Origin of the sequence: Ruminococcus intestinalis (assembly GCF_014288065.1) — a bacterium.
Taxonomy (GTDB): Bacteria; Bacillota; Clostridia; order Oscillospirales; family Acutalibacteraceae; genus Ruminococcoides; species Ruminococcoides intestinale_A.
The window spans coordinates 57,000-114,670 of the sequence record NZ_JACOPS010000006.1 but is presented as its reverse complement, the minus strand read 5'-3'; the positions used below and the strand labels follow the sequence as shown (position 1 = coordinate 114,670).

The following is a 57,671-nucleotide window of genomic DNA, read 5'->3' as shown; positions in this document are numbered from 1 at the left end:
GTGACCTTAAAGAATACGGTTATGTAACAGGTAAGGTTGATCTTGGTATTGACTTTACAGATATTACTTCTGACGAAACAGCTTTCTATTACGGTGTAAATCAGACAGGTTGCTATGTTCTTTCTGTTGATTCCGGTTCAAATGCCGAAAAAGCAGGAGTTACAAGAGGTGACCTTGTAACAAAGGTAAACGATACAGATGTTTCTTCGTCATCGGACATTACTACTGCACTTGAAAAAGCAGAAGTAGGCGACACAGTTACATTTACTGTAAGCCGCAGAGGAACAAGTAAGACAATTTCATTTGTACTTGAAGAATATATACCTGCGGTAAGCAATTCTCAAATCACTAACGGCTCACAAAAGAGCACTACTCCGACATCAGACAGCGAAAATTCAACCGGTGACGACTCTATTTGGTCACAGATGTTTGGATGGTAATGCTGCTGTTTATATATAAATAATTCATTCTAATCTCTCCATACACAACAGCCGATGCGTTTTGCACCGGCTGTTGTGCTGTTTAGCGGTTTTGCAAAAATAATAGGGCAGACAAAGCGTCAGCCCTATTATGGTTTAGTGTATTAAATTGCGGTAGCAAAAAGTATTTGTGGGCTTTGCCCACACTCACAACCTTTGAAAGGTTGATCAAACTTTTATAAATGTTTTTCGAATGGATTATGCTAAATAATAAAATTTACTGTTTCGGAATAGGTTTTGCCAATTTCATAGCATCGTTTGTTCCAAAAGTACGACGAATAACAGTTTCAATGTATTTCTTAATAAGTGTTTCATCATCAACTATTGTAAAGAATCGTAAAACCTGTGTTTGATTAAACCATACTATTTTCATTGGTGCTTTTAAAGTTTTGCTTATTCCAGCAACAGAAAGACTTGCCGCTTCGTTTTTTAATTCTTCTGTTTCACTGCATTTGCAGTTGCTCTTTTTGTATAATTCTGTAATATCGGTATCTTCTGAGTCAATAAAACCGCTCGTTACTTGTGATATATTTTCCAAGTCAGCGGCTGCCATATAATCAGCCGAGCTAATCATATAATCCCATCCATAGCCCTGCGCTGCCAAAAGCACATCATATTGATGCCAAGGCCCTGATTGAATATGCTTTATATCTCTGATATAAGTTACATCATCAATGTATTCTTCGTTATTTTTCTTTTTAAATTTATCAAACAGTCCCATATTATTCTCCTTTATTACAGAAAAGATTTAGTAATAATATATCTAAAAATTACCATACTTGTAAAACAAAAAAACAGACTAATAAGAAAGTTAATCTGTTTTTTATGGTGCGAGTGACTTAGTTAAAAAATAAGTAAACTTTCTGCCTCGTTTGATGCGGCTTGCAAAAATTATAAATATCATCAACGCTCTCCCTAAAAACAGTCCACAGGACTGTTTTCTTAACGGTCGCCTTCAAGTCCCGTTATCAATTTGCTTGTAAAACAAAAAAACAGATTAATAAGAAAGTTAATCTGTTTTTATGGTGCGAGTGACGGGACTTGAACCCGTACGTCGTGAAACACACGCCCCTCAAACGTGCCTGTCTGCCTATTCCAGCACACTCGCTAATATTAAGTTTTTGTATTGAGATTGTTTCCTCTCAATCAACGAGTGTTATTATACCACCGTAATTTACAAATGTCAACACTTTTTTTGAAAAAATACATTTCAGAAGCAATAAATTTGCAATTTGTATTTTTATGTGTTATAATAAAACTGTTGTGATGTTGAAAAACATCAGTAAATAACAGAATAAAAGGTATTGTGAAGGAGAAAATATGAATAAAAAAATAAATAAATTTGTTTCTTGTGTTCTTGCTGTAACTTTGTTTATGAGCCTTCTTACTGTTACCGCTTTTGCGGCAGAAAGTAATTATGATTTGAACGGCGACGGAAAGGTATCAGTATCTGATGTAACCGCTTTGCAGTTAAGAATTTCGGGGAACAGAAGTAATTGGACCGATGCATATGAAAAGCGTGCGGATATTAACGGTGACGGCAAAATTGATATTAATGATGTAACCGCTTTGCAAAATATTCTTATGAATGCGTCAAGCGGAGGTACAAGCAGCGGAGCAAGTGCAGCTAATTCATTTTTAATTAAATTACCGTCAAATAAAATTGACAGCAGTTATAAGGGAAGAACATATAAACTTTCCGATAAAGAAAGGGCTTACATAGAAAAAATTGTAATGGGTGAGTTCGGTACTTCTTATGCAGGTTCTGTATTTATTGCACAGTGTATAAGGGATGCTCTTGTTTACGGATATTGCAAAAATCCTATGGATTTAAGAAAATCATCTGCCAACGGCGGTATGGGGTATGACGGATACAGAGAAAATGTAAACGCAAACGCTAAAAATGCCGTGTCATATGTTTTTGACAATGGCGGTAACGCTGTTCAGCACCGTATACTTGTAATGTGTACAGATGAGTATTATAACGCTTATCCGAACAATTGGCATTCAACTCAAAATTACATAACAAAATACGAAAATGTACTGTTTTTTGACTATTGGAACTGATTTTTACCGCTGACCGAGAGGTTGGCGGTATTTTTTATGCAACTTAACCTTTGTATTCTGCATTTTACCTAAAAATACTTTAAATTGAATACAATTTCTGCTATTCTATAAATGTACTTAATAAATGAATTTAACTTCACAGAGGGAATATATGAAGATAAAGATAATTAAAGACAGCACGGTTACCGAAACCGAGATTACGGTTAAATGTGCGGCTGTTGACGAGAATTTAAAAAGACTGCTTGACGAGCTTGAACATAACAATGCAAAGCTGACAGGCAGAATTGATGATAAAACATTTCTTATATCTGCTGAAATGATTTATTACATAGAAAGCGTTGATGAAAAGACATTTATTTATTCTCAAAATAAGGTGTATGAAACCGATTACAAACTCTATCAGACAGAACAGCTTTTACCGCAATCTGATTTTGTAAGGATAAGTAAAAATTGTATTCTTAATATAAGCAAACTTACGAGTGTAAAGCCATTGCTTAACGGAAAAATGGAAGTACATATGAATAACGGAGAAGTTCAGATTGTAAACAGACATTATTTAAAAGATTTTAAAAGTAAATTTGGACTGTAAAGGGGATAGAACAATGAATAAATTAAGTCAGTTTTTTTCTGTTTTTGTAAATTCATTTGCTTGGCAAACACTTATACTTGCTTTGCTCAATGTATTTTTAGGCAGCGGTTTTGTTTTTAATGCATACAGCGTGATTCAATGCTTTATTGTCGCATTGGTTATTTCTGTATTAATGTTTGTGACCGACATGATATTGTCAAAGGGTTTTAAACTCAAACTTAGTTTGTTGACTGTAAGCATAATAGATATTTTAGAAGTTTTTGCCGTGGTTATGGTAGTAGGCGGAGCAATATTCGGTTGGTTTGATTTTGTAATGTCAGACTTGCTGATTGCGGCAGGTGTAATTATTGCGGTGTTTTTGATAGTGTTTACAATTCATATGTTGAGAATGAAAGCAGATTCAAATACGATTAATAAAATATTAAAGGAGAGAAACAGCAATGAAAAAAGCAATAGTAATTGAAAATTTAACAAAGACTTACGGCGATTTAAAGGCTGTTGACAATATTAGTTTTTATGTTGAAGAAGGCAGTCTGTTTGCATTTTTAGGACCGAACGGAGCGGGAAAGTCAACCACCATAAGTATATTGAATACTTTTTTAAAGCCTGACGGCGGCAGAGTTGAAATCGGCGGAAGAATACTCGGAAAAGAAGATTCAAAAATAAGAGCCGAAATCGGTGCGGTATTTCAGGAAAGTTTGCTTGACCCGCTGCTTACCGTAAAAGAAAACCTCTCAATACGAGGCAGTTTTTACGGTTTAAAAGGTAAAAGTTTGAAAAATGCAGTTGCCGATGCTATCGAAAAATCGGGTGCAACCGATTTTATGAACAGACCGTACGGTAAACTTTCGGGCGGTCAGCGCAGAAGAGCAGATATTGCAAGAGCGTTGATTAATACACCTAAAATATTATTCCTTGACGAACCGACTACAGGACTTGACCCGCAAACAAGACTTTCGGTATGGGAAACCGTAAGTAATTTACGAAAAGAATACGGAATGACGGTTTTTCTTACCACTCATTATCTTGAAGAAGCAGAGAACGCAGGATATGTTGTAATTATGGATTCGGGTAAAATTGCAGCGCAAGGAACTCCCGTTGAACTTAAAAGCAAATATGTTTCGGATATGCTTACAATATACCATAAAGACAGTACAATGGCGGATATTGAAAGGATACTGAAGTCAAAAAATATGAAATACACATTTACGAAAGAAACCGTAAAAATTCCCGTTAAGTCAACTTTTGCAGCTTTGCCGATAGTCAATGAGCTAAAGGATTACATATTTGATTTTGAAGTTCAGAAGGGTAAAATGGATGATTTATTTGTAGCTGTTACAGGAAAGGAGATAAAGTAATGCTTGCTTTGGTAAAAAGAAATATTAAAATATATTTCAGAAACAAGGGCGCTTGGCTTGCGTCTTTGCTTACGGTGTTTATAATCATCGGCTTGTATGCGCTTTTTCTCGGAGATCAACTTTCAAAAGGTTTTGAGGGTATAGGACTTGACAGTCCAAGACTTCTTACAGACGGTTGGATAATGGCAGGTATTATTTCTATTATGCCGCTTTCAATATCTCTCGGTGCGGTATCAATAGTAAGCGACAGGTCAAAAGGACTTTTTAAAGACTTTTACTGTTCGCCTGTAAGCCGCAGCAGAATAACTCTCGGATATATTTTAAGTCTTGCTTTGATTTCGTTTTTTATTACATTGATAGGTTTTATTCTCGGTGAAATATACATAGTTGTAAACGGCGGAGAATTATTAAGCCTTTTGAATATGCTTAAGGTTGTCGGCATAATTGCAATTGACGACCTTGCGACAACTTCTATTGTTATGTTTATTGCAATGTTTATAACAACCGAGGGCGCATATACCGCCGTATGTACAGTTATAGGTACAATTTCCGGATTTATTACAGGTATTTATATTCCTGTAGGTTCGTTGCCCGATTCGGTTGCAACTGCAGTAAAATGTTTTCCGATTTCTCATGCGGGCAGTATGTTAAGACAGATTTTTACAGAGAGTGCAATTACCGAATGTACTAAATCTGTACCTGCCGAATTAAAACCTGATGTAATTGATCAGATTAATTCCGAGATGGGTATAATCTATTCGTTCGGCGACCATACGGTTACTGATTTTGAAAGCATAATTGTTCTTGTTGCAACCGCAGCGGTTTTCTTTGTACTGACAGCTTTTGTGGCAAGAAGAAAAAAGAAGTAATTTATTTTAAATAATATACATAATAGGGGCGTTGTTTACATACAATGCTCTTATTTTTTATATAAATGCTTTTATTTCTTTGAAAATTATGTTATACTAAACAATGTATATTAGATTGGAAAAACCAAATTATAGATTCGGAGATGATATGATGAATTCTATTGAAAGAAAAATTATTGCCGACGGTGTTGCTTTTAACAACATCAAGGTAAATAGATTTAAAACAATCAGAATGAGCATTAATCTGTATGTACCTTTAAATGTTGAGGATGCGGCACACAATGCTCTTTTGCGTGGATTGCTTACACGCTCCTGCAAGGCTTACCCTGATTTTACTCAATTCAGCAAAAAGCTCAGCGCTCTTTACGGAACAGATATTGTATCAAGCGTAAAAAAGACAGGCGCTTATCAGGTGCTGACTTTTACAGCGGTTGGTATTGACGACAGATATGTGTTTACCGACGAAATCATTTCAGCGGAAATTTCAAAGCTTTTGTGTGAGGTTATCTTTAATCCTAACATTACCGACGGTAAATTTAATGATAATGATTTTGAGCAGGAACGCAGACAGTTGCTTGACGCTATTGACGCAGAGTTTAACGATAAGCGTGGCTATGCGATAAGCACAATGCTTTCAAATATGCTTAAAAACGAAACCTGCGGAATCAAGCGTTACGGCAGTGTTGAAGAAATCAAAAAGATTACTCCCGAAAGCCTTGTGGATGCGTGGAAAAAATTATTAAAAGACTCTGTTGTGGAAATTTTCTATATCGGTGACAGCGGTGCCGACAAAGCGGAAAAAGTATTTACAGACGCATACAGCAAGATTGACAGAACACCTTGCAAGGTTGATATGAGTTATGTCAAGAGTGCGGACGAAGTACAGCGTGTTGTTGAAGAAATGGATGTTTCACAGTCAAAACTTGTACTCGGTTTCCGTTCGGGTGTCGGCTGTACAGATACCGAAAAAGAGTGGATTGCAGGCAGACTTATGTGCGCTGTTCTCGGAGGTACCGCCAACTCAAAACTTTTTAACAATGTAAGAGAAAAGCAGAGCCTTTGCTACTACTGTGCGGCAAGCTACAATTTTATTAACGGTCTTATGATTGTTGACAGCGGCGTACTCAATGAAAATATTGAAAAAACCGAGAAAGCAATTCTCAAAGAAGTTGAAGATATGAAAAACGGCAATATCACCGACTTTGAAATTGAGGCTACAAAGCGTGCAATAGTAAACGGATTCCGTACATCCAACGATACCACAGCCGGTATAGACAACTGGTATTCTTCACAGTTTATAAATGACGGTTTTAACAGCATTGAAGAACTTGCGGCAAAATATAATGCAGTTACAAAGGAAGAAATTGTAGAGGCAGCCAAAAAGCTCACACTTGATACTGTATATGTTCTTAAAAATAAATAAACTGCGAAAGGAAGTGTGTTAAATGGATATTAAAGAAATAAAATCTGAAAGAGTTGCAGAAAAATATTATAAAATAAATCATCCGTCGGGACTTACAATTTATGTATATCCAAAAGAGGGATACAATTCGGCTTATGCTATTTTCGGTACACGCTACGGCAGTATTAATACAAAGTTTTCCGTAGATGACGGCGAAACAATTACCGTACCTGACGGTATAGCGCATTATCTTGAGCATAAACTTTTTGAAAGCGAAGACGGCGACGCATTTGTTCGTTATGCACAAACAGGTGCAAATGCCAATGCTTATACAAGTTTTGAAAAGACCTGCTATCTTTTTTCTTGTACAGAAAAATTTGATGAAAGTCTTGAAATTTTACTTGATTTTGTTCAGTCACCGTATTTTACTGCGCAGACCGTAGCTAAGGAACAGGGTATTATCGGTCAGGAAATCAAAATGTATGATGATGCACCTGACTGGCGAGTAATGTTCAATATGCTTGAAAATATGTATCACAATCACCCTGTAAAGATTGATATTGCAGGTACGGTTGAAAGCATTGCTGAAATTACAGCCGAAAAATTATACGAAGTGTATAATGTGTTCTACAACCTTAACAATATGGTGCTTTGCGTTTCGGGCAATGTTACTGTCGACAAGGTTTTAAAAACAGCCGACAGACTTTTGAAACCGAGTGAAAAACATACTATTCACAATGTATTTGAAAACGAGCCTTACGAAATTGTTAAGCCGTATGTAGAACAGGAATTTTCTGTTTCTATGCCTATATTTAATCTCGGATTTAAGGAAAAAGCGGATTGCGTAAAAGGCGACGCACAGGCGGCTCATACAGATATTTTGCTATTCCTTTTAGCATCTGAAACAAGTGAATTGTATCGTAAATTGCTTGATGCAAACCTTATTAACAGCTCGTTCTCTTATGAACTGTTTGACGGCCCCGGTTACTGTTCGGTTATCTTTGGCGGTGAGTCAAGAGAACCGCAGAAAGCAGCGGAAATGATTAAGGATTATATTGTTAAACTTAAAGAAAACGGAATTGATAAGGAAGAGTTTGAAATTGCCAAAAAATCAATTTACGGCGATACAGTTGCATCTCTCAATTCTGTAGATACAATTTCAAATATTCTTGCCGACTACCATTTCAAAGGCAATAATATGTTTGACTATATTGATGAAATCGCAAACGCTACAATAGAAGATGTTACAAAGCGACTTGATTGTATGCTTGATGTAAATAACTGTACTTTGTCGATTGTAAAGCCAATTCAGGACGGTGAAAAGTAATGGACTATAATGTTTCGTTTCCGGGACTTGGTCTTGAATTTACCGTAAATCCTGTTGCTTTTACCATTGGTAATTATCCGGTTTATTGGTACGGTATAATTATTGCGTCGGGACTTCTGCTTGCAGTGCTTTATGCCTATGTCAGTTCCAAACGATACAATGTTGACGGCAATAAGCTGATTAATTGTATTCTTGTGGGAATCATAACGGGTATTATTGGCGCAAGACTTTACTATTGCTTTTTTGAATGGGATTATTACGGCAAAAATCCGATTGAAATTCTCTATATAAACAACGGCGGTCTTGCAATTTACGGCGGCATTATCGGTGCGCTTTTAGGCGGTCTTACGGTTGCAAAAATTCAAAAAATGAAAATTATGCCGATTCTCGATATTGCTATGATGGGCTTTTTGCTCGGACAGGGAATAGGCAGATGGGGCAATTTTATGAATCAGGAGGCATTCGGCGCACCTACCGATTTACCGTGGGGAATGGTAAGTCAGGGTACAGACAATGTTGCGGTTCACCCGTGCTTTTTCTATGAATCGGTATGGTGTCTGCTCGGATTTGTGATTTTACATTTCTATGGTAAATACAGACAAAGATATGCAGGACAGATTTTCTTCAGCTATCTTGTGTGGTACGGCTTTGAAAGAATGATAGTAGAGGGACTCAGAACAGACAGCCTATATATGCACTTCCAAATTTTTGGCAATGCGGTGCGAGTATCTCAGCTTTTGTCGGCAATTATTTTTATTGTAGGTATAGTTATGCTTTTGATAAACATTAAGAGAAAGGACAGTTTTTATGCAGATTATAGACGGAAAAAAGGTATCGGCTCAGGTAAAGCAAGAAGTAAAAAATGAAACCGAGCTTTTAAAGAAAGAATATTCGATTACCCCGGGACTTGCGGTTGTCATTGTAGGTGACGACCCTGCGTCGAGAGTTTATGTAAATAATAAAAAGAAAGCCTGCGAACTTGTAGGATTTCATTCCGAGGAATATGCTTTGCCTGCCGAAACCACACAGGAAGAGCTTTTAGACCTCGTAAAAACACTTAACGAGAAAAAGGACATTAACGGTATCCTCGTTCAGCTCCCATTGCCAAAGCATCTTGATGATAAGGCAGTAATTGAGGCAATAAATCCGCTCAAAGATGTTGATGCGTTCCATGCTGTAAATGTAGGTAAAATTATGCTCGGCGAGTATGATTTTCTCCCTTGCACACCTGCCGGCGTAATGGAAATGCTCCATTATTACAATATTGAAGTCAGCGGCAAAAATTGTGTTGTAATCGGCAGAAGCAATATTGTAGGCAAACCTATGGGAATGCTTTTACTTCACGAAAACGGCACTGTAACAATTTGCCACAGCCGCACAAAGAATCTTGCAGAGGTTTGCAGCGGGGCAGATATTCTTGTTGCAGCGGTAGGCAAACCGAAGTTTGTTACGGCAGATATGGTAAAAGAGGGCGCTGTTGTAATTGATGTAGGTATGGACAGAGATGAAAACGGCAAACTTTGCGGTGATGTTGATTTTGAGAATGTAAAGGACAAATGTTCATACATAACACCTGTTCCGGGCGGTGTTGGTCCTATGACAATTGCAACACTTATGAAAAACACTGTAAAGGCTGCAAAAATTCAGAATAACCTGTAAAAATAAGGTTGACAACAAATTATATTTGTGTTATGCTATATAAGCCGCATATTGTGGGTTGTTAAATGAGTTATTCTCTACCTGCAGATAGCGAGACATATGTAAAGGTGGGTACTAAAATGTACGCAGTTATTCAGACAGGCGGTAAGCAGTACAAGGTAACAAACGATCAGGTTATCTTCGTTGAAAAGCTTAACGCAGAGGCAAACGATACAGTAACATTCGATGTTATTGCTGTTGGCACAGATGACGGCATTAAGGTTGGCACTCCTGTTGTTGAGGGTGCAAAGGTTACTGCAGAGGTATTAAAGAACGGTAAAGGCAAGAAAATCAGAGTTGCTACTTACAAGCCAAAGAAAGGCGAGAAGAGAGCAATGGGTCACAGACAGCCTTACACACAGGTTAAGATTACTTCAATCGAGATCTGAGAATGATTACGGTAACATTTTTTAAATCGGCTGATTATTTTAAAGGCTTTAAAATATCCGGTCATGCTGATTTCAATACCAGCGGTCCTGATATTGTTTGCGCAGGCGTAAGCTCTGCGGCAATTATGACAGCCAATACAATCACCGATGTTCTGCATACGGATGCAGAGGTTACCGACAGCGACGGTTTTATTAATTTAAACCTGAGCAGTAACGAAGCAACAGAGGCATCTCATTTAATTGAGGGCTTATGGCTTCACTTATCTGCTTTACAAAAGCAGTACAAAAAGTATATTAAAGTTATTATTTCGGAGGTGTAAGGTAATGATTAAGGTAAATCTTCAGCTTTTCGCTCATAAAAAAGGTATGGGTTCTACAAAGAACGGCCGTGACAGTGAATCAAAGCGTCTTGGTGTAAAGCGTGCAGACGGACAGAAGGTTCTCGCAGGCAACATCCTTGTTAAGCAGAGAGGTACTCACATTCATCCAGGTAACAACGTAGGTATCGGTTCAGACGACACATTATTCGCAAAGATCGACGGCGTTGTAAAGTTTGAGCGTGTAGGCAAGGACAGAAAGCGTGCAAGCGTTTATCCTGTTGAGCAGTAATTTGCGCATTATCTTAGGGTGGATATTTATTATCCACCCTTTTTTGTTAGGTATTGATTTTTATTGTACTTTGAGGGTATAATAAAAATGGGTTTACAATTCATAATACTTAATTTTAAATCGTGATTTTCGGCAAATTTTGATAATGAATTAATCACGCATTATAAATTATGAATTAGAAATAAATTCGTCATTTGGAGGTTAGCAGAGATGTTTGTAGATACAGCGAAAATATATATAAAAGCCGGTGACGGCGGTGACGGTGCAGTATCGTTTCACCGAGAAAAATATGTTGCGGCAGGCGGCCCCGATGGCGGTGACGGCGGCAGAGGCGGAAATGTAGTGTTTGTTGCAGACACTAATCTTTCAACTCTTGCCGATTTCAGATATAAACGCAAATACCTTGCAAAAAAAGGCGAAAACGGTCGAGGCGGTCGCTGCAGAGGCAAAAATGCAGAGGATTTAATAATTCGTGTTCCTCTCGGTACACTTGTTAAAGAAGAGGAAACAGGCAGAGTTTTAGCCGATGTATCATCTTCAGAGCCGTATATTGTTGCGAGAGGCGGTAAAGGCGGTTGGGGTAATCCGCATTTTGCTACTCCTGTTCGTCAGGTTCCCCGTTTTGCAAAACCCGGTTTACCCGGAGAAGAGTTTAATGTTACTCTTGAACTTAAACTTTTGGCGGATGTCGGACTTGTAGGATTCCCTAATGTAGGTAAAAGTACACTTGTATCCGTAGTTTCACAGGCAAAACCGCTTATTGCAAACTACCATTTCACAACCATTACACCTGTACTTGGTGTTGTATCAATGGGTGAGGGTTCTTCTTTTGTAATGGCTGATATTCCCGGACTTATTGAGGGCGCATGGCAGGGAACAGGTCTTGGACATCAGTTTTTACGCCATATTGAGCGCTGCAGAATGCTCGTTCATATTGTTGATGTTTCAGGTTCGGAGGGAAGAGATCCGAAAGAAGATTTTGAAACCATTAACAATGAGCTTAAAAAGTTTAATCCCGAGCTTGCGGAAAGACCTATGATTGTTGCGGGAAACAAATGCGATATGGCAACTGATGAACAGATAGCGGATTTCAAGGCTTATGTTGAGGCACAAGGTTATGATTTCTTCCCGATTATGGCGGCAATTCGTTATGATGTTGATCCTATGTTAAATAAAATCAGAGAAATGCTCTCAAAACTTCCTCCGATTACTCATTATGAGGCAGAACCTGCTCCGATTGTGACAGCAGAGGATTTTGAAGATCATTCGGTTACCGTAAAGAATGTTAATGGTATCTATACTGTAGAGGCGGACTGGCTGTTACAGGTTATGAAAGGCATTAATTTCGATGATTACGAAAGCCTTAACTATTTCCAAAAAGTTCTTATTGATAACGGTGTAATTGACGCACTTCGAGCAAAAGGCTGTGGCGAGGGCGACACGGTTTCAATATATGAGCTTGAATTTGATTTTGTTGACTAACAGGGTGTTTGTATGGAAAATGAGAATATAATTGAGCATACCTATGCAGACGAGGTTTCTCCGCTTACGCTTGCGTTTGTAGGCGACGGTGTGTACGATTTGCTTGTTCGTGCATATCTTGTACGACAGAGCAACCGCCCTGTAGGTGAGCTTAACAAAATAAAGGTTGGCTTTGTTAATTGCAAAAGTCAGGCAGAGTATGCCAAAGTTTTAATACCGCATCTTTCAGAAAAAGAATTATCGGTATATAAAAGAGGAAGAAATGCCGCCCCTAAATGTACTCCGAAAAACGGCACTGTGGCAGATTACCATAGTGCTACGGGACTTGAGAGCCTTTTCGGATACTTATATTTAAAAAATGAAAAAGAAAGAATTTCTGAGTTGTTTGATATTATTTTACATATTTCGCTAAATGGAAGTGGTAATTGTGAAAAATAAGCTTGATATTAAGACTGCGGTTGCCGACTATGCAATAATGCTTGCAGGAGCAGCTGTTTATGCAACTTCTGTTGTGGTTTTTACGGCTCCTAACGATATTGCACCGGGCGGACTTACAGGTGTGGCTACAATGCTTAATCATATGTTCGGTTTGCCTATAGGTACTATGGTGTTAGTTATGAACATTCCTTTGTTTATATGGGGCGCTGTTGAAAACGGCATTTCATTTCTTACAAAAACAATAGCAGGCACGGTATTCGCTTCAATACTTATAGATGTATTTACACCGATTATGACTGCCTATACGGGCGACAGAATTTTGGTTGCGATATTTGGCGGAATACTTAACGGTGTCGGACTTGAAATGATATTTATGCGTGGCGGTTCGACAGGCGGCACGGATATTGTTGCTCTGAATTTGCACAAACATTTCCCGTATTTTTCAACAGGAAATCTTATTTTTGCAGCAGACGCACTTGTGCTTATAATGGTATTCTTTGTATATAACAGTATTGAAAGTGTTTTGTATGCTGTGGTTACAATATTTTTCAGTATTAAAGTTATTGACACCATTTCATATGGTGTTGCGAGAGATAACGGTAAACTTATGTTTATTATTACAGATAAATACGCAGAAATTTGCAGTATGATTATGACTGAAAATGACAGAGGAATAACTTTGCTTAACGGTGAGGGCGCATACAGCGGCAAGCCGAAAAGAGTTATTATGTGTGCTGTCAGACCGCATCAGGTATATAAAATTACAAACACCGTAAAAAGTGTGGATAAAAGAGCTTTTATTATAGTAACTACAGCCGGCTCTATCAAGGGCAAAGGCTTTATAACAAAAACCGGCATCGGCTCTTAAGCTGATGTCGGTTTTCGACTTTACATAAAGAAAATAATTTTAATTTCCGCCCGGTCCGTCTTGTCTTTCTCGTTTGTCATCAAGCGGCTTGTGCCCTGTAGTTACCCATTGATTATCGGTAGCAGTCTTTTTATTTTCACCGTTTACAGTGGGCAATGAATTTGAATTATTTTTGCCTCCGGTTCTATGACACATAAAATCACCCCTTGACTTATTTTGCGATAAATCAAGGGGTTTATGAATTTGCATTTAAATTTTCCGTTCGTAAGTCAAACATTTTGTTTTGGTATTTTTGCTTTAGTAAAAAGGTCTATCGTCTTACGACAATAGACCTTTTCATGGTGCCGGTGACCGGACTTGAACCGGTACGGTATCGCTACCGGCGGATTTTGAGTCCGCTACGTCTGCCAATTCCATCACACCGGCAAATACAAATTAATTATACAGTATATATTATAAAAAATCAAGTATATATTTTAAATCTTTTTAAAATTTAATAAATATTCTAATATCGAATATAAAATAGCATAAAAACAGGAAATTCTACATTTTTTTAATTTTTAATATCATTTTAGTTGCTTATTTAAAAAAATTATATTATAATATATCTGTATTTTTATTAGCAGTCAAGGCTGCAATTTATGGAGGAATGTCAAAATGGATAAAAAAGAGCTTCTTTATGAAGGTAAAGCAAAAAAAGTATTTTCTACAGAGAATCCTGACTACTGTATAGTTTCTTACAAAGATGACGCTACTGCTTTTAACGGTGAGAAAAAGGGCACAATCATCGGTAAGGGTGTTGTAAACAACCGTATGAGCAACTTTATGTTTAAGCTTCTTGAGGAAAAGGGTATTCCTACTGATTTCGTTGAAGAGCTCAATGACAGAGATACTGTTCTTAAAAAAGTTGAAATTGTACCTCTCGAAGTTATTGTAAGAAATAAGGCAGCAGGCAGCCTTTCAAAAAGACTTGGTCTTCCTGAAGGCACACCTATGAAAACTCCTGTTCTTGAGTTCTGCTATAAGGATGATGCACTCGGCGATCCTATGGTAAATGAATATCATATTCTTGCAGCCGGTTTTGCAACAAAAGAAGAGATTGATATTATTTCAAAGTATGCTCTCAAGATTAACGAGATTATGATTGACTTCTTTAAGGAGTGTAAGGTTGACCTTATCGACTTTAAGATTGAGTTCGGCAGATATAAGGGTCAGATTCTTCTTGCTGATGAGATTTCACCTGATACATGCCGTTTCTGGGATATGGATACTCAGGAAAAACTCGACAAAGACCGTTTCCGTCGTGATTTGGGCGGTGTTGAAGAGGCTTATGCCGAGATGATGAAGCGTATCGGCTTGGCTTAATATTCTGTTTAAATATACATTTACAAATCCCTTTTAGGGCATTAGTTTGATATTTTTACGGATGGTGGCGCTTTTTGAAAAATTCTTTCGATAATTACGCAAAAGAAGGACTGCACGAGGAATGTGGTGTTTTCGGAATATTTGGTGACGGTACAATTAACCCTGCTTATGCTTGTTACAACGGTCTGCTGGCTTTGCAGCACCGTGGACAGGAAAGCTGCGGTATAGCCGTTACCGATGATGGTGTAATAGATTACCATAAGGATATGGGACTTGTTACCGAGGTTTTTAATAACCGTATTCTTGATTCTTTACAAGGTCAGATGGGTATTGCTCATGTCCGTTATTCGACTGCCGGAGGCTCTGTACTTGAAAATTCACAGCCTCTCGTTATGCGTTATGTAAAAGGTACGCTTGCCGTTGCTCACAACGGTAACCTTACCAACGCTCTCGAAATACGCAGTCAGCTTGAACAGACAGGTGCTATTTTTCAGACAACTATCGACTCTGAAGCTATCTGTTATGTTATTGCAAGGGAAAGACTGAAATGTCATTCTGTTGAAGAGGCGGTTGCCCGTACTATGAGGGTTATTAAGGGTGCATATTCTCTGCTTGTTATGAGTCCGAGAAAACTTATTGCCGCCCGTGACCCGCACGGTTTCCGTCCGCTTTGTATGGGTAAGTATAATGATTCCGTGGTATTTGCAAGTGAGAGCGCAGCTCTTGACGCATGCGGAGCAAAATTTATCCGAGATATTGAACCCGGTGAAATTGTGGTTGTTGACAATAAAGAAATCCGCAGTATTAAACCGGATTTCGGAGAAGAAAAGAAGCAGTCACTTTGTGTTTTTGAATATATTTATTTTGCCCGCTCGGACTCCTTTATTGACGGTATCAGCGTCTATGAGGCAAGAAAACAGGCAGGCAGAATTTTGGCAAGGGAGTTTCCGGTAGAGGCAGATATGGTAGTCGGCGTACCTGAATCGGGTATTGACGCCGCCATAGGCTACAGCGAAGAATCCGGAATTCCTTATGAAAAAGCTATTGTAAAAAACAGCTATATAGGCAGAACTTTCATTAAACCCAGTCAGAAAGAGCGTATGAAGAGTGTGCGCATAAAACTTAACCCTATTGCAGATAAAATAAAGGGTAAGCGTGTGGTCATTATTGATGACAGCATCGTGCGTGGTACTACCGTTGACAGAATTGTCACTATGCTCCGTGAAGCAGGTGCCAAAGAAGTTCATATGCGTATAAGTTCACCGCCGTTTATGTGGCCTTGCTACTACGGTACGGATATTCCGTCAAGGGGAGAGCTTATTGCCTGCAACCATACGGTTGAAGAAATCCGTCAGCTAAGCGGTGCGGATTCACTCGGTTATCTTCCCGCAGACAGCCTGCGTGAAATGTTGCACAATGCTCCGATAGGCTTTTGTGATGCTTGTTTCAGCGGTAATTATCCTGCTGAAACCACAAAAAAGACCTTTAAGGGCAAAGAGCGTGGCGGTATGAATTTTGATAAAAAATGCTGATAAACCTACATTCTGAAAGGATTTACTAATATGATTAAGGATACCTATGAGTCACCCTTGTCTGCAAGATATGCAAGCAAGGAAATGAAATATATTTTTTCTCCCGATATGAAATTCCGTACCTGGAGAAAACTTTGGATTGCTCTTGCTGAGGCAGAGATGGAGCTTGGTCTTCCTATCACTCAAGAGCAGATCGACGAACTTAAGGAACACGCTGACGACATCAACTATGAAGTTGCTCAAGAGAGAGAAAAACTTGTTCGTCATGATGTAATGTCACATGTTTATGCTTACGGTGTACAGTGCCCTAATGCAAAAGGCATTATTCACCTTGGAGCAACATCATGTTATGTCGGCGACAATACAGATATTATCATTATGACAGAGGGCTTAAAGCTTATCAGAAATAAGCTTATTACCGTAATCCGCAATCTTTCAAAGTTTGCAGATGAGTACAAGGCTCTTCCTACACTTGCATTCACACATTTTCAGCCTGCACAGCCGACTACAGTCGGTAAGAGAGCTACTCTTTGGCTGCAGGAATTACTTATGGACCTTGAAGATGTTGAGTATCAGCTTTCAAAAGCTAAACTTCTCGGTTCAAAGGGTACAACAGGTACACAGGCAAGCTTTTTAGAACTTTTTGAGGGCGATCACGAAAAATGTAAGGCACTTGACAAGAAAATTGCTCAAAAAATGGGTTATAATTCTTGCTTTGCGGTATCGGGTCAAACTTACTCAAGAAAACTTGATTCGCAGTTTCTCAATGTTCTTGCCGGAATTGCACAGAGTGCGTCTAAGTTCTCAAATGATATTCGCCTTTTACAGCATCTTAAAGAGGTTGAAGAACCGTTTGAAAAGAATCAGATCGGTTCATCTGCAATGGCCTATAAGCGCAACCCAATGCGTTCGGAGCGTATAGGTTCACTTTCCCGTTATGTAATGTGTGATGTATTAAACGGTTATTTCACAACTGCGACACAGTGGTTTGAAAGAACTCTCGATGACTCTGCTAACAAGCGTTTGAGTATTCCGGAGGCATTCCTTGCCGTTGACGGTATTCTTTCACTTTATGCAAATGTTGCAGACGGTCTTGTAGTATATCCAAAGGTTATTGAGCAGCGTTTAAGAAAAGAACTTCCGTTTATGGCTACAGAGAATATTATGATGGACGCAGTTAAGTACAGAGGTGCTGACAGACAGCAGCTCCATGAGAAAATTCGTGTTCATTCAATGGCTGCATCTAAGGTTATCAAAGAAGAGGGCGGCGAAAACGACCTTCTCGAAAGAATTGCTAACGATGAGGCTTTCGGCGTAACTTTAGAGGATCTCGAAAAGATTTTACAGCCGGAGAAATATACAGGCAGAGCAAAAGAGCAGACAGAGGACTTCCTCGCAGAGTTGGTTCAGCCTGTTCTTGACAAGTATGCTGACATTGAATCAGATAAGCCTGAAATCAATGTATAAAATTTATATACACTTGTATTTATATATTTAAGGAGTTTTACAAATTATGGTTAAAGCAATAGTAGGTGCAAACTGGGGAGATGAAGGTAAGGGCAAAATTACCGATGTTCTCGCAAATGACAGTGACATTGTAATTCGCTTTCAGGGCGGTGCAAATGCAGGTCATACTATCGTAAACGAATATGGCAAATTTGCTTTGCATCAGCTTCCATCCGGTGTATTTCATCAGAATATTACTAATATTATTGGTAACGGCGTAGCTTTCAGCGTTGAAAATTTCGTAAAAGAAATCGCAGACCTTGAGAGCAGAGGCGTGCCGAAGCCAAAGATTATTATTTCAGACAGAGCGCAGATAGTTATGCCTTATCATGTTGCTTTTGACTGTTACGAGGAGGAGCGCCTCGGCAAAAATTCCTTTGGCTCAACAAAGAGCGGTATTGCTCCATTCTATTCAGATAAATACTCAAAAATTGGTTTCCAGATTAACGAGCTTTACGATGACCCTGATTCATTAAGAGAAAAAATCAAACACGCACTTGGCATTAAAAATGCTATTCTTAAGAATCTCTACAATAAGCCTGAGATTACAGAGGAAGAAGTATTTGATAAACTTATGGAGTACAAAGAGGCTCTTGCTCCTTATGTAGGAGATACTTTTGAGTTTATTCATAATGCACTTAAAGATGGTAAGAATATTCTTTTAGAGGGTCAGCTTGGCTCACTTAAGGATACCGACTTCGGTATTTATCCTATGGTTACATCTTCAAACACAATTGCAGGTTACGGCGCAGTAGGTGCGGGTATTCCGCCTTATGAAATTAAAGAAGTTATCACTGTTGTTAAGGCTTATTCAAGCGCAGTAGGTGCAGGTGAATTTGTTTCTGAAATCTTTGGTGAAGAGGCAGACGAGCTTAGAAGAAGAGGCGGCGACGGCGGCGAATTCGGTGCTACAACAGGCAGACCTCGCAGAATGGGTTGGCTTGACCTTGTTGCTACCCGTTACGGCTGTAAAGTACAGGGCGCAACACAGGTTGCATTCACCGTTCTCGATGTTCTCGGCTATCTTGACGAGATTCCTGTATGTGTTGGTTATGAGCTTGACGGCGAAGTTATCGATTACTTCCCATCAACAACAAAACTTAAGAGATGTAAGCCTATTCTTAAAAAATTAAAGGGATGGAAATGTTCAATTTCCGGCATTAAAGAGTATGACAAACTTCCTAAGGAATGTCGTGACTACATTGAATTTGCAGAAGAGCAGATTGGTGTGCCGATTAAGATTGTATCTAACGGTCCATCAAGAAATGATATTATTTACAGATAAACAAAGGACGGTAATGTAATGGAAAACAAAGAAAGAGTAATTGTCCTCGACTTTGGCGGACAGTATAATCAGCTTATTGCAAGGCGTGTTCGTGAGTGTAATGTATATTGCGAAATACTGCCGTACACAGTCAGCCTTGATAAAATTAAAGAATTAAATCCCACCGGTATTATTTTTACAGGTGGTCCGAATAGCGTGTACGATGAAAGCTCACCGCATATTTCAAAAGAAATTTTCGAGCTTAATATTCCTATTCTCGGTATTTGCTATGGTTGTCAGCTTATGGCATATACCCTTGGCGGTGTAGTAACTCCTGCTACAGATAATTCATCTTGTGAGTACGGCAAGACGATGACCAACTATAATAAAGACGATGTTATCTTTACAAATGCTTGTGAACACGGCGTTTCTTGGATGAGTCACCGTGACTATATAAGCACAGTACCGGACGGATTTACTGTAACTGCCACGACAGCGGTTTGTCCTGTTGCTGCTATGAGTTGCCCTGAAAGAAAACTTTACGGTGTACAGTTCCATCCGGAAGTTAATCACACAGAAAACGGTAAAGATATGCTCCGTTCATTCCTTTATGATGTTTGCGGTTGTAAAGGTGAATGGCAGATGGATAGTTTTATCGATTCAACAGTTGCAAAACTTAAAGAGCAAATCGGCGACAAGGGAGTAGTCCTCGGACTTTCCGGCGGTGTTGATTCTTCTGTTGCTGCCGCTCTTTTAAGTAAAGCAGTCGGTAAGCAGCTTACCTGTGTTTTCGTTGACCAGGGACTTATGCGTAAAGACGAAGGCGACTTTGTTGAGCAGACATTTACAAAACTTTTTGACATGAATTTTGTTCGTATTAATTGCCAAGAGGAATTTCTCTCAAAACTTAAGGGCGTATCAGATCCGGAAGCAAAGAGAAAGATAATTGGCACAGAGTTTTATAATGTGTTTTGGAATAAAATTCGTGAGAACTACGGCAGTGGTTACTTTGCTCAAGGCACTATTTATCCTGACAGAATTGAAAGCGGTAAAGGTGATGCAGCAAAGATTAAAACTCACCACAATCAGGTAGAAGTACCGCAGGATATTACTTTTGAGGGAATTATTGAACCTTTGCAGGATCTTTTTAAAGATGAAGTAAGAGTAGTTGGCGAAAAGCTCGGACTTCCTCATGAACTTGTATGGCGTCAGCCGTTCCCGGGTCCCGGACTTGGTGTTCGAGTAATCGGCGAAGTTACAGCTGATAAGGTAAAAATTTTGCAGGAGGCAGATGCAATCCTAAGAGAAGAAATGGATAAGTGCGGATATGCCTCACAGATGAGCCAGTTCTTTGCAGTCCTTCCGGGTGTAAAGACAGTAGGTGTAATGGGTGATTCCCGTACCTATGATGAACTTGTGGCAATCAGAGCCGTAACAACAGACGACTTTATGACAGCCGATTGGGCAAAAATCCCATATGATATCCTCGGCAGAGTTTCAAGCCGTATCATAAATGAAGTAGAACATGTAAACAGAGTTGTTTACGATATAACCTCCAAACCCCCCGGAACCGTGGAGTGGGAGTAATTTCGCACCCGTGAAAAAGCCCGTAAATAAAGGCTTTTCGCCGTTTGAAAGCCCTCTGTGGAAACAAAATGGCAACATAATTTGAATTATTGTAAAAGTAAAGAGCTAACTGACTTTTTGAGAAGTCAGTTAGCTCTTTTTGTTTTATCGTGTATTATTGCCGATTACCAATTAATAAAGTCATAAGCTAGATTGCCAAGCTTTGATAACTCTAAATCTAAAGAATTTGCATTTAGTAGTTCTGTTATTTTTGCTTGACATTCCAGATATTGTTGCTCAGTAAGCTTGCTCCAAACGCAATCCTTAATATGCGCTTTTTTAATAATAATACTGTCAAGAGGGCAATCACACGATGAAAAATCAGGAATAGGTTTGTCTATAAATATCAAATCACTAAAAACATATAGATATTTGAAAGTCATATTTATAAGTTTTTGAGCAAGCCCAAACCCGGTTGCATAACGGTTGCCATTGCCTATAGTATTATCGCAAAACAACAACGAAATATCTTCAATAATTTTTCTTGAAAACACAAAATTTGATTCAGTAATGGCGCTGTTTGTAGCAGAGCAAATTTTCTTTTTGTCATTCAGAAAAGAAGCGCTGTAATAACGACCTGCCGTCATCATATCTGAGTATGCCAAATCAACGCATCTTGCTTGCACCTCATTTGGGTTGTTCTTATTTGTTGACCGGCGCAATAAAGAAGATTCTAAAAAGTTTCTTTTCCAATCCATTATCTTACCTCACATATCTTTCAGTCTGTCTTTGAAAGACTCAACCATAGCATCGCTGAAATTCTGCGACGGCACTCTTACATAACCAGAAGTTTCATCATACTTCGGATAGTTATAACGCCACTTGTCATAGTCCTCACGGCTGATGTCGCCTTTGCGGTATTTTTCAGCCTGTTCTGCCCACGCATTTATCATTTCGGAAAGCTCGGCAGCGTCTGTTCCCTTGCGAGGGTCTGCATACATTGAAATGCCATTTTCCGTCTTTACTATTGTCAATCCGTATCTGTCCTCTAATGTAAACAAGGTGTGCATTAACCCTATGTAGCTGTCAATGTCGGGAACAGAAAGAGCCTGCGGAGATATATCGAAAACATCTGCAAGTTTATTTGTTAAATCAGCTTTAGGTGTTCTTGAGCCGGATTCATACTGTGCCATACGAATGTCCGCAGTCTTTTCAGGAAAGCCGACTACCTGTCCTAAATATTTCTGTGTCATTCCGCAAAGATTACGAAAGAATCTTATTCTCTCTCCGATTGCCATAAAATACGCTCCTTACTTATGTAATATGCAATCAGTATATCATATATGTTTAGTATATGTCAAGCAACATAAAACAAAAAAGTTTAATATTTTTGTGAAAACCACTTGACATAACGGAATATGTTTAGTATAATCATTAAGCAAATAGCGTTAAGCTGTTTGCGAAAATTGAATAACCGTCATACATCACGGTAATGGTGTATCCGCTCGGGCAAATCGGAATGCGGTCAGAAAGTTCTCCGACACTAAATAAACAAACTAACAAGAATTGAAAGGAGGTTTCAGTATGAGTACAACATTTATGAAAGTACAAGATGTTGCCGACGAATTAGGTATTTCAAAATCTTATGCCTATAAAATCGTGCAGCAGCTTAACGAAGAGTTAAAAGCACAAGGCTTTATAACTATTTCAGGACGAGTAAACAAACAGTATTTTTTAGAAAGAGTTTGTTATGGTACAGCCGAAAAAGAAAGGATGTGATATCAATGGCTGTTTATAAGGAAGAAAAAACAAATACTTGGCGTGTTATCTATCGCTATACCGATTGGAATGGCGAACGAAAGCAATCACAAAAACGAGGATTCAAAACAAAACGTGAGGCTCAGGCGTGGGAAAGAGAACAACTTAATAAGCTTGGCGGAGATTTGGATATGAATTTCAAGAGTTTTGTTGAACATTACTCCGAAGATATGCAGACTCGACTTAAAGAAAACACTTGGGAAACCAAGAAACATATTATTGATAAAAAGCTTATTCCATATTTCGGTAAGCTGAAAATGTGCAACATAACCGCACAACAAATAATTACTTGGCAAAATGAGCTTATCAATTATAAGGACGATAACGGCAAACCGTATTCTCCCGTATATTTGAAAACAATACACAATCAGCTGTCTGCGATATTCAACCATGCTGTCAGGTACTACAACCTGAAAGAAAACCCTTGTCAAAAGGCGGGCAGCATGGGTAAAAAGAAAAATCGTGAAATGCTTTTCTGGACTAAAGAGGAATATTTGAAGTTTGCTGATGCAATGATGGATAAGCCGATGTCATACTATGCGTTTGAAATGCTCTATTGGACGGGTATTCGTGAGGGCGAGCTGTTAGCTCTTACTTCTGCTGATTTCGATTTTGAAAAGCGAACGGTAACAATTAATAAATCGTTTCAGCACTTGAATGGCAGAGATATTATAACTTCGCCGAAAACAGAGAAAAGTAACCGCACAATTCAGTTGCCGAAGTTCCTTTGTGATGAAATGCAGGATTATCTGAAAATGCTTTACGATGTGGGGTTGGAGGACAGAGTGTTTCCAATTACAAAAAGCTATCTGCACAGAGAAATGGACAGAGGCGCAAAAGAAGCAGGCGTAAAAAGAATCCGTATTCACGATATCCGCCACAGCCACGTTAGTTTGCTGATTGATATGGGATTCTCTGCAACGGCTATTGCAGACCGTGTGGGACATGAAAGCATTGATATAACTTACAACTATGCGCACTTGTTCCCGTCAAAGCAGACTGAAATGGCGGAAAAATTAGATATGGAAAGGGGTAAATAATTATGTCACTTAAAAACAAAGATGAGCATAACCGCTGGAGAAACAAAACCGTAGCGTTCAGAGTTTCACCAGAGGAGTGGGAACAGATTGAACGCTATGTTCAGCTTTCGGGTTTGACAAAACAGGACTATATAACACGAAGATTAACGCACCGAGAAGTAATCGTGCAAGGCAATCCGAGAGTATTCAAGGCTTTGCGAAACCAGCTTGCCGATGTGCTGTCGGAATTACAGCGAATAGAAGCCGGCGGGGAGGTAAATGATGAGTTGCTTGATGTAATAGAAATGATTGCCGATATTCTCGGCGGATTGAAAGGAGAGGATAACAATGGAGAATAAAAAAGAAATGACCGCCCCGAATGTATCTGTTGGCGCAGATACGGAGCAGTCAATCCAAAAATGTACTGACATTAGTATAAACGATAACGATGAAAATATCAAGGATTTGGACGAAAGTTTTCGTGAAATGCAAAGAGAAATGCTGAGGCAAATGGATCCGTCATATTTGAAAACTGTTTCAATGTCGGCTCTGTATGATACCGATTTCGAAACACAAACCGCACTTATAGACGGTCTGCTTTATCAGGGAACTTACTTGTTCGTGGGTTCTCCGAAAGTAGGAAAGAGTTTTATGATGGCACAGCTCGCTTACCATATCAGCACTGGAACTCCGCTTTGGAATTACAGAGTCCGCAATGCAACCGTTCTTTATTTTGCCCTTGAAGATGATTACCCTCGCTTACAGCGCAGGCTCTATCATATGTTCGGCGCTGACGGAACGGACAACTTGTATTTTGCAACAGAAAGCAAAACCGTAAACGGCGGCTTGGAAGACCAAATAAGAGGTTTTATTCAGGAACACCCTGACACCGGACTGATTATCATAGATACGCTAAAGCGTGTTCGAGAGACAGGTGGTGCGGATTACAGCTACGGCAGTGATTACGATGTAGTCGCAAAGCTGAAAGCGCTTGCCGACAGCTACAAGGTAACAATGCTTATCGTCCATCACACACGCAAACAGCAGGCTGACGATAAATTTGATACAATCTCCGGCACAAACGGATTGCTCGGTGCGGCAGACGGCGCCTTTGTTCTCAGCAAAGAGAAACGAACAACCAATGCCGCAACGCTTGACGTCACCGGCAGAGATCAGCAGGATCAGCGAATACACCTTGTTCGCAATCCGCAAAAACTTATATGGGAATTTGAAAAAAGCGAAACAGAAGTTTGGACAGAGCCGCCTGACCCGCTGCTTGAAAAGGTATCGACTGTTCTTTCTTCGGACAGTAGCCGATGGGACGGGACGGCTTCTGAATTGAGCAAACTTATTGGATTGGATATTAAGCCTAATGTTCTGTCGCTAAGACTTAGTATCAACGCCGGGCGGTTGCTTAAAGATTACGACATTCATTACAAAGCGAGTCGCACGCACAGCGGACGAAAAATATCCCTTTGGAAAGAAAGCGTGTCAATGCGTGACGACCGTGACAAACTCTCCGAGAACGGTGATGTGGCCTAAAACATTGTCACCATCGTCACGGTTTGTCACAGCAAAAGTTTAGCGGAGTGTGCAGAGAGTGCCTTTTCAAAGGCGGCTCTTTGCCCTTCGGAGAACGCAAAACCTGCTTGCAGGTTGCATTTTTGATGGGCTCGCCTGTCAAAAGTGCTTTTGCGTTACTCTTGACAAGAGTAACAGAACTGAGAACGGTCAATTTTTAGAGATTGGAGGTATATAAAATGCAAAGAACGATAAGTGCAATGGTGGGTAAAGGCTCGGTCAATCATAACAGCCGCAAATTCAAGGCAGAAAATGTTGACGGTGAGCGTAGTCATCTTAACATTGATTACTGTAACGAGCCGATAAAGAAAATCTATCACGAATTGTTTGATGAAGCACTAAAAAGATACAACGAAAAACAGACAAGAGCCGACCGCAGAATAGAAAACTACTATGAGAAAATCAGAAATTCAAAGCAAGAAAAGCCGTTTCACGAAATGATTTTGCAGATTGGCGATAAGGAAAATATGAGCGCAGAAAGCGAAAGCGGAATACTTGCAAGAGAGGTTTTGAACGAATATTATCGTGGGTTTCAGGAAAGAAATCCTCAGTTAAAAGTGTTCTCGGCTCATCTTCATATGGACGAAGCAACGCCCCATTTGCACATAGATTTTGTTCCGTTCACCACCGGAAGCAAGCGTGGACTTGATACAAGAGTATCACTCAAGCAGGCGCTTGCCGCACAAGGATTTAAGGGCGGAACCCGTGGAGATACCGAGTGGAATCAATGGGTGAGCGCAGAAAAATCCGCACTCGCATTCGTTATGGAACGACACGGAATTGAGTGGGAACACAAAGGAACGCACGAAAAACATTTGTCTGTTCTTGATTATAAAAAGCAAGAAAGAACAGCAGAACTTGAACAATTGGGTGCTAAAATCGAAGAAAAGCAAGCCGAATTTAATGTGTTATCCGAGCGAGTGTTAAACTATGATGATGGTTTGGAAAAATTAAGGAATGTGGAAGAAATGCTCGATAATGCCCCCGAATATCAGCTCTCCGAACCGCAAAGTTTTATGTCTGCAAAAGCATATAAAACCAAAATTGCAGAGCCGCTTATTCAAAAATTAAAAGCGTTAATCAAGACGGCATTGGCTCGTTGCTTTGAAGGTTGGGACAATTACCATAGATTAAATATCACGAACGGCAATCTCTATCGTGAGAACGAAATGTTGTCGAAAATCAACAGCAAACTAAAAAGCGAAAACGAAAATCTGCGTTCAGAGGTCAAGGATTACAAGCTTTTGCGTAAAGTTTTCGGGCATAAACAGATTGATGAGTTGCTTGAACAGGCAAGAAATATTAAAGGTCGTAAGCGTGAAAATCCACGCTCAAGATAAATAAATTTTTGGAGGTAAAACAAATGGCAAAGACAATTTTTGAAAAAGCAGGCGGTACTTACACACAGGTGGGCGACTATATGTTGCCCGATTTATTACTGGCGGAAGAAGAAAAGGAAGCGAATATCGGCATTTGGGAAATGAGGCATAAACGATATTTGAAGCAGAATCATAAGGTGCTTTACTACAACTTGATGACAAGCGGTAAGCTCAATTCATATCTTGCCGATATTGAACAGCAGGCTCAAAATCTTTTTCTCCGGCTGGTAAAAGAACTTGCCGAAAAAGAAAATGTAACCGAGAAACTCAAATCAACCGATATGATGTTGTGGGTGCAGAAGATGAATAATATTCATAATAGTGCAACGGAAATTGTAAATGAAAGAATTATATATAATATTTAAGATTAGCGGATGGTGTGAATAAAACTCACATCATCCTTTTTCTTTTTTATTCAGTGTCGGATCATCACGAAATACTATATAAATATTGACATATCGTGATTATTAATTTATAATTAATGATATGAAAAAGTGGAGGTATAGTGATGGCAGTTAGCTACGATAATTTATGGAAGTTACTTATAGATAAACAACTTAAACGCAGTGAGTTGATAGAGATTTGTGGTATTAGTAGTAATGTCTTGGCTAAGTTGGGTAAAGGTGAACCGGTTTCAATGAAATCGTTAGAAAAGATATGTGTAGCATTAAGTTGCAATATTGAAGATGTAGTACAATTTATCAATAGGTAAGAAATATATGAGATACTCCAATATAAATAAAGAAAAAGCCAATGGTGTTGTCTACACCCCTAAAAGTATGGCAGAGTATTTGGCGAAGGAAATGGTTAAATATAAAGCTCGTGGTGAGAGCAATACAATTAGAATATTAGATCCTGCCATTGGAAAAGGCGAATTAGCTATCGCATTGTTGAACATAATTAGTTTATCTTATACACATATTGAAGTAGTGGGATATGAAACAGATGCTGAAGTATGTGTAGAAACATCAGCGGAATTATCACGTTTGTTTCCAAAAATCAAGGTTTCGATAAAAAACGAAGATTTTCTAAAGGCTGTAGAAGACCATACAATAGGCTTGTTTGATTTTGTTATCGCAAACCCTCCGTATATTCGTACCCAAATTATGGGCAGCAATAAAGCACAAGAAATATCATCGAAACTTGGTTTGTCAGGAAGAGCTGATATTTATTATGCATTTATTATATGCACAAATTCGGTCTTGAAAGATGATGGAATTGCAGGATATATTACATCAAATAAGTTTCTTACTATTAAGTCAGGGAGTTCTGTTAGAGATTATATTATTGAGAATTATAAAATTCACAGGATTACAGATTTAGGTGATACTAAATTATTTTCTGCATCGGTGTTGCCGTGTATTATGGTGTTTTCAAAAGGGAAAACGGATGATAGAAACAAAGTAGCATTTACGTCCGTTTACCAAACATCTGCTGATGATATTGATGGAAATATCAATGATATTTTTGATGCTATATATGAATCGGGATGTTATCAAATAACAGACGGCAGAAAATATCTTTATCAACAAGGCTTTATGCAAAGTGTAGAAAAAGGTTCTCTTTGGAATATTCAATCGAACGAAATCCAAGAATGGCTCTCTGCTGTGGAACGCAATACTTGGCAACGATTTTCTGATATTGGGAAAATTCGTGTAGGGATTAAAACTACTGCGGATAATGTTTTTATTGGAAACGAATGGGATGGGGATAAGGCTGATATAGAGCTTCTACGCCCTTTAATCACACATAGAAATGCAGGGCAAATACTCCCAAACGATTCGGAGTTATGGAAAGTTTTATATACTCATACAACCGAAAATGGGAGAAAAAAAGCAATAAATATTGAAGACTATCCCAAAGCCAAAGAGTATCTTTTGCAACATTATGATCAATTGTCTAATCGTAAATATGTTATTCAAGCAAATCGAAATTGGTATGAAATATGGGTGCCACAGAATCCGGAATCTTGGAAACATCGCAAAATTGTGTTTCGTGATATTTCTGAGCATCCGCAATTTTGGTTAGATACTTCTGGAGCAATAGTCAATGGTGATTGTTACTGGATAGAAATACAGGACTGTGTAATGGATGATGTAGTGTATTTAGCTTTAGCAATAGCCAATAGTCGTTTCATTGAAAAATATTATGATGTTAAATTTAATACTAAACTTTATTCAGGGAAAAGAAGATTTATGTCACAATATGTTGAGCAATTTCCGATTCCTTCTTACACCACTGAGTTGGCTCAAGAAGCAATTTGGATTGTAAAACAAATTATAGCCGAGAAAAACAGTGATGTAATTCCCGACTATAAAGAAAAATTGGATTGTATTGTTGATAAACTATTTGCTTAATCAAAGAAGTCATTAGGCAAAGGTAGCTGAATTTTAGCATTTTGCCCTTTAAATAGAGGAAAATATCTAGTGAACTCATAGCCAGCAACTACATATAATCTGTTCAGCCTAATGTAATGATTTTCTACTGAGCCATCAAATATAACATAGCGAACATCACCACTATAGAATGTTGTGTCGCCGATTGTTGCGATAGGAGCTCCATCTTCAGGAGAGTGTAATCCCAAGTCAATTGTTGGTGATGTTTGGAGTTTGATTTCCAATAATTGATTTGCTATATCTGGATAACTGCCGTCATCTTCGTATACCGAATATCCAAGATGCTGGCATATTAGTGCGTGTAATTCTGCACCTCTGTTTCTCTCTTGCAGCGGGTTGAGATAATCTATGCGGAGACCGACCAGCGGTAGTAATCTGTCATATATTTCTGCGACAGGCAAAAGTTGGTTTGGGGAAGGATAGTAATTTGGATTAACGCTTTGTAAGGAACTATGCGGATATGTTATCCAATTAGCAACATTAGTAGTATCTTCAGAGAACAGATAACTGTTGTCAAAAGAGCTCATTGTTGCCTGATATTTTGTTGTTAATTTTCCTGTTCGGTCAAATTCTGCGAGGGTATCTCCAGAGATTACTCTTATGCACGTAATAACATCATCCTCGTCGACTTTAAGAAATACATACCTTCTTGCTGCATCAACTTCTTCATTCCATATTTGCACATTCATACTCTTTTGTGTATAGACATCAAAATTTTGTCCTGGAAATCTAGGCTGAGTCTTTATAAAAGAGCGTGGTGTTGGATATCCTAACGCTTCGCATATTTTAGTTTTAACGACCTTTGAGCGTGTTCTTAATGGCAATCCCTCAAGAGAAAATCCTACGAGATAACTGGATAAAATTCGTTCTAAAGCATATGTTGGAATGAACAAATCTCTATCATCAGGGTTTATAGGATCGTAAATGGACATACCACTATCATATATATTTTGTACATAGTTAATCATCGGCTTTTTCCTCCAAAAACAATTCATAGGTTTCAATTCCGAGTGCATCAGCTATACGCTGTATATTTTCAAGCGAAATGCTGCGGCGGTAACACTCGATAGCACTAATATAAGTACGGTGCATACCGCACTTTTCGGCGAATGCTTCTTGAGATATTCCCATAGCTGTACGATATTTTTTTAGGTTGTCACCAAATACTTTTATAATATCCATATTTGCAATCCTCCATACTGTATAGTATAATGTGAATGAATACAAAAAGTCTACATACAATAAGTAACTGAAACATTTTCGTCATTTAATACGAAAGATTTCAATTAATAATTTGAGTGTAAAGGAAGATAAAATGGAAGCTAATATTATTTTGATTGTTAGGTCTTGGTTTGATAAATCAAGGGATTGGCAAAAAGATGCATTTGTAAACCTTTGGAAAAGTAAAGATTTAGAGGAAACCAAAAAGCGAGCACTTAAACTTGTTTGCAAAGAATATGGATATACCGATTGTCCCTATGTTTCTGATACAAAGTTTCCCGAAGACTTGGACGATGTCACATCCGATGATAGTAATATCATTTTAAAGAGCATATCTAACATACAAGGAGTGGCTGCGTTAAAGCCTACAAAACCACTTGAATTCACTAAAGGACTAAATGTAGTGTACGGAGCAAATGGCTGTGGCAAATCATCATATGTTAAGGTGTTAAAAAAGGCTGAAAATCCTAAAGACGACATCAACATTTTTTCCAACATTTTTGAAAAAATCAATATTCCAGCAAAAGCAACATTAACCTTTTCTTGTGACGGAGAAGATACAACAACTAATTGGTCGTTAAAGAATGATAAAAATTATCCGATCAGAATATATGACACAAAAATAGCACATAGGTTTTTAGACAAATCAACAGAAACAATTTACGAACCAAAATTATTACATATTTTTACTCAGTTAGCTGAAATATCAGAGTATATAAGCCAAGAGGTAAGTTCAGAATACAAAACTAAAACTTCAAATTTAAAAAGCGTACCTAACGAACTATCAACCTCTGACTTAAGTAAGAAATATAGCGAATTGGAAACACTTCCACTGATTGATGATTTCGAAAAATGTATAAATTTCACAGAGAAAGATCAAAAGCAATTAGAATTGATTGAAAAGACATTCAATTATTCTAATCCTGATCAAACCAAGAAAAAACTATCTCAGCAAGTAGAAATACTTTCACAATTAAAAAGTAAAATATCTAATGCCTACTCCCAATTGGATCAAAGTAATGTTGAAGATTATATTCACTCTATCAAAATTCAAATTAAAACTCGTCGTGAATTTGAAAATTTATTAAAAACATATAGAGAAGTTTCAAGCATTAAAGAGTTTGGGTCTGATCTTTGGAAAGATATGTGGAAATCATCACAGAAATTTTCTGATTCAATTGAAGGAGATAGTACAAAAGATATATGTGTATTATGCCAGCAACCGCTTTCTTCTGAAGCGAAAATAAGATACGCTAAATTTTCAGAAATATATGCTTCAGACCTTGAAAAAAAGCAAAATGATGCATATGAAATCTTAAATAAAAAGACACAAAAATTAAGTGAACTTATCAATAGGAATCTTAATGTAAATGACACAAAACAAATTCTTATTACAAATATGTTCTCGGATGATGTCGTCTCTTACATTGAAGATGTGTTGAATAAACTATATATTAGAGCAAATTGGTTATACAATTATGACCCGAAAAATGTAGAATGCCCAAAAGTAGTATGCGTTAATGAAGTACTTAACAAATTTGATGAATTTACGAAAAGAATAAAGGAGCAGATTGAATCCATTGATGAATTCATTAATAATTCAGAAAAACAAAGCAAGGATAGAATTGAACTTCAAAGTAAAAAATGGTTTTCCGAGAATCAGAATAATGTTAAATTGAAAAAGGAACTTATTATCTTAAAAAATATTAAGGCTGGCATAAAAACCAATAATATTACAAAAGCTAAGAATGCATTGTCTGAAAAAATGATTACTGAGGTGTATGTAAGAAGATTTGAAAATGAATTAAATGCACTCAATCCTTCACGATCGATAAAGGTGGAATTATTATCGGATGGCAAAAAAGGTAGAACATCTCACAGAATATCGATAAAAGGAGCTTTCGAAAAAAAGAAAACGGAAGAAGTTTTAAGTGAGGGTGAATATAGAGTTGTTTCTATTGCTGCCTTTTTAGCCGATTTAAACTCTATTAATAAGACACAAGCCTTTATATTTGATGATCCAATAAATTCTTTAGACCACAACTATGAAGATAATGTAGCAAAACAATTGGTTAAACTGTCTTTTGAAAGACAAGTAATAGTATTTACACATCGCCTTGCATTTGCAGAAACACTCAAAAATTGTATGGAACTGTACTTACTTGAAAATCCTGAAATAAAAGAATCTTCCAAATTTAATTATATAGAACTCAGAAACAGTCCTATGGGAGAACCAATATACAAGGGAGACTACAATAAAACTAATGCTATATCTTCATTACAAACGATAAAAGATGAATCTATACCTAAAATACGCAAATTGAGAGAAGACGGAGATTATGATTTAGCCGATGCCAAACTCAAGAGTTGTTGCACAATTGTAAGGGTAGATATTGAATATCTCATCGAAAAATTGTTGTTAAACGGATTGGTTACTAGATATAGTAAAAATATTTCATCATTAAAGATTAGATATCTAAAAATAATCGAATCAAAGGATGTTGATTTTATTGAAAAAATGATGACAAAATATTCTTATTTTGAACATTCACAGCCAAGTGAAAAGCCAATCGAGTTACCTGACCTTGAATGTTTAGAAAAAGATGTAAACGACCTTATTGATTGGGGTAAAAATTATAAAAAAAGGCTTAACAAAAAGTGATTCATTATTGGAAAATAAAATAATTTTAAATTTATTTTCTACTAATTGATTTAGCCAGATAGTAGCCATTATAGTGTGGCAACGAAATGGCAACAAAAAATCGGATAGCGTATGCTTTACCGATAATTCAAATAATATAAATACTCTCTGATAAATTTCATAAACAAAAGTGTTTAAGATTGATTTACAGGGAGCGAGTGGGAATGATTAACAAAACCCCGAAAAGTCTGATTAATACTGACTTTTCGGGATTGATTTTATATGCTATGTTACTGTTATGGACTTAATTTGGACTTATATTTTTCCCTCATCACGGAAAAATGTGTGATAATCAAAAATAAATATTGAAAAAGAGCATAGGAAGCTCCAGAATTGTAGTTGACAAGACAAACAATGAAGGAGAGAAACCTATGCTCTATTTAGATGATATCAAAGTTGAATTTGAAAGTCAAGGATTTAAAGGAACACATATAGGAATCAGCCCTGATAAAGATAAAAGCGTACTGTTTCTGGAGAGCGTAAGGTCAACGCAGACAGTTCTGTGCCCTTATTGCGGAGGCAGTGTATATATTTATGAAAACGGACAAGTCAAACTAAAAGATATTCCAATACAGAGAGGTACTACACACATATAGAACTTCTTTATCCATAGATATCAGTGCAACTGTTGCCACAAAACATTTACAGAAGAAATACCTTTCAAATATCCCGGAACACGGATAACATACCGAGCAGCAAACTGGATCAAGGGATTTTTGCAGCAAAAAATCGTGATGAATCAATATAAACAAATAAACCCCAAAACACACGATTAAATGTGCCTTGGGATTTATTCCTTTATATGGTTTTAATAAGATTTAGAGAGATATTTAAAATCTTTATTTTTTACTGTTTTCAATTGCTTCATCAATAAGTTTATTAAGTTGCTGTGCTTGTGATGATGAAGTTATTGCACCAACAATTGGTTGACCTACAATATTTCCGTTTTTATCAACTACATATGTTGTTGGATATGAATAAAGACCTGAAGCAAATTTACCGGCCTCACTGTTTGAATCAAACCAAATATTTTTGTAGGTAATACCCTTTTTAGTCAAAACATCCTTAGCCTCAGATATAGCAGTCTTGTCACCGTCAAGAGTAAATGAGTTAATACCTATAACGGTACCACCTTTTTCTGCAAGTTCTTTATTAAGCTTTTCCAAATCGCCAAGTTCACCTACACAAGGATTACAAGTAGTAAACCAAAAGTTAATAACAGTTACATTGTTAGATGAGAAGATGTCATCACTGTTAACATCATTTCCGTCAAGGTCCTTACCCTTAAAGCTTGGAAACTTAGTAAGTTCGCTATTGTCACTTACCATACCTGCACTTTCAGCGTCAATACTGTCACCCTCGCTCGGCTTACTGCCACAGCCCGGATATTTTTGTTCTAAAATTGTGAGTTTACCCTCAATTTCTTTAATTTGATTTGCACCGTCTTTAAGAATTTTCAACTCATCTGCAGTAAACTTATCTTTACCGTTTTCAATAGTATTGAGCAAAAAGTCGCCATAATTTGTTCCGTCTTCAATCATAGGAGTGTCCTTATTTGCTGACATAAACACTTTTTCCCAAAGCTGTGAATTACTTGTAAAAATTTCATTTTCTTTTTGCATAAGCTTTTGATAAAGTGCAGTTGCGTCATCTAAATTGCTTGGTTCACTTTCCATTAAATTTGAAATATCAGCAGTATTATTTGACTGAGATTTGTCGTTATTTTTAGTTGTTGAACAAGCAACAAGGCTAAACATAAGCACTAAAACCATAAGTATAGTTAATATTTTTGATTTTTTCATAATTTTATTCCTCCGTTGTTATATCTTTGTTGTTATTTGTTTTAATATCTGTTTTATTATTTTCTTTTACAGTGTTGCAAAGATTTTTTTCAGGCATACCAAATCCGTAGCGAAAGCTTATTGCATCAGTAGGACAAGCAGTTATACACTTACCACAACGAATACACTCAGTGCTGTTTGGTGTTTTTACTACATCAACATCCATTTTACACGCTCTTGCACATTTGCCACAAGACACGCATTTATGCTTATCAACCTTTATTCCAAGCAACGACACCTTGTTCATCAATGCATAAAAAGCACCGAGTGGACAAATCCACTTGCAAAACGGACGATAGAAAACCACACTCAGTACAACTACAATAATCAAAATAATAAGCTTTTGAATAAATTTATTTCCTAAAGCCGAGCGTATACCCTCATCAATAGCAGACAATGGAATTGCACCCTCAAGCACACCCTGTGGGCATATATATTTACAAAAGAACGGGTCGCCCATTCCAACATCATTAACCACAAGTACAGGTAGCAATATAACCGTCACCAGCAAGATGATATATTTTAAATATGTTAAAGGCTTTAGTTTTTTTGTTGAAAGCTTTTTACACGGTATTTTATTAAGCAAATCTTGAAGCCAACCAAAAGGACACAAAAAGCCACAAATAAATCGACCAAGCAACACGCCAAGCAAAATTAAAAATCCTGTTACATAATAGGAAAAATTAAATTTTGATGAGCCTACAACAGCCTGAAACGAGCCGATTGGACACGCACCTGACGCAGCAGGACAAGAGTAGCAATTTAGCCCCGGTACGCACACAGCCTTGCCATTGCCCTGATATATTCCGCCTTTAAAAAAATTAGGTAAATGAATATTTGTCAAAAGCGTTGCACCTGCCTGAATACAAGTACGAAAACGGCTTAAAAGCTTTGAAACATTCTTTTTTCTTTTATCCAATTCCAATACACTCCAAGCATAATCTTATTGCTTTGCTAAGCACGGTGTCTGTCTCACCACGCATTGCTCCATAGCACAGCATAACCACTCCGGCAACAAGGAAACCGATTTGAAATATTGCTTTTTTTACTTTGAACAATTTAACCACTCCCTTCATCTTTAGCCTTATTATATCACGAACGATATAAAATCCTTGTTAAGAAAGAAATTTAACAAAGATTTTATTTTTTTGTGTTATAATGTGTTATAATCTATAATAAAGATATTTTACCAATAATACAAGTATTAGGAGATAATTATGCATATTTTAGTTGTTGAAGACGAGGTTGCTCTTTGTGACACAATCGTAAGAAGTCTTAAGCGTCTTGCTTACAGTGTTGATTATTGCTATGACGGTCAAAAGGCATTAGATATGCTTAGTGTTGAAAGTTTCGACCTTGTTGTGCTCGATTTAAACCTACCTAATGTTGACGGAATGACAGTATTGAAAACTCTGAGGCAAACAGACATTGACACAAAGGTTTTAATTCTATCGGCTCGTTGTGAGGTTGCAGACAAGGTTTTAGGATTAGATGAAGGTGCAAATGATTATTTAACAAAACCATTTCACTTAGATGAGCTTTCGGCAAGAATACGAAACCTTACCCTTAGAAAGTTCACTCAAAACGATATTGTTTTAAAATGTTCAAATCTTTCATTTAACACAAAAACACGCAAAGCAGATGTAAATGATGAAGAATTATCTTTAACTCGCAAGGAAACAGGAATACTTGAATATCTAATGTTAAATCAAGGCAGACCTGTAAGTCAAGAGGAGTTGATTGAACACGTATGGGACAGCAGTGTTGACAATTTCAGCAACTCAATAAGAGTGCACATTTCATCATTAAGGAAAAAGCTTCGTAATGCATTAGACTATGACCCTATTCACAACCGTATAGGCGAGGGCTATGTAATGGAGGATAAAAAATGAAAAAACTTTCTTTACAATGGCGAATAACCTTAATGACCACAGTTTTAATTTGCATAACTTGTGTGCTAATGAATTGTTTAATCGGTTATTCAGGCAAACGATATATGGATTCAATAGGCAACGGAATATCAGCATATAGTGAAATTGATAAAGGAAAACCGAGTTCATTTAATCCGGAAAATGAAAATCCCGACAGTGAGCTTACCATTATTATCAGTGGTGCACAAGATTCATTCAATACTACTAATTGGTACATAACAATTGCCGTAAGCGTACTTGGCGGTATACTTGCATATTTTGTCAGTGGTCGTGCTTTAAAGCCGCTAAAAAGTTTTGCCTCTCAAGTAGAGAATGTACAGCCCAACAATTTGGCAGATATGAAAATAAGCGACGATGTTTTGCCGGAATTTAAACAGTTTTGTCAATCATTTAACAATATGCTTGACCGACTCGACAACGGTTTTGCTGCTCAACGGCAATTCACAGGAAATGCAGCGCACGAGTTAAGAACACCACTTGCCTTAACTCAAGCACAAATTGAACTTTTTTCTGTTGAGCACCCAAATATGAGCAACGATACAGCAGAATTTCTTGCACTGCTACAAGAGCAAAACGAAAGAATGTCACAAATGACAAAAACTTTGCTTGAAATGAGTGAGCTTCGTACAGTTGAGTGCAAAGATACAATAGAAATTGCCCCTATGATTGAAGAAATATTTACCGACCTTGCTCCCCTTGCAGAAAAAAAGAATATTCGCCTTGAATACAACGGCAATGGTATGATGATAGGCAGTGACACCTTAATTTATCGTTTATTATTTAATTTAACTGAAAACGCAATACGCTACAACAGAGAAAATGCTTCTGTAATTATAACTGTTGACGAAAAGAATAATCAGCTTTATATACGAGTTAAAGATAACGGTTATGGTATACCCGAGCAGTACAGAGAAAGTATCTTTCAACCATTTTTCCGTGTTGATAAATCTCGTAGCAGAGCATACGGCGGTGTAGGTCTTGGACTATCACTTGTATGGGAAATTGTACTTTTGCACAACGGTACGGTGAAAGCTGAAAAAAGCGACAAAAATGGAACAGTAATGCTTGTAACACTTCCAAAAAAACAAACAAATAATTGATTATTAAGTTTTATATAAATCTTTTAGATAAATTTGATATAACTATTATTTGTTACGGCTCTATTACAAGATGTTTTGGTTTGGTTGCCGGATTGGATTTTATTCTTGTAAGCGAGTACGGTGAAAATTGTTCAAATCCTGAAATTGTTATATATAAAAGAAGATAAATATTTTTAAAAAGCAAAATATGTAAATATATTCACTGTCCTGTTAATTACGGTTATGTACCCGGTGTAATTGCACCGGATGGGGAGGAGCAGAACTCTTATATTTTAGGATTGAATTATCTGCTTAAATCTTTTAAAAGAAAAGTAATTGTGGTTGTTCATCGTAATGATGATATAGAAGAAAAATGGATTGTTACACCTGAAAACATTTCTTTTACTAAAGAAAAAATTATGCGGCAGATTAAATTTCAAGAAAAATATTTTGACAGCTATATAATTATGTAAAAGATCGTAATACGAAAAATTCCCGTAATGCAGATTAATGCATTGCGGGAATTTGTTTAGTATTCATTTTCGTTATATTCACTTTTACCTGTCTTATAGTCGATAGTTACATTTGGCTGAACATTGTAGCAGTATACGCACAATGTTACACCCTCGCCTTTATCTTCAACGGATTTTGCCTCAATTAATACTCCTTTGGCAACAAGGTCGTCATTTTCAAAAACAGGAGTTACACGGTAAAGTGCGTGATTACCGGTTGTTTTTACATAATTTGCAACCATCTTTTCAAAGGGCAGCATACCCGTTACATTTAGGTATCTTGTTCCTGTTATCAAATTCTTTTCATTTGCATTTTCGCCCGTAAGCTGATAGGCGATAAGGTGACAGCGATTGTACAGATATTTTCCGTCAATAAAGTCATATTTTACTGTTTGCCAGCCTGACGGTTTAATTTTGCCTATCTGACCTCTCTCTTCTGTCGGCATTATATCTGTACCAACGCAGGCATAGGCTGTGCCGCATCTTCCTAATTCGTCTAAATCCGCATAGTATTCAAATGATGATGTTGTGTAATCGTCATCACTGAAATACGGTTCGTTGCCGTTTATTTCTATAAAAGCAGAACCTGAATAATCGGGAATATCTTTAAGGGAGATAATTTCGTCTTTTGCAGTATTTTCTGTCGGCTGATTGTTTATAATTAAAATCACCGCAAAACAGCATATCAAAGCAAGTGCGGCAGGTACAGTGAATTTTGTGGTTTTTCGTTTTTTAGTTTTCATAATTACCTCAATTATAATGTTATGTAATTATTATAATTGAGGTAATTGCATTTTTCAAGTTTTCAGTTTATAAAATAATTCAAATATCACTTTTTGCATAAACCGCTCTATTCTGTTGTTTACCAAACCTTGCAAATTCTCTTTGCTTGTGATAATATAAAAACAGAAAATCAACGGAGGGTTTACAAATGAGTGTTATCGGCAAGCAAATAAAAAAATATCGTACTCAAAAAGGACTTACGCAAGAACAACTCGGCCAGCTTTTGGGAGTTACAACGCAAGCGGTGTCGAAGTGGGAGAGAGGCGGTACACCTGACGCCGAATTATTGCCCGATATATCGCAGGCACTTGGTGTAAGTATTGATGCTTTGTTTGGTCGAGAAGAACAAAGATTAACAGCGTCGCTTGCACGACAGATTTGTCAGATGAAAAATGAGGACGCATATCGTTATGCTTTTAGCATTTGCTGGGCGATAGAAATCGGATTTATGCAAGATATTTCTGCACTTGATGATTTTTTAAATAAATTTATTGAACATTCAGCTATAACTACCGATAAAACGGATTATTTTGCAAAAATGATGCAGGACGGCGGTGTAGCAACCGCGCGATTATCGCCTGATTTTCATCACTTTTTCCTGATGGTAGAGCCGAAAAGCAGTATTAGAGAACAGCTTGCAGATGTTGAAACCTTGCGTGGTGTGTTTGAATTATTTGCAGATAAAAAGTTATTAAAAATTATATTTTATATGTATTCCCGCTTAAATACTCCGATTGCGGCATCGCTTATCAGTAAAAATACGGGCATTGAATCAAAAGAGGTTGACCGCTGTATGGAGATACTATGCAAAAATAACCTTGCCACACGAAGTTCGGTTGCCACTGCCGACGGAGAAATATATTCATATATGTTTCATCAGGAAAGCTCTGTTATACCTCTGCTTTGTTTTGCTGATGAAATAGCAAAAAAGGATTATCATGATTTCGTAGGCTCTTTTGATCGTACAAAGCCTTTATTGTAATCAACCGTGAGTTTATAATACTGCAGTTTGGTTGAACAATTAAATAATCGGTTGTTTGAAAATACTCGTCTTATGGTTTATACTTATAGAAAAGATAAATTAAGGAGATAGATGATATGAAAAAATTATCTGCAATTATACTTAGCCTTGTAATTGCTTTTTCGGTAACTGCATGTTCTTCGGGTAATAATGAGGAAAGCAAGCCCGTTGAGAGTAAAATTGCCGAAACCGAAACAACTGAAAGTGTTAATATTAAAGAAAATATGGATTCTGTACTTGAACATAAAAAATTTGAGGGAATTGTATATCTGACAAAAGATAATTCGGTTATTTATCAGTCGGCTACAGGAAAAGATGAAAAAGGAAACGATTTAAAAGTTGACTCGATAATGTATATCGGTTCAATTTCTAAGCAATTTTGCTCTGCCGCAATTTTAATGCTGCGTGACCAAGGCAAACTTAGTTTAGACAATACATTAGATACATATTATCCTGAATATACAGCAGGTAAGAACATTACATTGAAAAATCTGCTTTCTATGCGTTCGGGAATACCTGATATGGTTGTTAAAACTCCCGAGGCAGCACTTCAAGTTGAGGATGTTTCTTCCGATAAAACGGAAGAGGAGAATGTAGCCGCAATTAAAGAATGGATTTTTAAACAGCCTCTTGTTTCTGAACCTGACACTACATTTGAATATTGTAATGCAAACTATTTTTTATTAAGCGATATCGTAGAACAGGTATCGGGAGAAAATTATTATGATTTTATCAGTAAAAATATTTTTGAACCGCTTAATATGACTAATTCGGGATTTATAAATGATGTAAAAAACAATTCGGAGTGGGGTTTGACTTACGATACTTTTGTTGTCGGTGAAGATGCCATAGGTCTTACTAAAGGTGCAGGTGATATGGTATCAAATGCAGAAGATATGGATAAATGGATGACGGCACTAAGCAGTGGAAAAATTATTTCAAATGAAAGCTATCTGGAGATGACTACAGATTATTCACCCGAAATTTCACATAAATACGGTTACGGTATGGCAGGATATTATAACGGCGGTTGGGGTCATTCGGGCTTTATCGGTAATTATACTTCATTTGATTATATAAATGACGGTTACCACCTCTTTATAGCGGACAACACAGGATATATGGATATTGAAAATCTTCCGACAGATTTGCTTGCCAATGTAATCACTTCGCCGGCAAATTAAATATTAATTCAGAAAATAAACAAGCAGGGTAATAATAAAGAATTAAAAAAGGGGAAACACTATGCCAATTGTTAATGATTTAAATAACTATGCCAAAGAAGAGCTTGAGTATTTTGGTGTAAGGCGGCAAAATGAAGAAAATGCCGCCATTGAAAAAGCCGTTTTTAATACGAAATTTGATTTGAACTATGATTTTAACGGATTTTTCGTTATTATACCAATTATAGTTATCGGCTTGATTCCTGTCGCAAAAATTTTGATACGAGAGGCGATTACTTCTTCCGTTAATCATACGCCTTTTACTTTAAGTACTGTTCAAATTTTGATAATAAGCATATTGAGCACTGCAATATTTTTTGCTATAGCTTTACTTATTGTTTAAAACTAAAAAAAAGCCCGAGCGTACAGACGAGCTATCTTTATTATAAAGATGAAGCATATCATTATGATCAGATTAATTACATAAAGGTGAGCAGTATTAAAACCGCTAAAATTTATGTCAACGGCAAAAAACTTGTAGGTGTTTCTAATTGGTGTGATAATTACAATTCACTGATTGTATGGGCAAAGAAATGTCACATTCCCGTGCTTGAACCCAATAAAATGTCTAATTCGTCTAACAGCTCGGATTTAAACGCAATGAGTAATAATATTTCAATGATAGTTGCGGTTGTTGTATTCGCAATTATGATGATCGGTGCGGCAGTTGTTTTTATTAATTCTATTTCTTGATTTTTATTAAAAGTACGGGGATAAATCTATGCTGTTTAATAGTCTTTTGTGCAAGTAAAAGGTTGATACTTTTTATTAAGGTTTTAAATATTAAGTATATTACGCATTATAAAAGGGTGCTGTCCATATGGAAAGCACCCTTAAATTTATTTAGTTAGCTTGTACTAAAATTAATACAAAGATTAAGCCTTAGGGCCTGCCTCTACGAGAGCCTTACCTGCCTCGTTGCCTTCGTACTTAGCAAAGTTCTTAACAAAACGAGCTGCAAGATCCTGTGCCTTTGCTTCCCAATCAGCAACATTTGTATATGTGTCGCGTGGGTCGAGAATTGCAGGATCAACACCCGGAAGCTCTGTAGGAACTTCAAAGTTGAAGTGAGGGATTGTCTTTGTAGGAGCCTTTGTGATAGAACCGTCGAGAATAGCGTCGATGATACCTCTTGTATCCTTAATAGAGATACGCTTGCCTGTGCCGTTCCAACCTGTGTTTACGAGGTAAGCCTTAGCACCGCTCTTTTCCATCTTCTTAACGAGCTCTTCAGCATACTTTGTTGGGTGAAGCTCAAGGAAAGCCTGACCGAAGCAAGCAGAGAATGTTGGAGTTGGCTCTGTAATGCCACGCTCTGTACCTGCGAGCTTAGCTGTAAAGCCTGAGAGGAAGTAGTACTTTGTCTGCTCAGGAGTAAGGATTGATACAGGCGGAAGTACACCGAAAGCATCTGCTGAAAGGAAGATTACATTCTTAGCAGCAGGAGCTGAAGATACAGGACGAACAATGTTCTCAATGTGGTTGATTGGGTAAGATACACGAGTGTTCTCTGTAACTGTCTTGTCGTTAAAGTCAATTTTACCGTCCTTATCTACTGTTACGTTCTCAAGAAGAGCATCTCTTCTGATTGCGTTGTAGATGTCAGGCTCTGACTCTTTGTCAAGGTTAATAACCTTAGCATAGCAGCCGCCCTCAAAGTTAAATACACCGTTGTCGTCCCAACCGTGCTCGTCATCACCGATGAGAAGTCTTTTAGGATCTGTTGAAAGTGTAGTCTTACCTGTACCTGAAAGACCGAAGAAGATAGCTGTGTTCTCGCCGTTCTTATCTGTGTTAGCTGAACAGTGCATTGAAGCAATACCCTTAAGTGGGAGGTAGTAGTTCATCATTGAGAACATACCCTTCTTCATCTCACCGCCGTACCATGTGTTTACGATAACCTGCTCACGGCTTGTGATGTTGAACATTACAGCTGTTTCAGAGTTAAGACCGAGCTCCTTGTAGTTCTCAACCTTAGCCTTTGATGCGTTGTAAACAACGAAATCAGGCTCAAAGTTCTCAAGCTCTTCAGCAGATGGCTTGATGAACATATTTGTTACAAAGTGAGCCTGCCAAGCAACCTCAACGATGAAACGAACTGCCATTCTTGTATCGTGGTTAGCGCCGCAGAATGCATCTACAACATAAAGCTTCTTGTTTGAAAGCTCTTTCTTAGCAAGCGCTTTTACAGCTTCCCAAGCTTCCTGTGTTGCAGGGTGGTTGTCGTTCTTGTATTCGTCAGAAGTCCACCATACAGTGTCCTTTGAATTCTCGTCCATAACGATGAACTTATCTTTAGGTGAACGGCCTGTGTAAATACCGGTCATAACATTAACTGCGCCAAGCTCAGTTTCCTGTCCAACCTCATAGCCTTCCAAATCAGCCTTTGTTTCCTCGTTAAAGAGTTCGTCATAGGAAGGATTGTGGATAATTTCAGTAGTACCGGTAATACCATACTTAGTTAAATCAATCTTTGCCATTTCAGTATCAACCTTTCTGTTTCTTAAATTACATAGTATCAGAGTTTGCGGTGAGTTGTAATTACCAAACAATCTACACTGCAATAACCTATGTTCGTTAGTATTTTAGCATAATTTTTTACCCTCGTCAAGCCAATTGCCAATTAATTTGGTCGGTTTTGTCATATTGTGGTTTATTCGACATCAACACTGTATTTGTATATTGATAAGAGGTGCAAAAAGTGCTATAATATTATATTATAAGCAGGTTTATTCTGTATATTCAGCACTTTAAAAAGCAAAGAAAATTTACCGTTACGGGAGGATATTATGAGCCTTGTTGAATTTAAAGATGTTTACAAAATATATAAAATGGGCGAAGTGACTATTAACGCTGTCGAGGGTGTTTCTTTTAATATAGAGCAGGGCGAGTTTTGCGTGGTAGTCGGTGCATCGGGTGCAGGCAAGACAACCGTACTTAATATTCTAGGCGGAATGGATACCTGTACAAAAGGCAGTATTATTGTCGGCGGCAGAGATATAAGCAAGCTGAAAGACAAACAGCTTATTGAATACAGACGGTTTGACATTGGTTTTGTATTTCAGTTTTACAACCTTGTGCCTAACCTTACCGCAAAAGAAAATGTAGAGCTTGCAACGCAGATAAGTAAAAATCCGATGGACAGTACAGAGGCGCTTGAAAGCGTCGGACTTTCACAGCGCAGTGCAAACTTTCCCGCTCAACTTTCGGGCGGTGAACAGCAGAGAGTTTCTATTGCAAGAGCACTTGCCAAGCGACCTAAACTTTTACTTTGCGATGAGCCGACGGGTGCTCTTGACTATAACACCGGCAGACAGATTTTAAAACTTTTGCAGGAAACCTGCCGAAAAGAAAATATGACGGTAGTTCTCATAACCCACAATTCAGCAATTACCCCAATGGCAGATCATATTATAAAGATGAGAAGCGGCAGGGTAATTATGGATGTTTACAATGATGAACCTAAAAATGTTGAAGAAATCGAATGGTAATTCATATTTTCTGCGAAAGGGGAGAGGACATTGACTAAAACCCTGTTAAAAAATACTTTCAGAGAAATTGCAAATTCTAAAGCAAGGTTTATTTCTATACTTGCGATTATTGCGCTTGGTGTTGGATTTTTTGCCGGAATCAAAGCTACGGTTCCGTCAATGTACAATATGGCAGACGAGTATTATTCTCAATCCAATCTTATGGATTACAGGCTTGTATCTACTGTCGGATTTGATAAAGATGATGTAAAAGCGGTTGAAAATCTTGACAATGTAACCGATGTTATGCCATCGTATTTTGCCGACCTTGTTTTAAAATCAAACGGAAACGGCGGTAACGGCAAGGTTATAAGAGTAACCGCTGCACCTAAAAGTTATAACAATAATAAAACTCTTAATACATTAAACATAAAAGAGGGAAGACTACCCGAGAAAAAGGGTGAAATCCTTGTTGAATACGGCAGTGTCGGCAGCAGTGATTATAAAATCGGCGACAAGGTTGTATTTGGAAGTGAAAGCGGAGAATCCAATGCACTTGATATGGTAGATACGCTTGAATATACCGTTGTCGGTAAAGCGGAATCACCTATGTATATTTCGTATCAGCGTGGCTCAACTACAATCGGCAACGGCAATATTGAAGCATTTATGTATATTTATCAGGATGATTTTGTAACCGAAAGATATACGGAAATGTATGTGAAAACCGCTTTTTCTGACGGCGACGGTTCAGCCTTTGATGACGAATACGAAAAAGACATTGAAAGCTTTACAACTGTTCTTGAAAATACCGCCGATTTACGCTGTGAGGCATTTGATAAAGATGTTATAGGCAAAGCAAAGCAGGAACTTGAGGACAGTAAAAACGATTATGAAACCGAAAAATCCGAGGCTCTTACAAAACTTGATGATGCAAAAACAACTTTAGATAATTCGGAAAAAGAATATACAGATAAGATTTCAGATGCACAATCGCAACTTGACACAGCCAAAAAGCAGATAGATGACGGAAAAAGTCAGCTTGAAACTGCTAAAGAAGAATACGAAAACGGCATTGCGACAGGTGAAAGCGAACTTTCTTCTGCGCAGGCGGAACTTGACAGTGCAAAAGCCGAATATAATGCAGGTGTTGAAGAATATAATTCAAAAATCAGCATAGCGGAAGAAACTCTTGCCGAAAAAGAAGATGAATTCAATGCCGCAAAAAGTGAATTTGAAAACAATCAAAGGCCGCAGCTTGAAACCGCAATAGCAACTTGCAAATCACAGATTGAGGCTTTACAGGCGCAAATTGATGTTACAGAGGACGAAACCGCTCTTGCTGTATTGCAGGAACAGCTTACACAGGTTAAGGCAGTTTTAGCAGATTGTGAAACAAAACTTGCTATGGCGCAAGAACAGCTTGATACGGCAGAACAACAGCTGAACAACGGAAAACAAGAGTTTGAAACACAAAAAGCGGAAGGACAGGCACAGCTTGACTATGCACTTGCTCAAATTCAGAGTGCAGAACAGCAGATTGCGGACGGACAAGCACAGCTTGAAAGTAAAAAAACAGAGGGACAAGCTCAAATATCGCAGGCTGAAACCGAACTTGCGACAGCACAGGAAAAATATGACAACGGAAAGTCCGAACTTGAGGAGCAGAAAATAAGCGGCAGACAAAAGCTTGATGACGGTTGGAAAGAATACAATGATTCAAAAGCCGAGGCTGATGATAAATTTAAAGAGGCAGAACAAAAAATTGCCGACGCACAGGAAGAAATAGACGCTATAGCAGATCCCGAGTGGTATGTGTTTGACAGGTCGGATAATCCGGGTTATTCAACCTTTGCGCAGAATGTTGAGCGACTCGGTGCAGTGGCATCAGTATTCCCGATGTTCTTTTTACTCGTTGCGGTTTTGGTTTGTGTAACCACAATGTCAAGACTTGTAGAGGAAAAGCGTAAAGAAATCGGAATATTAAAAGCGCTCGGCTACAATAACTTAAGCATAATAATGAAATTTGCGATTTATGCTGTTTTTGCAGGTGTAATCGGTTGTACCGTAGGTGTATTAATAGGTATAAATACACTGCCGTATATTATTTATAATGCATATCAGATTATGTATTATATGCCTGACATCAGCATTGTACCTGATGCACAGAGTATTATACTCGGTACGCTTGCCGCCGTACTTTGTACATTGCTTGTTTCTGTAATAGTATGTGTAAGAGAATTAAGCCAGAGCTGTGCAAAAATTCTAAGACCTAAAACTCCGAAAGCAGGCAAGAGGATACTGCTTGAGAGAATTACTCCGATATGGAAACATATGAATTTTTCCGCAAAGCTGACTACAAGAAATATTTTCAGATATAAATCAAGAATGTTTATGACAATCATAGGCATTGCAGGCTGCACGGCTTTGATAGTTGCGGCATTCGGACTTAAAAACAGCTTTATTCCGCTTACCGATACACAGTTTAGCGAAATATTCAAATATAATGCGGTTGTTATTCCTAAAGAAGGCGGAACTGCCGAACAGCTTGATTATCTGAAAAATGCAATAAACAATACGGGCGACGCAGCGTCAATTATGCTTGCAGGTCAGCAGGAAGTTGTTGTAAAGAAAAATAATGTTGTAAAAGATGAAAGCACTTATCTTACGGTAATGGAAGATCCGCAGAGATTTTCGGAGGTTACAGAACTTAGAACAAGGGGCGACAAAAAGCACCTTGATATTACCGATGATTCCGTAATGATAAATGAAAAAATGGCGACCGAATTGTCTGCCAAAGTCGGTGATACCGTAAGTGTAACTGTTGATGATAAAACCGCAGAACTTACAGTAGGCGGAATTTATGAACAGTATATAAAGAATTATGTGTTTATTTCTCCTAAACTTTACAGTGAAAAATTCGGAGAAGAACCGCAGTTTAATATGGTACAGGTTGTACTGAAAAATCCTGACGAACAGACTGCGTTCGGTGAAAAAATGCTGACGAATGATAAAGTAGCGGGTGTAACCTATCTTTCATCAGGTATGGGTGAAATTGAAGATATGCTCAATTCGCTTAATATGGTTGTGCTTGTTATGATTATTTGTGCAGCGGCACTTGCGTTTGTAGTGCTTTATAATCTTACAAATATCAACATTGCCGAGCGTGTGCGTGAAATCGCAACTTTTAAGGTGCTCGGATTTTACAGCAGAGAAACCTCAAGCGTTATTTATAAAGAAAATATCGTGCTTACTCTCGGAGGTATTCTTTCGGGACTTGTTCTCGGTATTTTCCTTACAAGATTTATTATTCAGACCGTTGAGGTTGACAATGTAATGTTCGGCAGAGATATTTTGCCTACATCATTCGTTTTTGCGGCTTTGCTGACATTTGCATTTGCTTTGATTGTGAATTTTGCAATGGGATTTAAGATTAAAAAAGTAAATATGGTTGAAAGCCTTAAGAGTGTTGAATAAACGGTGCCGCACATTATTTGTGCGGCATTGTCTGAAAAAGATAGAATTTTTGAAATAAAAATCATTTAAAATATTGATTGCTTAGGCAAATTGTGGTATAATACAAAAGAATAGGCAATTTAGCACAATATCAGTGAAAGGAACTGTAGATATATGATAAAAGCTAATCAGTATCGCACCGTAACTTGCGGTGAGTTAAGAGAAGAAAATATCGGACAGGAAGTTCGTGTAGCAGGCTGGGTTGAAAATATCCGTGACCACGGCGGCGTAATGTTCCTTGACATTCGTGATCAGTACGGTGTTCTTCAGGTAGTAGTTCACAATGACGAGTTACTTAAGGGTATTAACAAAGAATGTACCGTAACATTGAGCGGTAAGGTAGTAAAGAGAGATGAAGAAACTATCAACTCAAAGATTGCTACCGGTTATGTTGAGGTACACACAGATGACATTACTGTTCTCGGCAAATGTAAAAACGCACTTCCGTTTGAAGTTGCCACTTCTACCAATACTTCGGAGGAGGTACGCTTAAAGTATCGTTTCCTCGACCTTCGTAATCAGAAGGTGCATAATAACATTATGCTCCGTTCACAGATTATAACATTCCTCCGTGCAAAAATGAACGAGATGGGATTTAATGAAATTCAGACACCGATTCTTTCAACTTCATCACCGGAAGGAGCAAGAGATTATCTTATTCCGAGCCGTAAGCACAAGGGCAAATTCTATGCTCTTCCGCAGGCTCCGCAGATTTTTAAACAGCTCCTTATGGTTTCCGGTTTTGACAGATACTTCCAGATTGCACCTTGTTTCAGAGATGAGGATGCAAGAGCAGACCGTTCGCCGGGCGAGTTCTATCAGCTTGACTTTGAAATGGCTTTTGCCACACAGGAAGATGTATTTGCGGTTGCAGAAGAAGTTCTTTACGAAACATTCACTAAGTTTACAGATAAAGAGGTTTCAAAGCCTCCGTTTGCCCGTATTCCATACACTGAAAGTATGTTGAAGTACGGTACAGACAAGCCTGATCTCCGTAACCCGCTTGTTATCGTGGAGATTAGCGATATGTTTGAGGAAACTGACTTTAAGCCGTTCCTCAAAAAGACTGTTCGTTCAATTAATGTACCGGGTGCCGCAAAGCAGTCAAAGAGCTGGTTCAAGAAGATGGAAGAGTTTGCACTTTCTATCGGAATGAAGGGTCTCGGTTATGTTAAGGTAAGAGATGATATGACTTTTGACGGCCCTATCGATAAGTTTCTTAAAGAGGGCGACAGAGAGGAGCTTATTAAGCGTAATAATTCTAACGCAGGCGATGTTATTTACTTTATCGCAGATACAGAAAAAGACGCTCCAAAGCTTGCAGGTCAGATTCGTACAGAGGTTGCTACCCGTCTTGACCTTATTGACAAGTCAAAGTTTGAGATGTGCTTTATCGTTGACTTCCCAATGTATGAGCATGACGAAACCACAGGTCAGGTAATATTTACACACAACCCATTCTCCATGCCACAGGGCGGTATGGACAGCTTGCTTAATAAGAACCCCGATGATATTCTTGCTTATCAGTATGACATCGTATGTAACGGTGTTGAGCTTTCATCAGGTGCTGTTCGTAACCACGACCTTGACATTATGATTAAGGCATTTGAGATTGCAGGATATACCGAAGATGAGCTTAAATCTAAGTTCTCTGCTCTCTACAACGCATTCCAGTACGGTGCTCCGCCACATGCAGGTATGGCTCCGGGCGTTGACAGAATGATTATGCTCATTACTGAAGAAGAGAACATTAGAGAGGTTATTGCTTTCCCAATGAACTCAAATGCTCAGGATCTTCTCCTCGGTTCACCGGGAGAGGTAACAGAGCAGCAGCTTCGTGAAGTTCACATTAAATTAAGATAACTTCATATATACTCAAAGGGCGAGTTGTTTTTATAACTTGCCCTGATTCTGTTTATACAAAGGATGGTTTTTATGGTAACAAGAGAAGATGTTGAAAACATTGCGTTGCTTTCAAAGCTGTTCGTTCCCGAAGAGGAGCTTGACAGCCTTACACAGTCAATGCAGGAAATTATAGATTTTGCCGATACAATCAATAATGCTCCCACAAGCGGTGAGAGCTTTGACAACATAAACAACCTTTCAAATGTATTTCGTGAGGATGTTGTGGTTGAGTCATATGACAGCGAGGAAATTTTGAAAAATGCCCCTGAACAGGCAGAGTCACATTTCCTTGTCAGAGGCAGAGAATAAGAGGTGTAAAAATGGGTAGTATTGCAAAAATTCACGAAATGCTTGTTTCCAAGCAGGTTTCGTGTACGGAGCTTACTAAAAGCTATCTTGAAGAAATAGAAAAATCAAACGGCGAGCTTAACGCTTATGTAAATGTAACTCCCGATACAGCGCTTGAAACCGCAAAGACTGTTGACGAAAAAATTGCAAAGGGCGAAGAAATCGGTATGCTCGAGGGTGTTCCGATGACATTGAAAGATAACCTTTCCACAAAGGACATTGAAACTACTTGCTGTTCTAAAATCCTTAAAGGTTACAAGCCGATTTATAATGCAACTGTATGGGAGAATCTTTCTGCACAAAATGCAGTTATGCTCGGCAAAACAAATATGGACGAATTTGCAATGGGTTCTTCGTGTGAAACTTCATGCTTTGGCGGTGCAATGAATCCGTTTAACACAAAGTATGTATCCGGCGGTTCATCAGGCGGCGTAGCAAGCGCTGTCGGCGCAAACATTGCAGCATACGGACTTGGTTCTGATACAGGCGGTTCTATCCGTCAGCCAGCAAGTTTTTGCGGTATCGTAGGTCTTAAGCCGACATACGGCAGTGTATCCCGTTACGGTCTTATCGCTTATGCAAGCTCACTTGACCAAATTGGACCTATCACAAAGAGCGTTGAAGATGCGTCTATTGTATTTGATGCAATTTCACAGTATGACGAAAAAGACAGCACTTCAAAGGGTAATGTCGGCGGCGCAACTTACGGAAAGCTCAACAATGACATCAAAGGTATGAAAATCGGTATTGCCCGTGAGTATCTTGACGGTATTCGTGACGATGTTAAAGAGGCAGTTCTCAATGCCGCAAAGGTTTACGAGTCGCTCGGCGCTGAAATTGTATATTTCGATATGCCTGCGCTCAAGTTTGCACTTCCTGTTTATTACATTATTGCCTGTGCAGAGGCATCTTCAAACCTCGGCAGATACGACGGTATTCGTTTTGGTTATAAAACACCGCATTATAACGGCACTCACGATATGATTTGCCGCACCCGTTCAGAGGGTTTTGGTGAGGAAGTTAAGAGAAGAATTCTTCTCGGCACATATGTACTCTCTGCCGGTTATTATGACGCTTATTATAAAAAGGCACAGAATTTGCGTGGAACTATTGTAAAGGCATTTACAGATGCATTTGAGCATTGTGATGTAATTCTTGCTCCAACTGTTCCTATGACTGCTTTTGAGGCAGGTCACGCAGTTTCCGATCCGATTGAAACTTATCTTACAGATATTTGTACCGTACCTGTAAATATTGCAGGACTTCCGGGTGTATCCGTACCGTGCGGATTTAACGCAAACGGTATGCCAATCGGTATGCAGCTTATCGGCAAGAGTTTTGGCGAGGCTGAAATTTTAAATGCAGCGTTTAAGTATCAGCAGGCTGCCGGAGAAAACTTTAAGGATACAAAGTGGGGTGTTAAGCTGTGAAATATGAATTAGTTGCGGGTTTTGAAACCCATATTGAACTTGCTACAAAGACAAAAATTTTCTGCTCATGTACAACAGCGTTTGGCGGTGCACCTAACTCACATTGCTGTCCTGTATGTATCGGACTTCCGGGTACACTTCCAAAGTTGAACCGAGAGGTTGTAAACTTTGGCATTAAGGCAGGTCTTGCTACACATGGCGAAATTGCAGAGATTTCTAAAATGGATAGAAAAAACTATTGCTATCCCGACCTTTCAAAGGCATATCAGATCAGCCAGCTTTATGCACCTCTTTCAATCGGCGGCTATGTAGAGCTTTCAAACGGCAGAAAAATCAGACTTCATCATATTCATATTGAAGAAGATGCAGGAAAACTTATTCATCAGCACGGCGACACATATGTCGACTACAACCGTGGCGGTGTTCCTCTTATCGAGATTGTATCGGAGCCTGATATTCGTTCTATTGACGAGGCTAAGGAGTATGTGGAAAAATTACAGCAGGTAATGCGCTATATAGGAATTTCCGACTGCCGTATGCAGGAAGGCTCAATGCGTTGCGATGTTAATATTTCTGTTCGTCCTGAGGGCAGTGAAACTCTTGGAACAAGAACAGAGATTAAGAATATGAACTCAATTACAAATATTGCCAAAGCAATGGAGTATGAGTATGAGCGTCAGGTAGATTTAATTGAGAGCGGCGGCAAAGTAGTGCAGGAAACTCTCCGTTATGATGATGCAACAAACACTACATCTTCAATGCGCAGTAAAGAGGACGCTCACGATTACCGTTATTTCAGAGATCCTGACCTTGTTACAATCAATGTCCCAAGAGATGTTGTGGAGAGCTTAAAGGCTGAAATGCCTGAACTTCCTTCTGACAAATGCAAGAGATATATTGAAGAACTTGAAATTCCTGAAAAGGATGCACAACTTCTTACAAAATACAGAAAAATCAGCGAGTTCTTTGATAAGGCTTGCGAGGGTGTAAAATCCGCAAAGTCTGTATCTAACTTTATTATCGGTCAGATTTTCCGCAGAACAGAAACCGAGGCTGATAAGGAAACATTTGATGTATCAATAACACCTGAACAACTCAATGAGCTTGTAAAATTGATTGACAGCGGCAAGATACGCAATAACCTTGCTAAGGCTACACTTGAGAAAATGCTTGATTCCGGCAAGGGAGCACTTGATTTTATCAGTGAAAGTGATATGGCAGGACTTGATGAAAACACTGTAAATGAACTTTGTAAACAGGCTATAGAGAACAATCCTAAGGCTGTAGATGATTACAAGAACGGTAAGGAAAAAGCTATTAAGGCTCTTGTCGGTAATGTAATGAAGAACAGCCGTGGTAAAGCAGATGCTGCAGCAGTTGAACAGAAACTTAAAGATATGATTTCTTAAAGTTTTATTATATAAGAGTGAAAGCCACTTTTGATTTAGTTCAAAAGTGGCTTTTGTGTTTGTGGATTTTTATATTAGAAATTAAAATAAATTATGGTTTATTGCACAGCTTAGCCAAGCAATTATAAAAGTTTGGTCGACCTTTTCAAAGGTCGTGGGTGTGGGCAAAGCCCACAAATACTTTCCGTTTATGCAATCTAACGATAGTCAAACAGCTCGCTGTTTGGCGGCTTGAACACAACGGCGAAAGTCCTTTAATGCGATAGCAACAAGAAAGACATTCGATATATAATGAAAAGTTAATCATTTCTTTTATAAAAGGCTATCGCCTGTTTTAACAAACTTAGTTTTAGCACGCAAACAGCGTGGCTGTTTGCGCCTGATAAATTGTTATATCGGAAGAATCAAACCCGCAATTTTTGAAAAAATTGAGTAAACTTTTTTGTTTTTGAGAGGAGAATTTAGCGTTAGCTAAATTTCAATGCCCGACCGACACTCCGCTAAACCAATATTTAAATAAGCTGCAAATGTTACCCATTTTATCATTAAAATTATAAGTAACCATAAAAGTATTGTCAATACGATAGGGAATAGAAAATCAGGTGTGAGTGGAGGTTTATTAGCATTTTTAAAACTCTCCATTCCAATCATTGTAATTAATCCGGATAAACCTCCAATGCCAAGACTTATAGCCAGACTGATTGAAAGTTGTTTATAATTAATTTGTGTACACTTGACATATAGTTCTCTTCAAAAAAATGCTCCTGTTCTATTTTATGAACAGGAGCATTTTTTATTCGGGAATTAGAAAGTAAGGAGAATTAATAAAAAGATTTAAATAATTTATGAATTAAAATTACTGGTAATCGCAAACATTTACCCATGAGAGCAAGAATTCACGCTCTTCCTCTTTGCCCTTAACTGACTGAGAAGCAGCTACAATCGGTAACCATTCCTGTACATACTGGCGTGCAGTATCAGTCTTGTCACAGAATAACTTAATATACTTTTCAGCAAGTTCATCCTGCTTGTTAAGTTTAAATAAGAGATATGTTCTTGCAGCATCAGCAGAGCCGTTGCCTTGTGTTGCATGTGACCAGTCGAGAATATACGGTGTGCCGTCAGCAGTAATAATTATGTTACTTGGGTTAAAGTCACCGTGGCAAACCTTTGTATGCTTAGGCATACCGTGTAAACGGGTAGAAAGCTCATATCTTGTTGTAGCGTCAAGACCTGTTTCGGAAATTTTACGCTGCATTTTATCTTTAAGTTTGTTAAGTAATGGAGCTTTCTTTGATAAAACTTCCATCTGCAAATTTACAAATAACTCAAGATATTCGTCTGTCTTTTCAGGATTTTCTTCCATAAGTTGAGCAAGTGTTTTACCTTCGATGTAATCGGAAATGATTGCCCACTTTCCGTCAATTTTAGTTACTTCCTGTAAAGACGGAATATTAAGACCTGTTTCTTCTACACGAGCCTGATTAAGTGCCTCGTTGAGTATATCTGATTTTGGGAAAGATTCGTCAAAAACCTTAATGGTCTTATCGCCATCTTTATATATAACCTTATTCTTTCTTTCGGCAAGAATTGTTTCAAATTTCATTAAAGTCATTCCTTTCAATAAAAAACTAAGCAATTTCTCTTTTGCTTTGGTTATATTATACAACAACTTTATACTTAGGTATAGAGGTAAAATAACAGAAGTTTTAATAAATTCTTTGGTTAATTAGACAATATAATTTTACTGTTTTTGTATGAGTGAATAAAAAATAATTCCATAATTGAGCGTATATAACAAAAATTATGTTAAATTATTAACTAAACTATTGATAAAAACTTAACAATGTTTTGTGCACATTGACAATTTTTTAACGATAAATATTTAACAATTAAATTATGGTTTAGCAAATTGTTTCGACAGGTAATTATAAAAGTTTGGTCGACCTTTTCAAAGGTCGTGGGTGTGGGCAAAGCCCACAAATACTTTCCGTTTATGCAAGCTAACGATAGCCAAACAGCTCGCTGTTTAGCGGCTTGAACACAACGGCGCTAGCCTTTAAAAGTTGCGATAGCAACAAGAAAGCCATTCGATATATAATGAAAAGTTAATTATTTCTTTTATAAAAGGCTGTCGCCTGTTTTTTCAAACTCGGTGCAAGCACGCAAACAGCGTGGCTGTTTGCGCCTGATAAATTGTTATATAGGAAGATTTTATGGGCGCTGCCCATACCCGCAATTTTTGAAAAAATTGAGTAAACTTTTTTGTTTTTGGGAGGATAATTTAGCGTTAGCTAAATTTCAATCCCCGACCGACACTCCGCTAAACCATAATTTATAAAATAGCACCTAAAAAACTCCCCCGTGGGAAACCACGGGGGAGAAGTAACGAAATAATTTATCTATTAAACTGTCTCGCTGTTGTTGCCATAATAAGCATTGAGGTACATCTGCTTGATTTCCTTGAAGAGTGGGTATCTTGGGTTAGCGCCTGTGCACTGATCGTCGAATGCCTGCTCTGTCATATCGTCAAGTCTTGCAAGGAAGTCAGCTTCATCGATACCGTACTCCTTGATTGAGTTCTTAATACCAACTCTTGCCTTAAGGTCATTGACAGCCTTAATGAGGTTCTCAACGCTTTCAGCATCGTCCTTACCGCCAAGGCCGAGGAATCTTGCTACTTCAGCGTAACGAGCCTGTGTCTTTGGATGATCATACTGTGGGAATGTACCCATCTTAGCAGGAGTTTCTACAGAGTTGAAACGGATAACCTGCTCAAGCATAAGGGCATTAGCAATACCGTGTGGAATGTGGTGGAATGCACCGAGCTTATGAGCCATTGAGTGACATACGCCGAGGAATGCGTTAGCAAATGCCATACCTGCCATTGTAGCACCGTGAGCAACCTTCTCACGAGCAACAGGCTCATTCATACCGTTGTCATAGCAAGCCGGGAGATACTTGAAGATAACTTCAAGAGCTCTGAGTGCAAGACCGTCTGTAAAGTCAGTAGCCATCATTGATGCATAAGCCTCAAGTGCATGGCTGACAGCATCAATACCTGATGCTGCTGTAAGACCCTTAGGACCGCTCATCATATTGTTAGCATCTACGATAGCCATATTTGGCATGAGCTCATAGTCAGCGAGTGGGTACTTAACGCCTGTTTCCTGATCTGTGATAACTGCGAATGGTGTTACCTCAGAACCTGTACCTGAAGATGTTGGAACAGCGATGAAGTAAGCCTTTTCACCCATCTTAGGGAATGTGTAAACTCTCTTACGGATATCGCAGAAACGCATAGCCATATCCTGGAAGTCTGCTTCCGGATGCTCATAGAGAACCCACATAATCTTACCGGCATCCATTGCTGAACCGCCGCCGAGTGCGATGATTACATCAGGCTCAAACTTACGCATAGCCTCTGCACCCTTCTGAGCAGAGATAAGTGATGGATCAGGCTCAACATCAGCAAATGTTGTGTAAACAATGCCCATCTCATCAAGTTTATCTGTGATTGGCTTTGTATAACCATTCTTGTAAAGGAATGAGTCAGTTACGATAAATGCTCTCTTCTTACCCATAACATCCTTGAGTTCCTGAAGAGCAACAGGCATACAGCCTCTCTTAATATAAACCTTCTGTGGTGCTCTGAACCAAAGCATATTTTCTCTCCTCTCGGCTACTGTCTTAATGTTGATAAGGTGCTTGATACCTACGTTCTCTGAAACTGAGTTACCGCCCCATGAGCCGCAGCCGAGTGTAAGAGATGGTCTAAGCTTAAAGTTGTAGAGGTCACCGATACCACCCTGTGAAGATGGTGTGTTTACGAGAATACGGCAAGTCTTCATACGGCCTGCAAACTCGTCAATCTTAGCTCTATCGTTAACAGCATCAACATAGAGGGAAGATGTATGACCGTAACCGCCGTCAGCAATGAGCTGTTCAGCCTTAGCAAGTGCATCTTCAAAGTCCTCTGCCTTGTACATAGCAAGTACAGGAGAAAGCTTCTCGTGTGCAAACTCTTCGCTGATGTCAACGCTTTCAACTTCACCGATAAGAATCTTTGTTTCTTCAGGAACTGTTACACCTGCAAGAGCAGCAATTGTAACAGGCTTTTGACCAACGATCTTAGCGTTAAGTGCGCCGTTGATGATGATAGTCTTTCTTACCTTCTCTGTCTCTTCGTCGTTAAGGAAATAGCAACCACGAGCCTTAAATTCCTTTTTAACCTTTGAATAAATCTTCTTTTCAACGATAACTGACTGCTCTGAAGCACA

At 38.1% G+C, this 57,671-nt stretch carries 57 protein-coding genes and 2 tRNA genes (2 of these 59 cut by a window edge); 44 read left to right on the top strand and 15 right to left on the bottom strand.

Annotation, left to right across the window (positions count from 1 at the left end; all coding sequences use genetic code 11):
- On the top strand, positions 1–440 hold the end of the coding sequence (locus tag H8R91_RS11410) for a S1C family serine protease (protein ID WP_186936332.1). 1,213 nt of this gene lie to the left of the window's left edge; only the last 440 of its 1,653 coding nucleotides appear in the window; its start codon lies beyond the left edge, outside the window; it ends in the stop codon at positions 438–440.
- Positions 441–696: 256 nt separating this feature from the next.
- Here H8R91_RS11410 and H8R91_RS11405 read toward each other — a convergent pair whose 3' ends face one another.
- On the bottom strand, positions 697–1,200 hold the full coding sequence (locus H8R91_RS11405) for a hypothetical protein (RefSeq protein ID WP_186936331.1): 504 nt from the start codon (positions 1,198–1,200) through the stop codon (positions 697–699).
- Between the two features lie 302 nt (positions 1,201–1,502).
- A tRNA-Leu gene (locus H8R91_RS11400) sits at positions 1,503–1,587 on the bottom strand.
- 212 nt (positions 1,588–1,799) lie between these two features.
- Between H8R91_RS11400 and H8R91_RS11395 the strand changes: the two genes are divergently transcribed.
- From H8R91_RS11395 to H8R91_RS11325, 15 genes are all read left to right on the top strand, one after another.
- Positions 1,800–2,546, top strand: coding sequence for a dockerin type I repeat-containing protein (locus H8R91_RS11395; RefSeq protein ID WP_186936330.1), 747 nt, complete (start codon positions 1,800–1,802; stop codon positions 2,544–2,546).
- Between the two features lie 151 nt (positions 2,547–2,697).
- Positions 2,698–3,135: a LytTR family DNA-binding domain-containing protein gene (locus tag H8R91_RS11390; RefSeq protein ID WP_186936329.1), complete on the top strand. Its 438-nt coding sequence runs from the start codon at positions 2,698–2,700 to the stop codon at positions 3,133–3,135.
- Positions 3,136–3,148: 13 nt separating this feature from the next.
- Positions 3,149–3,598, top strand: coding sequence for a DUF3021 domain-containing protein (locus H8R91_RS11385; protein ID WP_186936328.1), 450 nt, complete (start codon positions 3,149–3,151; stop codon positions 3,596–3,598).
- The gene (locus H8R91_RS11380; RefSeq protein WP_022234717.1) at positions 3,576–4,493 is read left to right on the top strand and encodes an ABC transporter ATP-binding protein; all 918 of its coding nucleotides are present in this window, start codon (positions 3,576–3,578) and stop codon (positions 4,491–4,493) included. The genes H8R91_RS11385 and H8R91_RS11380 overlap by 23 nt, the downstream gene beginning before the upstream one ends.
- Positions 4,493–5,362 carry an ABC transporter permease gene (locus H8R91_RS11375; protein WP_186936327.1) on the top strand — a complete coding sequence of 290 codons (870 nt, stop codon included), beginning with the start codon at positions 4,493–4,495 and terminating at the stop codon, positions 5,360–5,362. Before H8R91_RS11380 ends, H8R91_RS11375 begins: the two co-directional genes overlap by 1 nt.
- A gap of 148 nt (positions 5,363–5,510) precedes the next feature.
- Positions 5,511–6,785 carry an EF-P 5-aminopentanol modification-associated protein YfmF gene (gene yfmF / locus H8R91_RS11370; protein ID WP_186936326.1) on the top strand — a complete coding sequence of 425 codons (1,275 nt, stop codon included), beginning with the start codon at positions 5,511–5,513 and terminating at the stop codon, positions 6,783–6,785.
- A gap of 22 nt (positions 6,786–6,807) precedes the next feature.
- On the top strand, positions 6,808–8,091 hold the full coding sequence (gene yfmH / locus H8R91_RS11365) for an EF-P 5-aminopentanol modification-associated protein YfmH (RefSeq protein ID WP_186936325.1): 1,284 nt from the start codon (positions 6,808–6,810) through the stop codon (positions 8,089–8,091).
- Positions 8,091–8,957, top strand: coding sequence for a prolipoprotein diacylglyceryl transferase (gene lgt, locus H8R91_RS11360; RefSeq protein WP_186936324.1), 867 nt, complete (start codon positions 8,091–8,093; stop codon positions 8,955–8,957). Before yfmH ends, lgt begins: the two co-directional genes overlap by 1 nt.
- Positions 8,899–9,750, top strand: coding sequence for a bifunctional methylenetetrahydrofolate dehydrogenase/methenyltetrahydrofolate cyclohydrolase FolD (folD, locus tag H8R91_RS11355; RefSeq protein WP_186936323.1), 852 nt, complete (start codon positions 8,899–8,901; stop codon positions 9,748–9,750). The genes lgt and folD overlap by 59 nt, the downstream gene beginning before the upstream one ends.
- A 119-nt stretch (positions 9,751–9,869) precedes the next feature.
- Positions 9,870–10,178, top strand: coding sequence for a 50S ribosomal protein L21 (gene rplU / locus H8R91_RS11350; protein ID WP_186936322.1), 309 nt, complete (start codon positions 9,870–9,872; stop codon positions 10,176–10,178).
- 2 nt (positions 10,179–10,180) lie between these two features.
- Positions 10,181–10,498, top strand: a complete 318-nt coding sequence (locus H8R91_RS11345) for a ribosomal-processing cysteine protease Prp (RefSeq protein ID WP_186936321.1) — start codon at positions 10,181–10,183, stop codon at positions 10,496–10,498.
- A 4-nt stretch (positions 10,499–10,502) separates the two neighbouring features.
- Complete coding sequence (gene rpmA / locus H8R91_RS11340; RefSeq protein WP_022234725.1) at positions 10,503–10,787, top strand: 50S ribosomal protein L27; 285 nt, start codon at positions 10,503–10,505, stop codon at positions 10,785–10,787.
- Positions 10,788–10,997: 210 nt separating this feature from the next.
- A complete protein-coding gene (obgE, locus tag H8R91_RS11335) occupies positions 10,998–12,269 on the top strand; it encodes a GTPase ObgE (RefSeq protein ID WP_186936320.1) in 1,272 nt (423 codons plus the stop codon).
- Positions 12,270–12,281: 12 nt separating this feature from the next.
- Positions 12,282–12,707, top strand: coding sequence for a Mini-ribonuclease 3 (locus H8R91_RS11330; RefSeq protein WP_022234727.1), 426 nt, complete (start codon positions 12,282–12,284; stop codon positions 12,705–12,707).
- Positions 12,697–13,575 (top strand): YitT family protein, encoded by an 879-nt coding sequence (locus H8R91_RS11325; protein WP_249376447.1) that lies wholly within the window; start codon positions 12,697–12,699, stop codon positions 13,573–13,575. The genes H8R91_RS11330 and H8R91_RS11325 overlap by 11 nt, the downstream gene beginning before the upstream one ends.
- Positions 13,576–13,614: 39 nt before the next feature.
- Here H8R91_RS11325 and H8R91_RS11320 read toward each other — a convergent pair whose 3' ends face one another.
- Both H8R91_RS11320 and H8R91_RS11315 read right to left on the bottom strand, forming a co-directional pair.
- Complete coding sequence (locus H8R91_RS11320) at positions 13,615–13,770, bottom strand: hypothetical protein (RefSeq protein WP_186936319.1); 156 nt, start codon at positions 13,768–13,770, stop codon at positions 13,615–13,617.
- Between the two features lie 144 nt (positions 13,771–13,914).
- Positions 13,915–14,001 (bottom strand) — tRNA-Leu (locus H8R91_RS11315).
- 231 nt (positions 14,002–14,232) lie between these two features.
- Here H8R91_RS11315 and purC point away from each other — a divergent pair.
- From purC to guaA, 5 genes are all read left to right on the top strand, one after another.
- The gene (gene purC / locus H8R91_RS11310; RefSeq protein ID WP_186936318.1) at positions 14,233–14,940 is read left to right on the top strand and encodes a phosphoribosylaminoimidazolesuccinocarboxamide synthase; all 708 of its coding nucleotides are present in this window, start codon (positions 14,233–14,235) and stop codon (positions 14,938–14,940) included.
- A gap of 74 nt (positions 14,941–15,014) precedes the next feature.
- A complete protein-coding gene (gene purF / locus H8R91_RS11305; protein WP_022234731.1) occupies positions 15,015–16,472 on the top strand; it encodes an amidophosphoribosyltransferase in 1,458 nt (485 codons plus the stop codon).
- Positions 16,473–16,502: 30 nt separating this feature from the next.
- Positions 16,503–17,939 carry an adenylosuccinate lyase gene (gene purB, locus H8R91_RS11300; protein ID WP_022234732.1) on the top strand — a complete coding sequence of 479 codons (1,437 nt, stop codon included), beginning with the start codon at positions 16,503–16,505 and terminating at the stop codon, positions 17,937–17,939.
- A 46-nt stretch (positions 17,940–17,985) separates the two neighbouring features.
- Positions 17,986–19,263 carry an adenylosuccinate synthase gene (locus H8R91_RS11295; RefSeq protein ID WP_022234733.1) on the top strand — a complete coding sequence of 426 codons (1,278 nt, stop codon included), beginning with the start codon at positions 17,986–17,988 and terminating at the stop codon, positions 19,261–19,263.
- Between the two features lie 18 nt (positions 19,264–19,281).
- On the top strand, positions 19,282–20,829 hold the full coding sequence (gene guaA, locus H8R91_RS11290; protein ID WP_186936317.1) for a glutamine-hydrolyzing GMP synthase: 1,548 nt from the start codon (positions 19,282–19,284) through the stop codon (positions 20,827–20,829).
- Positions 20,830–20,993: 164 nt separating this feature from the next.
- On the opposite strand, the gene H8R91_RS11285 is transcribed toward guaA, so the two are convergent.
- On the bottom strand, positions 20,994–21,566 hold the full coding sequence (locus tag H8R91_RS11285; protein WP_186936316.1) for a hypothetical protein: 573 nt from the start codon (positions 21,564–21,566) through the stop codon (positions 20,994–20,996).
- Between the two features lie 9 nt (positions 21,567–21,575).
- Positions 21,576–22,106 (bottom strand): helix-turn-helix domain-containing protein, encoded by a 531-nt coding sequence (locus tag H8R91_RS11280; protein WP_186936315.1) that lies wholly within the window; start codon positions 22,104–22,106, stop codon positions 21,576–21,578.
- 286 nt (positions 22,107–22,392) lie between these two features.
- Between H8R91_RS11280 and H8R91_RS11275 the strand changes: the two genes are divergently transcribed.
- The 8 genes from H8R91_RS11275 to H8R91_RS11240 all read left to right on the top strand — a co-directional run bounded on the left by H8R91_RS11275 (position 22,393) and on the right by H8R91_RS11240 (position 28,962).
- Positions 22,393–22,587: a helix-turn-helix domain-containing protein gene (locus H8R91_RS11275; protein ID WP_021883140.1), complete on the top strand. Its 195-nt coding sequence runs from the start codon at positions 22,393–22,395 to the stop codon at positions 22,585–22,587.
- 5 nt (positions 22,588–22,592) lie between these two features.
- The gene (locus tag H8R91_RS11270; RefSeq protein WP_186936314.1) at positions 22,593–23,666 is read left to right on the top strand and encodes a site-specific integrase; all 1,074 of its coding nucleotides are present in this window, start codon (positions 22,593–22,595) and stop codon (positions 23,664–23,666) included.
- Positions 23,667–23,668: 2 nt separating this feature from the next.
- Complete coding sequence (locus H8R91_RS11265) at positions 23,669–24,004, top strand: plasmid mobilization protein (protein ID WP_186936313.1); 336 nt, start codon at positions 23,669–23,671, stop codon at positions 24,002–24,004.
- A complete protein-coding gene (locus H8R91_RS11260; RefSeq protein ID WP_186936312.1) occupies positions 23,994–25,187 on the top strand; it encodes an AAA family ATPase in 1,194 nt (397 codons plus the stop codon). The genes H8R91_RS11265 and H8R91_RS11260 overlap by 11 nt, the downstream gene beginning before the upstream one ends.
- 218 nt (positions 25,188–25,405) lie before the next feature.
- Positions 25,406–26,566: a plasmid recombination protein gene (locus H8R91_RS11255; RefSeq protein WP_243237846.1), complete on the top strand. Its 1,161-nt coding sequence runs from the start codon at positions 25,406–25,408 to the stop codon at positions 26,564–26,566.
- Positions 26,567–26,589: 23 nt separating this feature from the next.
- Positions 26,590–26,970, top strand: coding sequence for a TnpV protein (locus H8R91_RS11250; RefSeq protein WP_186936311.1), 381 nt, complete (start codon positions 26,590–26,592; stop codon positions 26,968–26,970).
- 143 nt (positions 26,971–27,113) lie between these two features.
- Positions 27,114–27,317 (top strand): helix-turn-helix domain-containing protein, encoded by a 204-nt coding sequence (locus H8R91_RS11245; RefSeq protein ID WP_186936310.1) that lies wholly within the window; start codon positions 27,114–27,116, stop codon positions 27,315–27,317.
- Between the two features lie 7 nt (positions 27,318–27,324).
- On the top strand, positions 27,325–28,962 hold the full coding sequence (locus H8R91_RS11240; RefSeq protein ID WP_186936309.1) for an N-6 DNA methylase family protein: 1,638 nt from the start codon (positions 27,325–27,327) through the stop codon (positions 28,960–28,962).
- Here the strand turns inward: H8R91_RS11240 and H8R91_RS11235 are convergent.
- Positions 28,959–29,969 (bottom strand): restriction endonuclease, encoded by a 1,011-nt coding sequence (locus tag H8R91_RS11235; RefSeq protein WP_186936308.1) that lies wholly within the window; start codon positions 29,967–29,969, stop codon positions 28,959–28,961. The two genes, H8R91_RS11240 and H8R91_RS11235, sit on opposite strands and share 4 nt — an antisense overlap.
- Positions 29,962–30,183 (bottom strand): helix-turn-helix domain-containing protein, encoded by a 222-nt coding sequence (locus tag H8R91_RS11230; protein WP_186936307.1) that lies wholly within the window; start codon positions 30,181–30,183, stop codon positions 29,962–29,964. The genes H8R91_RS11235 and H8R91_RS11230 overlap by 8 nt, the downstream gene beginning before the upstream one ends.
- A gap of 133 nt (positions 30,184–30,316) precedes the next feature.
- Between H8R91_RS11230 and H8R91_RS11225 the strand changes: the two genes are divergently transcribed.
- Complete coding sequence (locus H8R91_RS11225; protein ID WP_186936306.1) at positions 30,317–32,884, top strand: AAA family ATPase; 2,568 nt, start codon at positions 30,317–30,319, stop codon at positions 32,882–32,884.
- A gap of 410 nt (positions 32,885–33,294) precedes the next feature.
- The gene (locus H8R91_RS11220; RefSeq protein WP_186936305.1) at positions 33,295–33,519 is read left to right on the top strand and encodes a hypothetical protein; all 225 of its coding nucleotides are present in this window, start codon (positions 33,295–33,297) and stop codon (positions 33,517–33,519) included.
- 243 nt (positions 33,520–33,762) lie between these two features.
- Here H8R91_RS11220 and H8R91_RS11215 read toward each other — a convergent pair whose 3' ends face one another.
- From H8R91_RS11215 to H8R91_RS12210, 3 genes are read right to left on the bottom strand one after another with little or no spacing between them, the layout of a single operon-like run.
- Positions 33,763–34,725, bottom strand: a complete 963-nt coding sequence (locus H8R91_RS11215; protein ID WP_186936304.1) for a TlpA family protein disulfide reductase — start codon at positions 34,723–34,725, stop codon at positions 33,763–33,765.
- Between the two features lie 4 nt (positions 34,726–34,729).
- A complete protein-coding gene (locus H8R91_RS11210; RefSeq protein WP_186936303.1) occupies positions 34,730–35,683 on the bottom strand; it encodes a 4Fe-4S binding protein in 954 nt (317 codons plus the stop codon).
- Positions 35,676–35,840: a CD1871A family CXXC motif-containing protein gene (locus tag H8R91_RS12210; RefSeq protein ID WP_243237844.1), complete on the bottom strand. Its 165-nt coding sequence runs from the start codon at positions 35,838–35,840 to the stop codon at positions 35,676–35,678. Before H8R91_RS12210 ends, H8R91_RS11210 begins: the two co-directional genes overlap by 8 nt.
- Before the next feature lie 141 nt (positions 35,841–35,981).
- On the opposite strand from H8R91_RS12210, the gene H8R91_RS11205 reads away from it, so the two are divergent.
- The 3 genes from H8R91_RS11205 to H8R91_RS12325 all read left to right on the top strand — a co-directional run bounded on the left by H8R91_RS11205 (position 35,982) and on the right by H8R91_RS12325 (position 38,247).
- A complete protein-coding gene (locus H8R91_RS11205) occupies positions 35,982–36,656 on the top strand; it encodes a response regulator transcription factor (protein ID WP_186936302.1) in 675 nt (224 codons plus the stop codon).
- Entirely contained in the window at positions 36,653–37,795 is a 1,143-nt protein-coding gene (locus tag H8R91_RS11200) for a HAMP domain-containing sensor histidine kinase (protein ID WP_186936301.1), read from the top strand. Before H8R91_RS11205 ends, H8R91_RS11200 begins: the two co-directional genes overlap by 4 nt.
- Before the next feature lie 317 nt (positions 37,796–38,112).
- Positions 38,113–38,247 (top strand): hypothetical protein, encoded by a 135-nt coding sequence (locus H8R91_RS12325; RefSeq protein WP_279287614.1) that lies wholly within the window; start codon positions 38,113–38,115, stop codon positions 38,245–38,247.
- 56 nt (positions 38,248–38,303) lie between these two features.
- Here H8R91_RS12325 and H8R91_RS11190 read toward each other — a convergent pair whose 3' ends face one another.
- A complete protein-coding gene (locus tag H8R91_RS11190) occupies positions 38,304–39,029 on the bottom strand; it encodes a DNA/RNA non-specific endonuclease (RefSeq protein WP_186936300.1) in 726 nt (241 codons plus the stop codon).
- A gap of 188 nt (positions 39,030–39,217) precedes the next feature.
- Between H8R91_RS11190 and H8R91_RS11185 the strand changes: the two genes are divergently transcribed.
- The 4 genes from H8R91_RS11185 to H8R91_RS11170 all read left to right on the top strand — a co-directional run bounded on the left by H8R91_RS11185 (position 39,218) and on the right by H8R91_RS11170 (position 42,006).
- Complete coding sequence (locus H8R91_RS11185) at positions 39,218–40,051, top strand: helix-turn-helix domain-containing protein (RefSeq protein ID WP_186936299.1); 834 nt, start codon at positions 39,218–39,220, stop codon at positions 40,049–40,051.
- Positions 40,052–40,167: 116 nt separating this feature from the next.
- A complete protein-coding gene (locus H8R91_RS11180) occupies positions 40,168–41,274 on the top strand; it encodes a serine hydrolase domain-containing protein (protein WP_186936298.1) in 1,107 nt (368 codons plus the stop codon).
- A 61-nt stretch (positions 41,275–41,335) separates the two neighbouring features.
- Entirely contained in the window at positions 41,336–41,656 is a 321-nt protein-coding gene (locus H8R91_RS11175; protein ID WP_186936297.1) for a hypothetical protein, read from the top strand.
- A gap of 86 nt (positions 41,657–41,742) precedes the next feature.
- Positions 41,743–42,006, top strand: a complete 264-nt coding sequence (locus tag H8R91_RS11170) for a hypothetical protein (protein WP_186936296.1) — start codon at positions 41,743–41,745, stop codon at positions 42,004–42,006.
- A gap of 182 nt (positions 42,007–42,188) precedes the next feature.
- Here H8R91_RS11170 and pckA read toward each other — a convergent pair whose 3' ends face one another.
- On the bottom strand, positions 42,189–43,793 hold the full coding sequence (gene pckA / locus H8R91_RS11165; protein ID WP_022233842.1) for a phosphoenolpyruvate carboxykinase (ATP): 1,605 nt from the start codon (positions 43,791–43,793) through the stop codon (positions 42,189–42,191).
- Between the two features lie 306 nt (positions 43,794–44,099).
- On the opposite strand from pckA, the gene H8R91_RS11160 reads away from it, so the two are divergent.
- From H8R91_RS11160 to gatB, 6 genes are all read left to right on the top strand, one after another.
- Positions 44,100–44,804 (top strand): ABC transporter ATP-binding protein, encoded by a 705-nt coding sequence (locus H8R91_RS11160; RefSeq protein ID WP_436286333.1) that lies wholly within the window; start codon positions 44,100–44,102, stop codon positions 44,802–44,804.
- Positions 44,805–44,834: 30 nt separating this feature from the next.
- Complete coding sequence (locus tag H8R91_RS11155; RefSeq protein ID WP_186936294.1) at positions 44,835–48,260, top strand: FtsX-like permease family protein; 3,426 nt, start codon at positions 44,835–44,837, stop codon at positions 48,258–48,260.
- 153 nt (positions 48,261–48,413) lie between these two features.
- Positions 48,414–50,162 carry an aspartate--tRNA ligase gene (gene aspS / locus H8R91_RS11150; RefSeq protein ID WP_186936293.1) on the top strand — a complete coding sequence of 583 codons (1,749 nt, stop codon included), beginning with the start codon at positions 48,414–48,416 and terminating at the stop codon, positions 50,160–50,162.
- A gap of 72 nt (positions 50,163–50,234) precedes the next feature.
- Positions 50,235–50,513 (top strand): Asp-tRNA(Asn)/Glu-tRNA(Gln) amidotransferase subunit GatC, encoded by a 279-nt coding sequence (gene gatC, locus H8R91_RS11145; protein ID WP_022233846.1) that lies wholly within the window; start codon positions 50,235–50,237, stop codon positions 50,511–50,513.
- A gap of 11 nt (positions 50,514–50,524) precedes the next feature.
- Positions 50,525–51,982 carry an Asp-tRNA(Asn)/Glu-tRNA(Gln) amidotransferase subunit GatA gene (gene gatA / locus H8R91_RS11140; RefSeq protein ID WP_022233847.1) on the top strand — a complete coding sequence of 486 codons (1,458 nt, stop codon included), beginning with the start codon at positions 50,525–50,527 and terminating at the stop codon, positions 51,980–51,982.
- Positions 51,979–53,391: an Asp-tRNA(Asn)/Glu-tRNA(Gln) amidotransferase subunit GatB gene (gene gatB, locus H8R91_RS11135; RefSeq protein WP_022233848.1), complete on the top strand. Its 1,413-nt coding sequence runs from the start codon at positions 51,979–51,981 to the stop codon at positions 53,389–53,391. Before gatA ends, gatB begins: the two co-directional genes overlap by 4 nt.
- A gap of 856 nt (positions 53,392–54,247) precedes the next feature.
- On the opposite strand, the gene H8R91_RS11125 is transcribed toward gatB, so the two are convergent.
- Both H8R91_RS11125 and adhE read right to left on the bottom strand, forming a co-directional pair.
- On the bottom strand, positions 54,248–54,997 hold the full coding sequence (locus H8R91_RS11125; protein ID WP_186936291.1) for a phosphotransferase: 750 nt from the start codon (positions 54,995–54,997) through the stop codon (positions 54,248–54,250).
- 799 nt (positions 54,998–55,796) lie between these two features.
- On the bottom strand, positions 55,797–57,671 hold the 3' portion of the coding sequence (gene adhE, locus H8R91_RS11120; RefSeq protein ID WP_186936289.1) for a bifunctional acetaldehyde-CoA/alcohol dehydrogenase. The gene runs 747 nt beyond the window's last position; the window shows 1,875 of its 2,622 coding nt (coding positions 748–2,622); its start codon lies beyond the right edge, outside the window; the stop codon is at positions 55,797–55,799.

Excerpts from the sequence above, each read along its gene's own strand:
- H8R91_RS11405 (WP_186936331.1), bottom strand. The coding sequence starts at position 1,200 with ATGGGACTGTTTGATAAATTTAAAAAGAAAAATAACGAAGAATACATT.
- H8R91_RS11395 (WP_186936330.1), top strand. The coding sequence starts at position 1,800 with ATGAATAAAAAAATAAATAAATTTGTTTCTTGTGTTCTTGCTGTAACT.
- H8R91_RS11390 (WP_186936329.1), top strand. The coding sequence starts at position 2,698 with ATGAAGATAAAGATAATTAAAGACAGCACGGTTACCGAAACCGAGATT.
- H8R91_RS11385 (WP_186936328.1), top strand. The coding sequence starts at position 3,149 with ATGAATAAATTAAGTCAGTTTTTTTCTGTTTTTGTAAATTCATTTGCT.
- H8R91_RS11380 (WP_022234717.1), top strand. The coding sequence starts at position 3,576 with ATGAAAAAAGCAATAGTAATTGAAAATTTAACAAAGACTTACGGCGAT.
- H8R91_RS11375 (WP_186936327.1), top strand. The coding sequence starts at position 4,493 with ATGCTTGCTTTGGTAAAAAGAAATATTAAAATATATTTCAGAAACAAG.
- yfmF (WP_186936326.1), top strand. The coding sequence starts at position 5,511 with ATGATGAATTCTATTGAAAGAAAAATTATTGCCGACGGTGTTGCTTTT.
- yfmH (WP_186936325.1), top strand. The coding sequence starts at position 6,808 with ATGGATATTAAAGAAATAAAATCTGAAAGAGTTGCAGAAAAATATTAT.
- lgt (WP_186936324.1), top strand. The coding sequence starts at position 8,091 with ATGGACTATAATGTTTCGTTTCCGGGACTTGGTCTTGAATTTACCGTA.
- folD (WP_186936323.1), top strand. The coding sequence starts at position 8,899 with ATGCAGATTATAGACGGAAAAAAGGTATCGGCTCAGGTAAAGCAAGAA.
- rplU (WP_186936322.1), top strand. The coding sequence starts at position 9,870 with ATGTACGCAGTTATTCAGACAGGCGGTAAGCAGTACAAGGTAACAAAC.
- H8R91_RS11345 (WP_186936321.1), top strand. The coding sequence starts at position 10,181 with ATGATTACGGTAACATTTTTTAAATCGGCTGATTATTTTAAAGGCTTT.
- rpmA (WP_022234725.1), top strand. The coding sequence starts at position 10,503 with ATGATTAAGGTAAATCTTCAGCTTTTCGCTCATAAAAAAGGTATGGGT.
- obgE (WP_186936320.1), top strand. The coding sequence starts at position 10,998 with ATGTTTGTAGATACAGCGAAAATATATATAAAAGCCGGTGACGGCGGT.
- H8R91_RS11330 (WP_022234727.1), top strand. The coding sequence starts at position 12,282 with ATGGAAAATGAGAATATAATTGAGCATACCTATGCAGACGAGGTTTCT.
- H8R91_RS11320 (WP_186936319.1), bottom strand. The coding sequence starts at position 13,770 with ATGTGTCATAGAACCGGAGGCAAAAATAATTCAAATTCATTGCCCACT.
- purC (WP_186936318.1), top strand. The coding sequence starts at position 14,233 with ATGGATAAAAAAGAGCTTCTTTATGAAGGTAAAGCAAAAAAAGTATTT.
- purB (WP_022234732.1), top strand. The coding sequence starts at position 16,503 with ATGATTAAGGATACCTATGAGTCACCCTTGTCTGCAAGATATGCAAGC.
- H8R91_RS11295 (WP_022234733.1), top strand. The coding sequence starts at position 17,986 with ATGGTTAAAGCAATAGTAGGTGCAAACTGGGGAGATGAAGGTAAGGGC.
- guaA (WP_186936317.1), top strand. The coding sequence starts at position 19,282 with ATGGAAAACAAAGAAAGAGTAATTGTCCTCGACTTTGGCGGACAGTAT.
- H8R91_RS11285 (WP_186936316.1), bottom strand. The coding sequence starts at position 21,566 with ATGGATTGGAAAAGAAACTTTTTAGAATCTTCTTTATTGCGCCGGTCA.
- H8R91_RS11280 (WP_186936315.1), bottom strand. The coding sequence starts at position 22,106 with ATGGCAATCGGAGAGAGAATAAGATTCTTTCGTAATCTTTGCGGAATG.
- H8R91_RS11275 (WP_021883140.1), top strand. The coding sequence starts at position 22,393 with ATGAGTACAACATTTATGAAAGTACAAGATGTTGCCGACGAATTAGGT.
- H8R91_RS11270 (WP_186936314.1), top strand. The coding sequence starts at position 22,593 with ATGGCTGTTTATAAGGAAGAAAAAACAAATACTTGGCGTGTTATCTAT.
- H8R91_RS11265 (WP_186936313.1), top strand. The coding sequence starts at position 23,669 with ATGTCACTTAAAAACAAAGATGAGCATAACCGCTGGAGAAACAAAACC.
- H8R91_RS11260 (WP_186936312.1), top strand. The coding sequence starts at position 23,994 with ATGGAGAATAAAAAAGAAATGACCGCCCCGAATGTATCTGTTGGCGCA.
- H8R91_RS11255 (WP_243237846.1), top strand. The coding sequence starts at position 25,406 with ATGCAAAGAACGATAAGTGCAATGGTGGGTAAAGGCTCGGTCAATCAT.
- H8R91_RS11250 (WP_186936311.1), top strand. The coding sequence starts at position 26,590 with ATGGCAAAGACAATTTTTGAAAAAGCAGGCGGTACTTACACACAGGTG.
- H8R91_RS11245 (WP_186936310.1), top strand. The coding sequence starts at position 27,114 with ATGGCAGTTAGCTACGATAATTTATGGAAGTTACTTATAGATAAACAA.
- H8R91_RS11240 (WP_186936309.1), top strand. The coding sequence starts at position 27,325 with ATGAGATACTCCAATATAAATAAAGAAAAAGCCAATGGTGTTGTCTAC.
- H8R91_RS11235 (WP_186936308.1), bottom strand. The coding sequence starts at position 29,969 with ATGATTAACTATGTACAAAATATATATGATAGTGGTATGTCCATTTAC.
- H8R91_RS11230 (WP_186936307.1), bottom strand. The coding sequence starts at position 30,183 with ATGGATATTATAAAAGTATTTGGTGACAACCTAAAAAAATATCGTACA.
- H8R91_RS11225 (WP_186936306.1), top strand. The coding sequence starts at position 30,317 with ATGGAAGCTAATATTATTTTGATTGTTAGGTCTTGGTTTGATAAATCA.
- H8R91_RS11220 (WP_186936305.1), top strand. The coding sequence starts at position 33,295 with ATGCTCTATTTAGATGATATCAAAGTTGAATTTGAAAGTCAAGGATTT.
- H8R91_RS11215 (WP_186936304.1), bottom strand. The coding sequence starts at position 34,725 with ATGAAAAAATCAAAAATATTAACTATACTTATGGTTTTAGTGCTTATG.
- H8R91_RS12210 (WP_243237844.1), bottom strand. The coding sequence starts at position 35,840 with ATGAAGGGAGTGGTTAAATTGTTCAAAGTAAAAAAAGCAATATTTCAA.
- H8R91_RS11205 (WP_186936302.1), top strand. The coding sequence starts at position 35,982 with ATGCATATTTTAGTTGTTGAAGACGAGGTTGCTCTTTGTGACACAATC.
- H8R91_RS11200 (WP_186936301.1), top strand. The coding sequence starts at position 36,653 with ATGAAAAAACTTTCTTTACAATGGCGAATAACCTTAATGACCACAGTT.
- H8R91_RS11190 (WP_186936300.1), bottom strand. The coding sequence starts at position 39,029 with ATGAAAACTAAAAAACGAAAAACCACAAAATTCACTGTACCTGCCGCA.
- H8R91_RS11185 (WP_186936299.1), top strand. The coding sequence starts at position 39,218 with ATGAGTGTTATCGGCAAGCAAATAAAAAAATATCGTACTCAAAAAGGA.
- H8R91_RS11180 (WP_186936298.1), top strand. The coding sequence starts at position 40,168 with ATGAAAAAATTATCTGCAATTATACTTAGCCTTGTAATTGCTTTTTCG.
- H8R91_RS11175 (WP_186936297.1), top strand. The coding sequence starts at position 41,336 with ATGCCAATTGTTAATGATTTAAATAACTATGCCAAAGAAGAGCTTGAG.
- pckA (WP_022233842.1), bottom strand. The coding sequence starts at position 43,793 with ATGGCAAAGATTGATTTAACTAAGTATGGTATTACCGGTACTACTGAA.
- aspS (WP_186936293.1), top strand. The coding sequence starts at position 48,414 with ATGATAAAAGCTAATCAGTATCGCACCGTAACTTGCGGTGAGTTAAGA.
- gatC (WP_022233846.1), top strand. The coding sequence starts at position 50,235 with ATGGTAACAAGAGAAGATGTTGAAAACATTGCGTTGCTTTCAAAGCTG.
- gatA (WP_022233847.1), top strand. The coding sequence starts at position 50,525 with ATGGGTAGTATTGCAAAAATTCACGAAATGCTTGTTTCCAAGCAGGTT.
- H8R91_RS11125 (WP_186936291.1), bottom strand. The coding sequence starts at position 54,997 with ATGAAATTTGAAACAATTCTTGCCGAAAGAAAGAATAAGGTTATATAT.